37 protein-coding genes are annotated in these 48,867 nt (G+C 71.2%); 17 read left to right on the top strand and 20 right to left on the bottom strand.

Annotated elements, in window-relative coordinates:
• Window positions 1-448: 448 nt before the first annotated feature.
• The 8 genes from K7787_RS24920 to eccE form a co-directional block, all read right to left on the bottom strand.
• The gene (locus K7787_RS24920; RefSeq protein WP_169439246.1) at window positions 449-1,483 is read right to left on the bottom strand and encodes an ABC transporter ATP-binding protein; all 1,035 of its coding nucleotides are present in this window, start codon (window positions 1,481-1,483) and stop codon (window positions 449-451) included.
• Complete coding sequence (locus K7787_RS24925; RefSeq protein ID WP_223003020.1) at window positions 1,480-2,481, bottom strand: ABC transporter ATP-binding protein; 1,002 nt, start codon at window positions 2,479-2,481, stop codon at window positions 1,480-1,482. The genes K7787_RS24920 and K7787_RS24925 overlap by 4 nt, the downstream gene beginning before the upstream one ends.
• Window positions 2,478-3,431 (bottom strand): ABC transporter permease, encoded by a 954-nt coding sequence (locus tag K7787_RS24930; RefSeq protein ID WP_019984710.1) that lies wholly within the window; start codon window positions 3,429-3,431, stop codon window positions 2,478-2,480. Before K7787_RS24930 ends, K7787_RS24925 begins: the two co-directional genes overlap by 4 nt.
• A complete protein-coding gene (locus K7787_RS24935; RefSeq protein WP_019984709.1) occupies window positions 3,428-4,504 on the bottom strand; it encodes an ABC transporter permease in 1,077 nt (358 codons plus the stop codon). Before K7787_RS24935 ends, K7787_RS24930 begins: the two co-directional genes overlap by 4 nt.
• Window positions 4,505-4,516: 12 nt before the next feature.
• Complete coding sequence (locus K7787_RS24940) at window positions 4,517-6,400, bottom strand: ABC transporter substrate-binding protein (protein ID WP_223003021.1); 1,884 nt, start codon at window positions 6,398-6,400, stop codon at window positions 4,517-4,519.
• A gap of 399 nt (window positions 6,401-6,799) precedes the next feature.
• Window positions 6,800-10,558 (bottom strand): SCO5717 family growth-regulating ATPase, encoded by a 3,759-nt coding sequence (locus tag K7787_RS24945; protein ID WP_223003022.1) that lies wholly within the window; start codon window positions 10,556-10,558, stop codon window positions 6,800-6,802.
• Between the two features lie 536 nt (window positions 10,559-11,094).
• Window positions 11,095-11,871 (bottom strand): hypothetical protein, encoded by a 777-nt coding sequence (locus K7787_RS24950; RefSeq protein ID WP_019984705.1) that lies wholly within the window; start codon window positions 11,869-11,871, stop codon window positions 11,095-11,097.
• Entirely contained in the window at window positions 11,868-13,235 is a 1,368-nt protein-coding gene (gene eccE / locus K7787_RS24955; RefSeq protein ID WP_372456687.1) for a type VII secretion protein EccE, read from the bottom strand. Before eccE ends, K7787_RS24950 begins: the two co-directional genes overlap by 4 nt.
• Before the next feature lie 214 nt (window positions 13,236-13,449).
• Between eccE and eccB the strand changes: the two genes are divergently transcribed.
• Together eccB and mycP are read left to right on the top strand one after the other, a co-directional pair.
• Window positions 13,450-14,982, top strand: coding sequence for a type VII secretion protein EccB (eccB, locus tag K7787_RS24960; protein WP_009190969.1), 1,533 nt, complete (start codon window positions 13,450-13,452; stop codon window positions 14,980-14,982).
• Between the two features lie 162 nt (window positions 14,983-15,144).
• Complete coding sequence (gene mycP, locus K7787_RS24965) at window positions 15,145-16,395, top strand: type VII secretion-associated serine protease mycosin (RefSeq protein WP_223003023.1); 1,251 nt, start codon at window positions 15,145-15,147, stop codon at window positions 16,393-16,395.
• A 73-nt stretch (window positions 16,396-16,468) separates the two neighbouring features.
• On the opposite strand, the gene K7787_RS24970 is transcribed toward mycP, so the two are convergent.
• The 8 genes from K7787_RS24970 to K7787_RS25005 form a co-directional block, all read right to left on the bottom strand.
• Window positions 16,469-17,119, bottom strand: coding sequence for a hypothetical protein (locus K7787_RS24970; protein ID WP_223003024.1), 651 nt, complete (start codon window positions 17,117-17,119; stop codon window positions 16,469-16,471).
• Window positions 17,106-17,690 carry a hypothetical protein gene (locus K7787_RS24975; RefSeq protein ID WP_223003025.1) on the bottom strand — a complete coding sequence of 195 codons (585 nt, stop codon included), beginning with the start codon at window positions 17,688-17,690 and terminating at the stop codon, window positions 17,106-17,108. Before K7787_RS24975 ends, K7787_RS24970 begins: the two co-directional genes overlap by 14 nt.
• A complete protein-coding gene (locus K7787_RS24980; RefSeq protein ID WP_223003026.1) occupies window positions 17,690-20,014 on the bottom strand; it encodes a hypothetical protein in 2,325 nt (774 codons plus the stop codon). The genes K7787_RS24975 and K7787_RS24980 overlap by 1 nt, the downstream gene beginning before the upstream one ends.
• 126 nt (window positions 20,015-20,140) lie before the next feature.
• Complete coding sequence (locus K7787_RS24985; protein WP_223003027.1) at window positions 20,141-20,653, bottom strand: hypothetical protein; 513 nt, start codon at window positions 20,651-20,653, stop codon at window positions 20,141-20,143.
• 187 nt (window positions 20,654-20,840) lie between these two features.
• Window positions 20,841-21,425, bottom strand: a complete 585-nt coding sequence (locus tag K7787_RS24990; RefSeq protein WP_308036465.1) for a hypothetical protein — start codon at window positions 21,423-21,425, stop codon at window positions 20,841-20,843.
• On the bottom strand, window positions 21,407-21,907 hold the full coding sequence (locus K7787_RS24995; RefSeq protein ID WP_009190975.1) for a hypothetical protein: 501 nt from the start codon (window positions 21,905-21,907) through the stop codon (window positions 21,407-21,409). Before K7787_RS24995 ends, K7787_RS24990 begins: the two co-directional genes overlap by 19 nt.
• A 32-nt stretch (window positions 21,908-21,939) precedes the next feature.
• Window positions 21,940-24,249, bottom strand: a complete 2,310-nt coding sequence (locus K7787_RS25000) for a DUF6571 family protein (RefSeq protein ID WP_223003028.1) — start codon at window positions 24,247-24,249, stop codon at window positions 21,940-21,942.
• A gap of 10 nt (window positions 24,250-24,259) precedes the next feature.
• On the bottom strand, window positions 24,260-24,739 hold the full coding sequence (locus tag K7787_RS25005; protein ID WP_223003029.1) for a hypothetical protein: 480 nt from the start codon (window positions 24,737-24,739) through the stop codon (window positions 24,260-24,262).
• A 588-nt stretch (window positions 24,740-25,327) separates the two neighbouring features.
• Between K7787_RS25005 and K7787_RS25010 the strand changes: the two genes are divergently transcribed.
• The 6 genes from K7787_RS25010 to K7787_RS25035 all read left to right on the top strand — a co-directional run bounded on the left by K7787_RS25010 (window position 25,328) and on the right by K7787_RS25035 (window position 31,162).
• Window positions 25,328-25,771: a DUF2563 family protein gene (locus K7787_RS25010; protein WP_223003030.1), complete on the top strand. Its 444-nt coding sequence runs from the start codon at window positions 25,328-25,330 to the stop codon at window positions 25,769-25,771.
• A gap of 110 nt (window positions 25,772-25,881) precedes the next feature.
• Window positions 25,882-27,606: a hypothetical protein gene (locus tag K7787_RS25015; RefSeq protein WP_308036466.1), complete on the top strand. Its 1,725-nt coding sequence runs from the start codon at window positions 25,882-25,884 to the stop codon at window positions 27,604-27,606.
• A 99-nt stretch (window positions 27,607-27,705) separates the two neighbouring features.
• The gene (locus K7787_RS25020; protein WP_223003032.1) at window positions 27,706-28,932 is read left to right on the top strand and encodes a S8 family serine peptidase; all 1,227 of its coding nucleotides are present in this window, start codon (window positions 27,706-27,708) and stop codon (window positions 28,930-28,932) included.
• A 173-nt stretch (window positions 28,933-29,105) separates the two neighbouring features.
• Complete coding sequence (locus K7787_RS25025) at window positions 29,106-30,296, top strand: S8 family serine peptidase (protein WP_223003042.1); 1,191 nt, start codon at window positions 29,106-29,108, stop codon at window positions 30,294-30,296.
• Window positions 30,297-30,477: 181 nt separating this feature from the next.
• A complete protein-coding gene (locus K7787_RS25030) occupies window positions 30,478-30,783 on the top strand; it encodes a WXG100 family type VII secretion target (RefSeq protein WP_247721267.1) in 306 nt (101 codons plus the stop codon).
• 79 nt (window positions 30,784-30,862) lie between these two features.
• Window positions 30,863-31,162, top strand: coding sequence for a WXG100 family type VII secretion target (locus tag K7787_RS25035; RefSeq protein WP_019984689.1), 300 nt, complete (start codon window positions 30,863-30,865; stop codon window positions 31,160-31,162).
• 300 nt (window positions 31,163-31,462) lie between these two features.
• On the opposite strand, the gene eccCa is transcribed toward K7787_RS25035, so the two are convergent.
• On the bottom strand, window positions 31,463-35,434 hold the full coding sequence (gene eccCa, locus K7787_RS25040; RefSeq protein ID WP_223003034.1) for a type VII secretion protein EccCa: 3,972 nt from the start codon (window positions 35,432-35,434) through the stop codon (window positions 31,463-31,465).
• 436 nt (window positions 35,435-35,870) lie between these two features.
• Here eccCa and eccD point away from each other — a divergent pair, with 436 nt between their 5' ends.
• Window positions 35,871-37,379, top strand: a complete 1,509-nt coding sequence (gene eccD / locus K7787_RS25045; RefSeq protein WP_009190988.1) for a type VII secretion integral membrane protein EccD — start codon at window positions 35,871-35,873, stop codon at window positions 37,377-37,379.
• Window positions 37,380-37,470: 91 nt separating this feature from the next.
• Here eccD and K7787_RS25050 read toward each other — a convergent pair whose 3' ends face one another.
• Window positions 37,471-37,764, bottom strand: coding sequence for a DUF397 domain-containing protein (locus K7787_RS25050; protein ID WP_009190989.1), 294 nt, complete (start codon window positions 37,762-37,764; stop codon window positions 37,471-37,473).
• Window positions 37,765-38,060: 296 nt separating this feature from the next.
• Between K7787_RS25050 and rpsO the strand changes: the two genes are divergently transcribed.
• The 5 genes from rpsO to K7787_RS25075 all read left to right on the top strand — a co-directional run bounded on the left by rpsO (window position 38,061) and on the right by K7787_RS25075 (window position 43,576).
• Complete coding sequence (gene rpsO / locus K7787_RS25055; RefSeq protein WP_009190990.1) at window positions 38,061-38,351, top strand: 30S ribosomal protein S15; 291 nt, start codon at window positions 38,061-38,063, stop codon at window positions 38,349-38,351.
• Window positions 38,352-38,704: 353 nt separating this feature from the next.
• A complete protein-coding gene (locus K7787_RS25060) occupies window positions 38,705-40,924 on the top strand; it encodes a polyribonucleotide nucleotidyltransferase (RefSeq protein WP_019984686.1) in 2,220 nt (739 codons plus the stop codon).
• Entirely contained in the window at window positions 40,921-42,300 is a 1,380-nt protein-coding gene (locus K7787_RS25065; RefSeq protein WP_223003035.1) for a M16 family metallopeptidase, read from the top strand. The genes K7787_RS25060 and K7787_RS25065 overlap by 4 nt, the downstream gene beginning before the upstream one ends.
• A gap of 54 nt (window positions 42,301-42,354) precedes the next feature.
• Window positions 42,355-43,107, top strand: a complete 753-nt coding sequence (dapB, locus tag K7787_RS25070) for a 4-hydroxy-tetrahydrodipicolinate reductase (protein ID WP_223003036.1) — start codon at window positions 42,355-42,357, stop codon at window positions 43,105-43,107.
• A gap of 13 nt (window positions 43,108-43,120) precedes the next feature.
• Window positions 43,121-43,576 (top strand): tetratricopeptide repeat protein, encoded by a 456-nt coding sequence (locus tag K7787_RS25075; RefSeq protein ID WP_009190994.1) that lies wholly within the window; start codon window positions 43,121-43,123, stop codon window positions 43,574-43,576.
• 233 nt (window positions 43,577-43,809) lie between these two features.
• Here the strand turns inward: K7787_RS25075 and K7787_RS25080 are convergent, their stop codons facing one another.
• Window positions 43,810-44,364, bottom strand: a complete 555-nt coding sequence (locus K7787_RS25080; RefSeq protein WP_009190995.1) for an SCO5741 family PH domain-containing membrane protein — start codon at window positions 44,362-44,364, stop codon at window positions 43,810-43,812.
• Window positions 44,365-44,482: 118 nt separating this feature from the next.
• Window positions 44,483-44,716, bottom strand: a complete 234-nt coding sequence (locus K7787_RS25085) for a hypothetical protein (RefSeq protein ID WP_223003037.1) — start codon at window positions 44,714-44,716, stop codon at window positions 44,483-44,485.
• A 212-nt stretch (window positions 44,717-44,928) separates the two neighbouring features.
• On the opposite strand from K7787_RS25085, the gene thyX reads away from it, so the two are divergent.
• The 3 genes from thyX (at window position 44,929) to K7787_RS25100 (ending at window position 48,667) form a co-directional block, all read left to right on the top strand.
• Entirely contained in the window at window positions 44,929-45,669 is a 741-nt protein-coding gene (gene thyX / locus K7787_RS25090) for an FAD-dependent thymidylate synthase (protein WP_223003038.1), read from the top strand.
• A 214-nt stretch (window positions 45,670-45,883) separates the two neighbouring features.
• Complete coding sequence (gene dapA / locus K7787_RS25095) at window positions 45,884-46,783, top strand: 4-hydroxy-tetrahydrodipicolinate synthase (protein ID WP_009190998.1); 900 nt, start codon at window positions 45,884-45,886, stop codon at window positions 46,781-46,783.
• 198 nt (window positions 46,784-46,981) lie between these two features.
• Window positions 46,982-48,667, top strand: a complete 1,686-nt coding sequence (locus tag K7787_RS25100; protein ID WP_223003039.1) for a ribonuclease J — start codon at window positions 46,982-46,984, stop codon at window positions 48,665-48,667.
• Window positions 48,668-48,867 lie beyond the last annotated feature (200 nt).

The raw sequence follows: 48,867 nt of genomic DNA on the forward strand, positions 1-48,867 counted from the left end.
GCGGCCCGCGTACGGCCCCGCCCGGACGCCGCCCCGGCCCGCCGCCACGCGAGCCGGCGCTGCCACCGCCGGGAGCACGCTCCCGGCAACCGCGCAGGTCCCCGGCCGGGCGTCGCGGCGCCGGGGACTCTCCGCCACGGCACGGCACGGCACGGCACGGCACGACCTCGACCCGCCACGGCACGACCTCGACCCGCCACGGCACGGCCCCGACCCGCCACGACACGACCTCGACCCGCCACGGCCCCGACCCGGCACGGCGCGGGGCCAGGCCCGCCACCGTGCCAGTCCCGCCCGGCACCGCCCAGGCGCTGATCCGGTGGCCCAGGCGTTGCCCCCGCCCTCCGTCACCGCGAAGGCGACCCTGCCTCCGTCACCGCGAAGGCGACCCCGCCCCCGTCACCGCGAAGCCGCCCCCCCCGGTCGTCCAAGAGACGCCCCAGCCTCCTCACGGCGCAGGCGTCGCCGCCTCCGTGCCCGCCACCGCGTGCGCCCAGTGGCAGGCCACCTGCGCCGTGCCGTCGCCCGACAGGACCCCCGGGTCCTGGGTCCGGCACGCGGTGGCGACCCCCGCCCGCTCCGCCTCGCCGCTCGCCAGGATCTGGCAGCGGGCGTGGAAGCGGCAGCCGCCGGGGATGCGCGAGGGGTCCGGTGGTTCGCCGGTGAGGACCACCGGGGCGCCCGGGGCCTCGGGCAGCACCGACAGCAGGGCCCGCGTGTAGGGGTGCCGGGGAGCCGTCAGCACCTGCTCCACCTCGCCCGTCTCCACGATCCGCCCCAGATACATCACCGCCACCCGGTCGGCGATGTTCCAGGCCAGCCCCAGATCGTGCGTCACCACCAGCGCCGACAGCCCGAGTTCGGTGCGCAGCCGCAGCAGCAGCGCCAGGATCTCGCCGCGCACCGAGGCGTCCAGGGAGGCCACCGGCTCGTCGGCGACGAGCAGTTCGGGTTCCAGGACCAGCGCGCCCGCGATCACCACCCGCTGCCGCTGCCCGCCGGACAGCTCGTGCGGGTAGCGCAGGAAGAACCGTTCCGGCGGGCGCAGCCCGGCCCGCGCCAGCGCCCCGGCGACCGCCGCCCGCTCGTCGCCGCCGTGGCCGTGGATGCGCAGCCCCTCCGCGACGGCGTCGTACACCGTGTGCCGGGGGTTCAGCGAGCCGCTCGGGTCCTGGAGGACCAGCTGCACCCGCTTGCGGTACGCCTTCAGCGCCCGCGCGGAGGTGGCGAGCGGCGTGCCGTCGAACAGGACCCGGCCCGCGGTCGGCGGGACCAGGCCGAGCAGCGAGCGGGCCAGCGTCGTCTTGCCGCAGCCCGACTCCCCGACCAGCGCCACGATCTCGCCCGGCCGGATGTCGAGGTCCACGCCGTCCACGGCCCGGGCGGGCGGCGCGCCGTTGCGCCCGGGGAAGGCGATGCGCAGGTCCGCCACGCTCAGCAGCGCCGGCGTGCCCGTCGTGGTGCTCGTCGTCGCGCTCGTCATACGGTGCCGCTCCTCACTTCCGCCTCCTGCCCGGCCGCCGGCGGCGCGCCCTCGCCCACGTGCACGCACGCCGCCCGCCGGTCCGGGCCCGCCGCCCGCAGCACCTGGTCCTCGGTGGCGCACCGCTCCAGCGCGGCCGGGCAGCGCGGATGGAAGGCGCACCCGGACGGCACCGCCGCCGGGTCCGGCGGATCGCCGGGCAGCCCGCGCGGCGCGAACCGGGACGCCGGGTCGCCGATGCGCGGGAACGCCTCCGACAGGGCCCGGCCGTAGGGGTGGCGGGCGTCGTCGTAGACCTGCCGGGCCGGGCCCTCCTCGACCACGCGGCCCGCGTACATCACCGCGAGCCGGTCGCAGGTGTCGGCGAGGACCGCCAGATCGTGGCTGATCATGATGAGGCCCACGTCCTGTTCGCTGACCAGTTCCTCGATCAGGCGCAGGATCTGGGCCTGGATCATCACGTCCAGCGCGGTGGTCGGCTCGTCCGCGATGATCAGCCGCGGGTCGCAGGCCAGCGCCATCGCGATCATCACGCGCTGCCGCTGCCCGCCGGACAGCTCGTGCGGGTACGCGCTCGCCCGCGCCGCCGGCAGACCCACCTGCTCCAGCAGCTCCCCGGCCCGCTTGCGGGCGCCCGCCGCGGTCGCCTTCCGGTGCAGCAGGATCGGTTCGGCGATCTGGTCGCCGACGCGGTGCACGGCGTTCAGGGAGTGCATCGCGCCCTGGAACACGATGGACGCGCCCGCCCACCGCACCGCCCGCACCCGCCCCCACTTCATCGTCAGCACGTCCTCGCCGTCCAGCAGGATCTCCCCGCCGACCCGCGTCCCGGCAGGCAGCAGCCGCAGCAGCGCCAGCGCCAGCGTGGACTTGCCGCAGCCGGACTCCCCGGCGATGCCGAGCTTCTCGCCCGCCGCCAGCGCGAGATCGACCCCGCGCACGGCGGCGGCCCCGCCCGGATACGTCACTTCCAGGTCCCGTACGTCGAGCAGACTCAACGCGACACCCCCAGCCTGGGGTTGAGAACGGACTCGACCGCACGCCCGCACAGCGTGAACGCCAGCGCGACGACCGCGATCGCGATGCCCGGCGGCACCAGGTACCACCAGTCGCCGGAGCTGACCGCCCCCGCCTCCCGCGCGTCCTGCAGCAGCCCGCCCCAGGAGACGACCGTCGGGTCGCCGAGCCCGAGGAAGGCGAGCGTCGCCTCGGCGAGGATCGCGGAGGAGATGATCAGCGTGGTCTGGGCGAGGATCAGCGGCATCACGTTCGGCAGCACATGCCGGGACATGATGTGCCAGTGCCCGCCGCCGAGCGCCCTGGCGCGCTCGATGTACGGCCGCGACTCCACCGCCAGCGTCTGCGCCCGCACCAGCCGCGCGGTCGTCGGCCAGGTGGTGACGCCGATGGCGAGGACGACCGTGCCGAGCGACCGCGACAGCACGGTGGCCAGCGCGATGGCGAGCACCAGCGTCGGCATCACCAGGAACCAGTCGGTGACCCGCATCAGCACGGTGGCGTACCAGCCGCGGAAGTGGCCCGCGGTGATCCCGATGACCGCGCCGATCGCCACCGACAGCACCGCCGCCAGCAGCCCCACCAGCAGCGACACCCGCGACCCCCAGACCACCAGCCCCAGCAGGTTGCGCCCGAACTGGTCGGTGCCGAGCGGGAAGTGGCCGCTGGGGCTCTGCAGGGGCTGCCCCGGCGCGTCCGTCACGCTCGCCACGTCCGACCCGACGGTCAGCGGCGCGGTCAGCGCGACCAGCGCGAACAGCACCAGCGCGGCCAGCCCGACGACACCGGCGCGGTGCCTGCGGTACTCCCGCCAGAAGCGGGCGGCGGAGGCCCGCCGGCGCTGCCACGCCAGGGCGCGCGGCCCCGGCGCCGCGACGGTCCCCGCGCTCTCGGCGGCCTCCGCGGCCTCGGCGGTCTCGGCACTCGTCATCGGCCCACCCTCGGATCGAGCAGCGGATACAGCAGGTCGGCGAGGGTGTTCATCACGATCACCGCCGCGGCGAAGACGAAGAACAGCCCCTGCACCAGCGGCAGATCGGGCACGCTCAGCGCCTGGTAGAACAGTCCGCCGAGCCCCGGCCAGGAGAACACCGTCTCGACCAGGATGACGCCCGCCACGGTCCGCCCGAGATTGACGAAGATCAGCGTCACGGTCGGCAGCATCGCGTTCGGCACGGCGTGCCGGCGCCGCACCAGATCGTCCCGCAGCCCCTTGGCCCGCGCGGTCGTCAGATAGTCGCCGCCCATCTCGTCCAGCAGCGCCGACCGGGTGACCAGCAGCGTCTGCCCGTACTCCACCGCGACCAGCGTCACCACCGGCAGCACCAGATGGTGGACGACGTCCACGACGTAGGCGAAGCCCTCCTTGCCGCCGCTCTCCATGCCGCCGGTCGGGAACAGGCCCGGGACCGGGCCCGCGCCCACCGACAGCACGATGATCAGCAGCAGCCCCAGCCAGAACGACGGGATGGAGTACAGCGTCAGCGCCAGACCGGTGTGGAGGCGGTCGCCGAGCCGCCCGTGCCGCCACGCGGAGCGGGTGCCCAGGAAGACGCCCAGCGCCGTGTAGAGGACGAAGGCCGTTCCGGTCAGCAGCAGCGTGTTCGGCAGCGCCTCGGCGATCTTGTCGGTGACCGGCACGTGGAACTGGTACGAGGTCCCCAAGTCCCCGGTGAGCGCCTTGCCGCAGTACTGCGTGAACTGCCGCCACATCGGCAGGTCGAGGCCGAACTCCCGCCGGTAGGCGGCGATCTGCTCGGCGGAGACCGGACGGCCCCCGGTCATGAACTTCACCGGGTCGCCCGGGATCAGCCGGAACAGGAAGAAACTCGTGACGAGCACGGCCAGCAGCGAGACGGCCGCCCCGCCCAGCTTGCCGGCCACATAGCGGGCGTACGCGGCGCCGGACCGCGCCGGCCGGGCGCGCCCCGCCGCGCCCGGCCCGGAGCCGTCCGGGCCGGCGACGGCCGCGCCCAGGGCCGAGGGTGTCGCTTCAGCGGTCATCGGTACGCGTCCCTACTCGCGGTCTTCCGCGGTGGCCCGGCGGCGCACCGCGAAGAGCACCGCGAGCCCGCCGAGGACGACGACCCCGGCGACGATCCCGATCACCACGCCGGTGGACGTGCCGCCGCCGGAGGACCCGTCGGAGTCGGCCGGCACCGCCGACCACCAGCTCCAGTAGCCGTCCTGGCCGTAGATGTTGCCCGCCGCGGACGGCATGGTGGTGATCGACTCGATCTGGTCCGTGCGGTAGGCCTCGACCGCGTTCGGATAGGCCATGACGTTCATGTACCCCAGGTCGTACAGCCGCGACTCCATCCGCTTGACGAGGTCCGCCCGTTTGGCGGGGTCGTACTCGGCGAGCTGCTGGGCGTAGAGCTGGTCGTAGGTCTTGTCGCAGATGAAGTTGTCGGTGGCCCCGGTGTCCTTCGGGGTCTGCGGGCGGGCGGCGCAGGTGTGGATGGAGAGCACGAAGTCGGGGTCCGGGTTGACCGACCAGCCGTCGAAGGCGAGGTCGTACTTGCCGGCCAGCCACGGGTCGGTCACGTTGTCCAGGCAGTCGAGGGTCACCCCGATGCCGAGTTCGCCCCACCACTCCTGGAGGTACTTGCCGACCGCCTTGTCGTTCGGGTCGGTGGCGTGGCACAGCACGCGGTAGTCGAGCGGCTTGCCGTCCTTGCCGACGCGCTTGCCGTCGGCGTTCTTCTTGTAGCCCGCCTGGTCGAGCAGCTGCCCGGCCTTCGCCGGGTCGTACGCCAGCTCCTGCCCGGCCGACGGCTGCCAGTAGTACGACGAGAAGCGCGGCGGGATGTAGCCCTGGCCCTCGACGGCGTGCCCCTGGAACACCTTGTCCACGATCGTCTTGCGGTCCACCGCCATGAACAGCGCGTGCCGCACCCGCTCGTCCAGCAGCGACGGGTCCCCGTCACCGAACTTCGTGCCGTCCTTCGCCTGCGCGCCCGGGTTGGTGGCCAGCGCGTAGAAGCGGCGGCCGGGCCCCTCGTTGACGTGGATGTCCTTCTCGCCCTTGAGGGAGGCCGCCTGGGCCGGGGTGAGCGAGGGCGAGCCGGCCACGAACGACACCTCGCCCTTGCGCAGCGCGGCGACGGCGGCGTCCTGGTCCTTGTAGTAGCGGAACACCAGTTCGTCGAACTTCGGCGCGCCCCGCCAGAAGTCCTTGTTGGCCTTCAGCTTGACGTAGCTGTCCGGCTTGTAGTCCGTGAGGACGAACGGCCCGTTCCCGACGATCGGGAAGCTCTTGTCGTTGTTGAACTTCGAGAAGTCCTGGACCTTCTCCCAGATGTGCTTGGGCACGATCGGCACGTCGAGCGCGGTCATCGTGGCCTGCGGCTTCTTCAGCCGGATCACCAGCTGGGTGGGGCTGGGCGCGGTGACCTTCGCGAAGTTGGTCACGAAGCTGCCGTTGGCGGTGGCGGCGCCCGGGTCCGTCATCATCTTGTTGAACGTCCAGGCCGCGTCCTCGGCGGTGGCCTGCTGCCCGTCCGACCACTTCGAGTTGGACCGGATCGTGTACGTCCAGGTCAGCTTGTCCGGCGACGACTCCCACTTGGTGGCCAGGCCCGGGACGGCGTGGGCGTCCTTGGGGTCGTAGTTCGTCAGGTACTCGTACATCAGCCGGCTGACGCTGGTGCTGAGGAGCCGTACGGCCAGGAACGGGCTGAGCGAGTCGACGCTCTGCGCGACGGCCACCGTCAGCACCTTGTCGCCGTGCCCGTCGCCGGCCGCGCCGGACTGCTGCGCGGCCGAGGCCGCCGGGGCCGCGAGGCCGGACGCGAGGAGAAGGGCGCCGGCGCCGGCCGCGGCGAGGAGCCTCGTCCTCCCGGGGCGGCGGCCGGTGCGTCCTCTGCGTCCTCTGCCGTGCTGATCTTGTGTGTTCATGGCTCGGTGACCTCGCGTCGTCGCTCGCGGGGGCGGGTGCGCCCCGCGCGGGGCGGGTTTCGAACAGATGTGAACAGGCCGAAACGGAGTGGAAGGGTGTGAACGAGCTGGAAGGACCTTGATCGGATGGCGCGCCGGCGGGAATGAAGTGAGTGTCTATCAGCGGCAGTCTGCGCGCGTCAACGGTTCGCCAAACCCCATGTGGCCTGCGGAAACAACGAGTCGACCACGATGTTGCTCCCATTGGTCGAGACCACTGACGCCCTCCTGGTGAGGGCGTGGCGGCGTGTTTGTGCCGATCCCGCTCGCGAACACGCGAAGGCCCGCGCCGTCGGGGACGGCGCGGGCCTGGAGAAGCGCTGGGTCAGGGTCGGGCAGCGGTGATGTGGTGCTTTCGGGTCACTGCTGCGGGGGCGGGGGCGGCGGAGTCTGGCCGCCCTGCGGGGGCTGAGGCTGCTGCGCCTCCGGGGGCTGGCCCTGCGGCTGTTGTGCCTCCGGGGGCCGGCCTTGCGGGGGCTGTGCCTGCGGCTGGCCCGGCTGGGGCGGCTGCTGCGGGTAGGGCTGGCCCGGCTGACCGGGGTAGCCGTAGCCGTACTGCTGCTGCCCCGGCTGCTGGTGGCCCGGCTGCTGCTGGCCCTGCTGCGGGGGGAGCGGCTGGGCCGGGAACTGGCCCGGGGCCGGCGGCTGAGCGGGATACGGCTGTCCGGGGTACGGCTGGCCCGGGGGCGCGGGCATCGGCTGCTGGCCGGAGGGGGCAGGGTAGGGCTGCTGGCCGGGTTGGCCGGGCTGTGCGGGCTGACCCGGGTGGCCTGGCTGCTGCTGGGGCTGCTGGCCGGGGTAGCCGTAGCCGTACTGCTGGCCCGGCTGGGGCTGGGGCTGGGGCTGGGGCTGCGGCTGCGGCTGCGCCTGGGGCTGCGGCTGGGGGGCGAACTGGCCGGGGGCGGCGGGCTGGCCCGGAGCGGGGGGCTGACCGGGGTGCCCCGCCTGGCCGGGCTGGCTCTGCTGGCCGGGGGCGGGCGGCTGTCCGGGCCGACCCGGTTGCCCCGACTGTCCGGGGTAGGGGGACTGACCGGGCTGGCCCGGCGTGGGCTGGCCGGGCTGGGCCGGGTACGGCTGCTGGCCCGGGTACGCCGCCTGGCCCGGCTGACCCGGCTGGCCCGGGAAAGGCTGCTGCCCGGGGTACGGCTGGCCGGGCATCGGCGGGGCCGCGACCGGCGGCGGGTTGCCGTCCGAGGTCCACAGGCCGTGCGCCTGCTGATGCCGGACGAAGTCCTCGGCCACCAGCGCCGCCAGATTGAAGTACGCCTCGCGCACCTTCGGCCGCATCATGTCGAGGTTCACCTCGGCGCCCGCCGCCAGGTGCTCGTCGAACGGCACCACGACGACTCCGCGGCAGCGCGTCTCGAAGTGGGCGACGATGTCCTCCACCTTGATCATCTTGCCGGTCTCGCGCACCCCGGAGATCACGGTCAGGGACCGCGAGACGAGGTCGGCGTACCCGTGCGCGGACAGCCAGTCCAGCGTCGTACTGGCGCTGGACGCGCCGTCCACGGACGGGGTGGAGATGATGATGAGCTGGTCGGCGAGGTCCAGCACCCCGCGCATCGCGCTGTAGAGCAAGCCGGTGCCGGAGTCGGTGAGGATGATCGGGTACTGGTTGCCCAGCACGTCGATCGCCCGCCGGTAGTCCTCGTCGTTGAACGTCGTGGACACGGCGGGGTCGACGTCGTTGGCGATGATCTCCAGACCGGAGGGCGCCTGCGAGGTGAACCGCCGGATGTCCATGTACGAGTTGAGGTACGGGATCGCCTGAACCAGGTCGCGGATGGTCGCCCCGGTCTCCCGGCGCACCCGGCGGCCGAGCGTGCCGGCGTCCGGGTTGGCGTCGATGGCGAGGATCTTGTCCTGCCGCTCGGTGGCCAGCGTGGAGCCGAGCGCGGTGGTGGTCGTCGTCTTGCCGACGCCGCCCTTGAGGCTGATGACCGCGATCCGGTAGCAGGAGAGCACCGGGGTGCGGATCAGCTCCAGCTTGCGCTGCCGCTCGGCCTCCTCCTTCTTGGCGCCGATCCGGAAACGGGACCCGGCCGCGGCCGGACGGGTGCTGCGCGCCTTCTGCTTCTTGTTGTTGAGCAGCCGGTCCGAGGACAGCTCCACGGCCGCCGTGTAACCGAGCGGCGCGGCGCCGGGGTTGGTCGGCTGCCGCTGGTCGTGCTGGATCGGCTGCGGCCAGGCGGTGCCGGTCCGCGGATCGACGGGCTGCTGCGGGGCCTGCGGCGCCCAGCCCTGGGGCTGCGGGGCGCCGGGCTGACCGGGCTGGGGCTGGGCGGCACCGGGGTGCCCGGGCTGGGGCTGCCCCGGCTGGGGCGCGCCCTGCTGGGGGGCCTGCGGGGGCGTGGCCGGCTGGGCGGCGGACTGCTCGGGGGCTCCCGGCCGGGCCGTGACCGAGGGGTCGGCCGCCGTGTCGGGGCCCGGCCCTCCGTCCGGCCGAGGCTGCGACTGCCCGGGCTGTCCTTCCTGCGCGGCCTGGCCGGGCTGTCCGGGCTGTCCGGGGTGGCCCGGCTGGGCGGCCTGGGGCGCGGGCGGCTGCGGGAAGCCGTAACCGCCGGGCTGCGCGGGCGGGTTGGGCGCACCGGGGGGCTGCGGGAAGCCGTAACCGCTCTGGGGGACGGGGCCGGGGGCGCCGGTCTGCGGGAAGCCGTAACCGCCGGGCCGGGCAGGCGGGTTGGGCGCGCCCGGAGTCTGCGGGAAGCCGTAGCCGCCCTGCGCCGGGTTCGGTGGCGCGGGCTGTGCGGCGGGGGGCTGCGGGAAGCCGTGACCGGCGGGCGGCGCCGGGGGAATGGGCGCACCCTGCTGCGGTGCGCCTTGCTGCGGCGCACCCGGGCCACCCGGCGTACCCGGGCCACCCGGCGCACCCGGCGTGTTCCACGCGGTCGGTGCGGGCTGCGGGGCCTGCGGCTGGAAGGGCGGCTGCGGATAAGGCGGCTGTCCCTGCTGCCCCGGCTGAGCCTGCGGCTGGGGCTGCGCGGGCCACTGGTTCGCGGTGGCCGGAGCGGCGGGCTGGTAGGCGGGCGGAAGCGGCGGCACCGCGTCCTGCGGCGCCGGCGGCGGCCCCCACCCCTGCGGAGCCTCCGGTACGGCGCCCTCGGCGCCCGTCGCCGCGGGAACGGCGTCCTGCACGTCGTCCGCCCGGGCCGACGGACCGGCACCGGCGGCGTCGTCACCGGTGGCGTCGTCACCGGCGTCGGAGTCCGCCCCGGGCACGGCGTCCTGTACCGCGTCGCGCACGTCGTCGCGGGACCCGGCGTCCGCGGCCTCGCCCTGCCCCGACGGGGCGTCCTCGGGCGCGCCTCCCGCACCCACCGACGACGTAGGGGAACCGGCGTCGGCCGGCTCCCCGGCGTCCCCGGTCAGGTCCGTACGGGCGCTGTCGGCACCCTCTTCGTCGGCGTCCGGCCCGCTCTCGACCTCGGGTGCCGCGGGCTCCTCGGCGGCGGGCCCGGCGTCGTCCCCGCCGTCCGTACGAGCGCCCCCGTCCTCGGAGGCGGCCTCGGAAGCATCGCCGCCCGAGGACGCCGGAGCCCCGTCCTCCGTACCCGGAGCCGTACCGTCCTCCACGGCCGCCTCGCCGCGCCCGTCACCGGCGTCGGCCGCCTTCGCCGCGTCGCCCGTGTCGGCGCTCCCGGAGTCGCCCGCGCCCTCGGCGGACGCCGCGTCGCCGTCCGGCGTCACCGCGCCCTCGCCCGAGAACTCGCCGATGCCCTTCGCCGCGTCACGCTCCGCGAACTCCCGCTTCAGCGCGGACGCGGAGATCCGCATCGTCGCGCCGCTGACGAGGTCGCCGTTCCCGGCGGGCTCCGCCTCCGAGGCCAGCGGCGCGGCGGGCGGCGGCGTCCAGGCGGGCTGGAAGCCGCTGCCCGGCGGCGGGTCGGGCAGCGGGACCGGCGGACCGACCGGCGGGGGCGGCGGCGGAGTCGCCGGCGCGGCCGGGGCGCCCTGCGCGGAGTCGCCGCCCGAGGACGGCGAGTTCTGCGTGTACCAGGCCGGCGGGGCGTAGTCGATGGTGAACTCGCCCGTCGCCTCGACGGCGGACGCCGCGTCGGACTGGTCGTCGCCAGGCGTGGCCCAGCCCCCGCGGTTCCCGTCCCGATCGCTGTTCACAGTTCCTCCTGGTGTGGTCGAGCACCCTCATGCCGTGCTGGGGCGACCGTTGGCGTCCAATGGGGTCGGTCGGAAGCGGTCGCCGGCGGAACGGAACCGATCCGGCCCGCCCGGCCTCCCCCGGGGCGCCGACGGCTCAGCCGCGGGTTCTGATGTGGCGCCCGGTCCCAGCCTAATCACCACGGGCGCGCTCACGGCAGGCCCGTCCAGCCCTCCGCATCCCTCGACGGCGTCACGGCGAGCCCCGCCGGCCGCACCCGCACACGCGCCAACCGGTCAAAACCGGACGAGACATCACCACACGGCCGGTCGCCCACCGCACCGAAGCAGCGGCCGACGGGACGTGAACTCGGCATCCATGGGCGGACGAACCGGTCGCAACCGCCCAATCCCGGTCGCCGGCCGTCCCGTTCCGGTGCCGGGCGGCACGACGCCAGGCCGCCGCCCCCGGTCGCCACCGAGGCAGCCCGGCCGTCACCGCCGTCCCGGCCCCGCCGTCACCACGGTCACATCCGGGCCGTCAACACCCCGACCGCTCAGTCCATCCGCCGGGGCGTCCCCAGCAACCCGATCTCCGCGTCGGTCGGCTGCGTCATCACGTACTGCCGGTCCCGGTCCGCGCACCACAGGGTGACGCCGTCGGGAAGCGTGGGCAGCGACTCGATGTCGGGGCGCGGCAGCGCCATCGTGCGGCCCAGCTCGGCGGCCTCGTCCGGCGAGATCCGCTGCACGCCGACGAGCCGCGCCTGCCGGATCAGCCGGGGCGCCACCGGGCTGAGATACGGCAGCAGCGTCACCACCGACTGCCACGGCCCGGAGACCACCCGCCCGCGCGGCGGCCGCATGCCGCAGTCGCGCACCACCAGCACCGGAGTGCCCGCCGACGCGCCCTGCGGGGGCACCCGGCCCACCTCGTACACCGCCAGGCCGTTCTGCCCGCCGCCCATGGCGTGCACCATCTGCATCCACGCCTGCGCGCGGCCCGTCTCCACGGCGACCCGCGCCCCGGTGGCCGCCGCGCGCAGCGCCAGCACCTGCGCCGTCCACAGACTGCCTATCAGCACCACGTCGTACGGCGTCGGCCGGTTGAGCCCGAGCACGGCGGGCTGCCCCTCGGCGTCCACGCCCACGACGACGCCGTCGTCGCCGATGGGCAGCGCGAGCGAGTCCACCTGCTCGGCGGAGAGCGCGTGCCGCGCGTGCCGGGGGCCGATCAGGCCGAGGCCGCTGCGCAGCCGGTCGCGCACCCGTGCGGCGGCGGACGGCCCGGCGGCGGCCGGGGAGCCGGCCGGCTGTGCGGTCGTGACGGTCATCGGGCGCCTCCCAGGGGCAGCGTCGCGAGCATGCCGGGCGTCTGCTCCCGGTCGAGCCGGGCGAGCTGCGCGCCCGCCTGCCGGGCGGCGTCCTCCAACGCGCGCCGCGCGGCGACCAGTTCGTCGTCGCTGCGGCCGGTCACCCGCAGGTGCCCGCACAGCGCCGTCTCCTGCCGCTCCGCCCGCGACAGCGTCAGACTGAACGTGGTGGCCAGCGCGGGCACACTGGTCAGCCCCGCCACGATCTGCGCCAACGAAGCGCCCTGACCGCCCAGTTGAGGCCAGCGGCGGATCCAGTAGGTGGTGTGGCGGCGGTTGTCGCAGCGCCAGCTGCGGCCGGACTCCTCGGTACGCCGCTCCCGGGCCTCGGTGCGCCCGGCCTCGGCCGTCACCAGCGGGTTGGCGCACGCGGAGGTGGCGAGGGCGGCGGTCAGCTCCTCCTCGTTGAGCACGGTGGCGCGGAACCCGGCGCCGGTCAGCCGGCTGGCGAGGTGGTCGGTCACCCGCGCCAGGCACTTCTGCGCGCCCTCCAGACCGCCGCCGCGCGCCGCCACCGCGTCCCGGCACAGCTCGGGGTCCAGCTTCAGCGCGATCCAGGTGATGCGGACCGCCGGGGCGCCGGTCTGCGCCTGCAGCGGCGCGTAGTTGGTCACGGCGACCGAGTGCTGCGGCAGGTGCAGCGCGGGCGCGGGCTGGGTGTGCAGGACGATCTGCGCCGACTCCAGCCGGATGCCGTCCACCTCCAGCGCGTCGCGCACCAGGGCCACCGGCAGCGGCTGCCGGCCCCGGTCGGCGCGCAGCGCGGCGACGTCGGCCTCCACCTGCACCACGGCGCTCACGAAGGTGCCGTCGCCGATCATCCCGACCGGCCGCCGGTCCCGGCCGCCGTAGGAGTGGGTGCGCAGCGTGGGGTCGCACTCGACGACGGGCGCCAGGCCCGGCTCGATGCCCTGCGGGGGCGGGGTGTTCGCCGCCTGCCGCCTGCGGGCGCGCAGCGCGAGCAGGGTGCCCAGCCACTCCGGCAGGGTGCGGCCGCGGCGGCGGACGAAGGCCAGCGCCACCAGCGCGGCGGCGACCACACAGGCCGCGATCAGCGCGACCGTGCCGACCGCCCAGCCGCACAGCACCAGCGCCGCGGCCAGCTCCAGCAGTACCAGCCGCTGCCGGGCCGAGGCGCCGCCGCTGCCCGGACGCGAGGTCAGCCGGGGTGCGGCGAGGGGGCCCGCGGGGCGCCGCCCGGCGGACCCGGCGCCGCGGGGTGCGCGGGAGCCCGAGCCGCGGGGCGCGCGGGAGCCCGACCGTCTTCCGTCGCCCGATCGTGACGCCGATTGCGATCGCGACCGGGCCCGTGCTGCGGAAGCCACCACTGCAAAACCCCCGAACTCTCCCGAAAACCCTCGTGCACGGCCCCTTCCGGGCCCCAGCACCCTACCCGTGCCGCGGGCGGTGCGCCGCAACAGGCATAGTAGGGGCCGGTGCTGACAGCCGAGGCACCAGAGGCAGTTCGGGGGACGGGCACGGAGCGCGCGCATTCTCCACACCCCCTTCACAGCTCTGCACGGGGAGAGAGCGGAACAGATGGCATCACGGCGGGACGAACTCAACGCCTACACCTTCGCGAAGCGCCGCATGCTCGCGTCCTTCCTGCGCCCCTCCGCGTCGGGTTCGGAGGAGGGCGCGCCCAAGCCGCTCGGCGCGGTGGTGCCCGGCGTCATCGTCGGCGCGGTCGTGCTCGCGGTGTTCGGCGGCATCGGCCTGTTCAGCCCGACGGCGCCCAAGGGCTGGGACACGCCCGGCGAACACGTCATCGTCGCCAGCAAGTCGACCACCCGGTACGTGGTGCTGAAGACGGGCAAGCAGGTGCAGCTGCACCCGGTGCTGAACATGGCGTCCGCCAGGCTCCTGCTCGATCCGAGCAAGGACAGCGTCATCACCGTGGACGAGAAGGTCCTGGACAGCGGCAAGCCCCCGCACGGCGCCACCATCGGCATCCCGTACGCCCCCGACCGGCTGCCCGCCCCGGAGGAGGCCGAGACCGCCAAGCGGTGGGCGGTGTGCGAACGCCCCGGCGCCGGCGGCCGCGCCATCCAGAAGGCGGCGTTCGTGCTGGCGAAGAAGGAGTGGTCCAAGGTCGAGGGCCGCGACCGCACGACCGGCGGCGACCTGATGTACGTCGTCGCCCCCGACGGCAAGACCCAGTACGTCATCGACGCGCGCGGCTACCGCTACCGGCTGGCCGACCCGTCCGACAAGGAACTCCTCAAGGCCCTCGACACCCAGGGCCGCGCACCGCAGCGCGTCTCGCAGGAGTGGCTCGCCACCTTCCACAAGGGCGACGACATCGTCGTCCCGCCCATCGACGGCGAACCGGGCGCCAAGGCCGGCGCGTTCAGCGGACTCGAGCAGTACGACCGGTACGACAAGATCGGCATGGTCATCAAGGCGTACGACGGTCAACGCATGCAGTACTACGTCGTGCTGCGCGGCCGGGTGGCCCGGATCTCGGAGTTCACCGCCACACTGCTGCTCAACAGCCGCGACCTGGTCGGCGTCGGACAGGCGGGCGAGGCGCAGCAGGTGAGCCCCGGCGCGGTCACCGACAGCACGACGTTCCAGGGCGACAAGATCTGGCCGCAGTACAAGCCGAGGACCGTCAACGACGGCGCCGCCGCCACCAGCGGCCGCAACACCGTCTGCAACGTGCTGCGTTCGGTCGACGGACACGGCACGACCACCCTGTCCACCTGGGTCGGCACCGACTTCCCCGCCGAGCTGCCCACCGGCTCCTCCAGCGCGTACGTCACCGCCGGCTCCGGCCTGCTCTTCCGCCAGTTCCAGGGCACCGCGACCCAGGCGGGCGGCGTCTTCCTGGTCACCGACACCGGGCTGCGCTACGCCCTCCAGTCCAACAGCGACAGCGCCACCGACGACAAGGGCATCGGCACCACCGCCGAGCAGCGCAAGCAGGCGCTGACCGAGGCGAAGATCGCCCAGACCCGGCTCGGGTACGCCAAGGTCACCCCCGCGCCCGTGCCCATGGAGTGGTCGACGTTCCTGCCGACCGGACCGCGCCTCTCGGAAGCCGCGGCCCGCCAGCCGCAGGGCTCGTAGCCGCGGGAGGAGATGCAACTCATGCTGGCACTCACGCCGAAGGCGCCCGCCCGCCGCCGCACCGGCACGCTCACCCGGACCAGGGCCCTCCCCGGGACCAGGGCCCGCACGGGGACCACGGCCCGCACAGAGACTATGGCCCGCACGGGGGCCACGGCCCTCATGCGTACCACGGCCCTCACCCGCGCCGCCGTCCTCACCGCGGCCACCGCGCTCACCGCGGCGACCTCGGTGCTCGCCCTGCCCGCCGCCCCCGCACACGCCGACGACGGCCAGTGCACGTTCCCGGCCAAGCCGTACACCGGCCGGCCCTGGGCCCTGCAACGCGTCAACCTCGACGAGCTGTGGGCGCAGTCCACCGGCAAGGGCGTCAAGGTCGCCGTGATCGACACCGGCGTCGACGTGAAGAACCCCCAGCTCAAGCCGGCGGTCGACGCGTCGAAGGGCATGAACAACCTGCCGCCGAAGAACTCCAAGGGCGAGAAGATCGACCGTGGTGACGCCCACGGCACCACGGACACCGTGGGCCACGGCACCCGCGTCGCCGGCATCATCGCGGCCCGCCCCGCCAAGGGCACCGGCTTCGTGGGCCTGGCCCCCGACGCCACGATCATCCCCGTCAAGCAGAACGACGCGGAGGGCGACGGCACCGCCAAGACCCTCGCGGACGCCATCAAGTACGCGGTCGGCGCCGGGGCCGGCGTCATCAACATCTCCCAGGACACGGCCAACGCCGTACGCCCCGACTCCGCGCTGGAACAGGCCGTGGACTACGCCCTCGCCCACCAGGTCGTGGTCGTCGCCTCGGCCGGCAACGACGGCCTCGGCGGCAACGTCCAGATCACCTACCCGGCCTCCTACGACGGCGTCCTCGCGGTCGCCGCCTCCGACCGCAACAACGAGCGCGCGTCCTTCTCCCAGTCCGGCGAGTTCGTGGGCGTGGCCGCTCCCGGCGTGGACATGATCTCGACGGTCCCCGGCGGCGGCCACTGCTCCGACAACGGCACCAGCTTCTCCGCGCCCTACGTGGCCGGGGTGGCCGCCCTCCTGAAGTCCAAGTACCCCGACTGGACCGCCCGCGAGATCGTCGCCCAGATCGAGCAGACCGCGGAACGCTCCATCCCCGGCCACGACCGCCTGGTCGGCTGGGGCGTGGTGGACCCGGTCCGCGCCCTCACCGACGTGGACCCGGCCCGCCCGGTCCAGTCCCCCCACCCCGAGGGCGGCGTCACCCGAGCCGAACCCCCGGCCGTCGCCCCCCTCCACTTCGGCGAAACCACCACCCAGCGCAACCACCGCCTGGGCACCTACGTGGCGATCGCGGCCCTGGTCCTGGTGGCAGCCCTGAGCGGCACGGCGGTGGCGGTACGGGACGCGAGACGCCGCCGAGCCCGGACGACGGGGAGGGCGTAGCCCCCTTCAGGCACCCTGGCGCTCCTTTCAGAGCACCAGGGTGCTCACAGAGGCGGGGCGGGGCATCGAAGCATCAAGACGCCGGGGCCGAGGACGGCTGCTCACCGTCCTGGACCTGTCCGGCCCGCTCAGCGAACACGGTGGCCAGCTTCTTCAGCAGAGCGGGGTCCATCCGGACATCCGCCCCGCTCTCCCCAGTGGTCAGCATGATGGCGCTACCGACACGCGCCTGGATCAGCACACTCTTCGCGCCCTTGACCATTGACACACTCTCCCCCATGACGGCGTCGTTCCGATCACCGATCTCACCGAGCGACAGGGCGGGCCGCCCTGGAACCTGTGCCTGCCAGGCCTTCCACACGGTGCCGTACGCCGCATCCGCAGCCGTCGGGTCGTCGTACGTCATGACGTAGAAACTGACCCACGGCTTGTCGTGCTTCCGGACACCCGACATGCCGACATAGCGCACGTTCTCGCAGGAACCGTCCCCGTCGCAACGAGCGACAGCGAGTTCCTTCGCCTTCTCCAACGGATAGGCGACCGGAGCCAAAGTCTCATCCCACCCTGACACCACCGCCGAGTCCGGCAACGTCGCCTTGACGTTCGAAGCGTCGAACGAGAAATCACCTTGGCCACCACCGCAGCCCGCACCGAACGCCAGCACGGCGCAGAGCGCCGTCAAGGCCCTCAACGGCTTGGCCTTGGACCCATCAGCGACAAGCATCGGAACTCGCCACCCCCTGACTGTACGCGGTGATCAGTTTTTTCATCCCGGCTGCGTCACTCACGTCCTTTCCGTAGACCTGGATCGCAGCGAACAGGACGTGATCCGCGTACTTCTGGCTGCGACAGGACTTGATCTCCTCCGCCCCGCCGGTTCCGGAATACACGTACGGAGTGCCGTCTTCCAGCTGTGCCGACTCAAGCTGGGGAATCGATCTGGCGACGGTCGAAAGGCCGTCCCCCTGCTCCCACCATTCACGGCTGGCCAAGAGCGCCACTTCGCCGTCGACCTTCACCCGGCATTCGCTCCTGCGGGGCAGAGGCTGCCGCTCCTCGACAGTGACCTTCTTTCCGGCGGGCAGGAGAGGAGAGAGGAGATCCTGCTGCACAGCGATTCCGCACAGAGCTTCGGGCACGTCGTACTGCTTCTGTTCGGCGGAGCCCGAACAGCTGGTGAGAAGGCCGAACGCCACGCATGCCAGGGACAGGCCCACAGCTCGGCGAGCAAACAATCGGGATGCCTCCCATGGGTCGTGTGCGGCAGCTGCGGCGGGATTCATTCTGTCGGTCATCAGATGTCCGTCACGAGTTCCGGCGCCACTTGCCGCACGTAGACACCGGCATCGAGGAAGGCCTTGGAAGACTCGTCCTCGGCCCAGCTCCCGACGTCGCTCGGATGCGCCAGGTGGTAGGACCGTGCGGCCTCCGAGGCGGCCGCACGGGTGTAATCCGCGTTGTTGACCCGCCCGTTCTGCCAGTCCTCACCGATCTTGGGGCCGGCGTCGTCCTTCGCGCTGCCTTCGGCGTCCTTGAAGAGCCGCTCCAGGACCATGCTCGTCGCGGTCCCCGCGGCGCCGCCGACTCCAGCGCCGACGGCCGGTGAGGCGATGAAGGACGTTCCGACGCCGACGCCGGTCCCAACGGTTCCGGACAGGAGGTTCTTCCACTGCGAGACGGCGTAGTCGTAATCCTTGTCCTTGGCGTCGGCCGGTCCGGCGACCGCCTCGTTACGGCCCATCGCCAAGGTTCCCGATACGTCGCCCGAGTGGCGTGCGATGGCTCGGACCGTGAGCTCCAGATCATGGTGCGGGCGCTGGTTCTCGGGCAGGTCGGGATTCAGGTGATATTGCATCAGGTCACCCATGTACTTCTTCTGGCCCACTTCGACCGCGGCGTATCCCTCAGGGTTCTGACCGACGGCGAACAGGAAGCGCGCTACGTCCTGATGTTTCAGTTCCGCGGCGGAACCGGCGACCGGATACAGCTTCTGGATACGTTCCCAGGCTTCCTGCCCGTCCCGGTCGTCCTTGCCCGGGTGCGCATCGACATCCGTTGTGGCGCGGTCGATATCGGGAAGGTATTCGGACGCGATCTGTCCCATGCTGTCGGACATGTAGCTGTTCTTGGTCAGACGCTCGTCGTCATCGGCGATCGAGGCCACGATGTCTTCGAAGAGCTTCGTCTGACCTGGATTGTGGGCCGGAGTGTCGACCGTCGGCAGCTCACCCGCCGGATGCCCCGTAGTGGCCGCCTCCAGGGCGAGCGCGAGATTGTTCTGGCCGGTGTGCAGGTCGTCACCGTGGGAGTCGCTCTCCTGCGGCCAGTCCCGCTCCTCGAACAGGTACTGGAAGTTGGAGAGCGAGACCCTGCCCTTCTTGCCGTTGCCGTCCGTGTCGCGCTCGAAGGGGTTGTCCGGGTCGTCCTTGGAGACGTACTCCTGGTTGAAGAAGTCGGTGGCCGCGTCCGGGCTGTTGGACAGACCCTTCAGATAGCCCGTGAGCGGATCGGAGCCGCTGTCCTCGCCGATCCGGTTGAGCCACGGGTCCATGCCCAGGTGTTGCCAGGCGCCGTTGCCGTGCCGCCCCTTGTCGGTGAGCTTGCGGTCCGTCTCCATGAGCTTGGTGCCGTAGTCCTTCAGGAACTGGTCGTCGTAGTCCCCGGTCCGCATCAGGTTGCTCATGACCTGGAAACCCATGGGCCCGCCGTGGTTGCCGTACAGCGGCTTGTCGCCGAGGTCGATCATCCCCCGCTTCCACTCGGTCATCCTGCCCGAGTCGCTCTGCGTGGCGTGCGCGAGCGTGAGCCCCAGGTTGCGCTGCAGATCATCGAACTGATCGAGCCGCTTGTGCCCCACATCCCAGTTCCCCCGGGCCGGATCAGTGAGCCCGGCCCAGAACTCCAGCGTCTTCCGCGGCCCCAGATCCGTCGCGAACCGCTCCGCGAACAGCGGATCCTCGGCGTACTTCTTCAGCCCCCTGTTCAACCGGTCGAAGTCCTCGACCGAGAGATCCTCGGGCTTCTTCCCCGCCAGCGCGGCCAGCGCGTCCGCCTCCTTCACGGCCGCGTCCGCGGAGTCACGGTCCTTGTAACTGGCGTCCGAGAAACCGAGCGTGCTCTGGTCGGAGATGGCCTGAAGGACGGTACTGGCCGAAGTGTCGCTCTCCGTCGCCTTGTCGAGGATGCCCTGGATCTCCGTGCGCAGCGCGTCGACGTCGCCCTGAGTCGCCTTCTGCCCGTTCCCGTCGGCGGGCTCACTCGCCGTGACCGTGAAAGCGCCCTTCCCGCCGCTGACCTTCATCCCCTGCTTCTCCCCGCGAGCGATGGCCTCGGTGAGCTGCCGGTGGTAGCCCTTGAGCTCCCCGAGGGTGTCCCGCAGGATGTTGTGGATCGTCGTGGCCTGCGTGTGGGCGTCGGCGAACTCCCCGGCGGTCTTGCCGATGAACTCCTTGGACACCTGCGCGTTGACGCCCGCCCAGTCCGCCTCGTTCGCCGCCTTGCGCAGCGTGTCGTCGGCGTCCTTCTTCAGCTCCTCGAGATGGGTGACGAGCGTCGACCAGTCGGTGACGGCGTCGTCCAGCAGGCTGAAGTTGGCGTGGCGCAGGGCCTCGAGGTCCATCGGTCGTCGTCCCCTGGAGGTGGCGAGTACGGTCGGATGGTGGCGGTGTCGGTCTCGACGCGGGAGGGCCGACGCGGGCGGCATCCTGCACTCCGCTCGGCGCCGCTGCGCCCTGCCCCGGACCCGCTAGTCCTTCTTCGCGGGATGCGGTCCGTAGACGGGGTTCTTCTTGCCCGGCGCGCCGACCCTTTCCTCGAAGCCCGCGTCCAGCATGTCGATGCTGCTCATCTGACGCTGGATGTAGCCGTCGTCGCCGGCGTGCAGCTTCTTGGTCGTGTGCATGTGGTTGGAGATCTGCGCACACGCGTCCATCAGTGACTTGAGCTGCTGCTCCCAGCGGTCGGACACGTGCTGAAGCCCGGCGCCGAGGACGAATCCCTGCTTGGACAGGTCGGTCGCGGCCGCGTCACTGCTCGGAGTGGCGACGCGGGCCTTGTCCCACAGCTGGTTGTACAGCTGGTGCGCGTCCGTGCCGATCTTCTGCAGCTGGCTGTTCTTGACCTTCAGGTCGCCGTACTGGCTCGGCACGATGTAGGGGCCGTAGGTACCGCCACCGGGCTCGACGTGGTTCAACTGCATCCGGGCCGACTGCCGCTCACCGGCCTCCGCCTTGAGCTGCTCCCACTCGTCCCACGCCATCCCGGAACCCCTTCCCGCACTGCCCTCGACGCTCGATCCCGACGACGGCCACACAATCCACATCGTGCCGCATGGTCAAGTTAGCAACCGGCGGGAGGGAAAGGTTGAGTCATGTCCACTGTGAGCGTGATTGCCCACTGTGAAGGTTCCGTGCGGGCCGGGCGCTGTGCGTCGAGTGACAACCGGCTCAGGAACCGGGCCTGCAGGGCTGCTGTTTCTGGTAGGCGCCGGTGTAGCCGGTGATCAGGCTCTTCATAGCGTCCTCGTCCGGTCGACCGGGTTTCAGGACATCGACGAAGATGCTGATGTCCTCCTTGTCCACTCCAGCGCCGCGGCACTTGATCAGCGAGGCGGCGGCCCGGTCGGCGTACGCCACGGATCGGTCCCGCGTCGACTTCGGATCCTGTATGGAACCTCTGCGGTGCAAAATGAAGTACGCGGAGTCACCGACATCGATGCGCTCTCTGGTCACCCTCAGGACTACGTCGTCGTCCACGCTGACTTTGCAGAGTCCTTCACCATCCACGTTGAACGCGTGCTCCGGCACGGCGATACGACGGCCCGACGCGGGCAGCAGCGCGGACAGCGCGTCAGCGGGGACGGGAACCTCGCACACGACCTTCGGCACGGCGAACTCATGTCCGGGTTCATCCGCCGAGCACCCGACGAGGGCACCGGCGACGACGGCCAGGTAGGCGGCACCGCGCAAGGAGCACCTGATGGACTTCAGGGCGGTCTCCTCCAGCGGACCGGTCAGGACTCCGGCCGACACGGCTGCTGCTTCTTGTAGGCGGCTGTGTAGCTGGAGATGACGCCTTCCACCGCGTGCTCGTCGGTCCGCCCCGGCTTCAGGGTCATGATGAAAGTGCTGACATCCTCCGTCTGGAACCCGGCTCTGCGGCATTGGATCAGCGATGCCGCGGCCTGATCAGCGTAGGCGATCGCGCCTCCATCAGCGCTCTTCTGCTCGGCGGCGTGAAGCCGACTGCGCAGGATGTGACTCGCCGAGTCTCCCGGGTTGATCCATTCCGTGCTGACGATGAGCACCTTGGCTCCGTCGACCATGACATTGCACAGAACAGAACCGTCACTCGGCTCACCGTCCTGTTCGACAGCGATCTTCTTGCCGGACTCGGGAAGCACTCGGGAGAGTGCGTCAGTCGCGACGGGGACGCCACAGAGGCTCTTCGGTACCGCGAACTCCTGCTTCGGCTCCGAGGAGCAGCCGGCTGCCGCCACCGTTGCGGCGACCACTGAAGCGCAGCAGAGAAGGACAGTTTTGGTTTTCAATGTGCACTGCTCTCCGATTTCCACTGGGCGCCGTCGGAGTGGCTTAGGCCCGCCTGAGTCTGAGCGGCTCGCCGCAGATCGTCGGCGGTAGCGGAATTGATGCCCTGACTGTTGACCAAGGCGCGATCGACCGCGTCTCCGGCGGCATCGATGGCGCCCTTGCGTCCGTTCGCGTAGAGGTGGCCCGCCTCGCGCTCCGCATCGGACGCTGAGTCCTTCTCGATGCTCTTCATGATGGATTCCTGGATGTCTTCCGAAGCCCATTCAAGAGGAGCACCCGCGATGGGCACGCGCTCGCCGACCTTTTCGAGGCCCATGCCCAGGATCCGGTCGACCCACTTCTGCTTGTCGGCCGCGGCTTCGTTGAACTCCTTGTCCGAAGCGGCGTGGTACTCATAGATCGCATGCGCCCGGGCATCGCTCATGATGCCCGAGATCGTCGAACCAGGGGCGACCGCAGCGCTCACTCGCCCGTCCAGCGAGGCCGTCGAATCACTGCCGCCGTTGATCACATCGTTCACGACCTGGGACGTATAGGCCTGTTGCGCGCTGGTGATGGTCGCATAGGCGTGCGGGTCCTGACCCACGGCTCCCAGGAATTGAGCCACGTTCTCGCTGTTGAGGCCGGCCGGCTCGCCGAACGTGGGGAAGAGGCGGCTGTTCGGGTCCTCTTCGTACATCGCCCGCTGGAAGTCCCCCATGTACTCCGCGGTGATGTCGCCCAGGCTGCCCCGCATCGCGTACAGCGGTCCCGTCTCCTCGCTGTCCAGGTCGCCGTTCTCGTTGTGCCGCAGGAGTTCGGGGTCGTTGCCGAACTTGTCGACGATGTCGTGCACCAGGTGCGCCCGCGCCTCGGTGTGCTTGATGGCGGCGCCCGTGTCGTCGCTGTCGTAGGGGCGGCCCGTCGTCGCGGACTCCAGCGCGTGGCCGAGGGCCTCGGGACCGAAGGTCAAGGCCTTCTGCGACTTGTCCGCGTCGGCCATGACATTCGAGTCGTTGGTGTCGATCGTCCACTCGAAGTCCTTGTCGGTGAACAGGTCGAGATACGACTTGAAGCCGACGTCGCCGCCCTTCTTGACCGTGCCGTCCTCGTTGTAGGCAGTCGGAGGCTGGGTGAAGAACTTCTCCGACGCCTCGGGACTGTGGCCCAACGCCTCCAGCACGCTGTTGAGCGGATCGTTGCCGGACCCCAGCTTCCCGGACGGATTGAAGCCGTAGCCGTCCGGGCTGCCCGCCGGCTTGTTCATCAGGAAGCGGTACGGGTCCTCCTTGTGGAGCTGGGTGATGTGCTCCGCGATCGGGGTGAGGAACCGCGCGTCGTAGTTGCCGTAGCGCAGCAGGCCGCCGAGCACCTGATAGCCGAACGGCTTGCTCATCTGCCCTCGCTCCCAGCCGATCTCCTGGGTGCCCAACCGCCGGAACTGGGTGTTCCAGTCGTCCGACAGGTGGTACTTGTGGTCCGGGTCGGTGGCGTTGGCCAGCGTGTACCCCATGACCTTCTGCAGGTCCCGCACCTCGTCGAGCCGGGTCTTCGTCGCGTCGGCGCCGGTGCCGTCGACGGACATCTCGGCGTAGAACTGCAGCGTCTTCTCCGGCCCGCCGAGCCCCTGGTAGAACTGCGTCGCGAACTCGCCGTCCTTCTCACGGGAGTTGAACCGCAGCAGCCGGTTCAGCTCTCGCAGCTCCGCGTCGGACATCTCGTCGCCCTTGCGGGCCAGTTCCACCGCGCGCTCGGCCTCGGCGTCGTTCAGGGACTCGTACGCGCTGTGGCCCGCGTTGTGGGCGTCGTTGCCGTGGCTCTTGGCCAGGGCCCGGGCGACGGAGTCGTCGATCTCCGCGGCGTGCGACAGGATGTCGTTGATCCGGTTCTCCAACTCCTGCCGGGCGTCGAGCTGTTCCTGTGTCCGCTCGTCGGAGTCCCCCCGGATGTGCTGGAAGAAGCAGCGGACCTTGCCGCCCCCGATGTCCTCGACCCGGACGCCGAGATTGCTCGCGTCCTTGTGCACGGCATTCGTGATCTGTTTCTGCAGCGAGACGAGTTCGGTGTGGCCGTCGTCGAGCACCTGGTAGACGCTGTTCGCCTCGGTGTGCAGATCCGCGATCTCCTTGGCGGTCTTGGCGATGAACTCCCGCGTCACCGTGGCGTTGACGCCGGCCCACTGCGCCGCGTCCGACTTCGCCTGCAGCCCCGTACGCGCGCTCTCCGCCAGCCGCTTGAGATTGTCGACGGTCTTCTTCCAGTCCGATACGGCGGTACCGAGTTTGCCGAGGTCGACGTCGATGAGATCCGTGTACGTCAGTGTCATCGGCGTCTCCCTACTTGAAGTAGTCGTTCAGCGCGGACACCGACACGGCCGAGCCGTCCCGACTGCGCAGTTCCGCGGAGATCTGCGCGTCGTCCGACGCGTGGCGCGCCTTGGTGTAGTCGAGGTGGTTGGAGATGTGCGCGCAGGCCTGCAGCACCGACTTGACCTGCGTCGTCCACACCGAGACGGTCGTCTCCAGGGCGCCGCCGCTGGCGAACCCGCTGGACTTCAGCGCGGCCGCCGCCTGCATGGTGGACCCGGTGTCGCCCTTGCCCGACCCCGCCCCGGCGATGTCGGCCTCGGTCCTGAGCTTGTCCCACAGGATGTACGCCTCGTGCCCGACGGCGCCCAGGTCGTCCGTGTGCGCCACCAGATCGCCGGAGCCGCCGCCCCCGCTTCCCCCGCCCGGGTCCACATGGTTCAGGCGCATACCGGTCGACTGCCGCCCGGCCGCCTGCGCCTTGAGGTTCTCCCACTCGTCCCACGCCATGGTGGCCGCCTTCCCCGTGCGCCCGTTCCGCCGACCGCGCGGCCGGACGTCGATCTCCCGGTGTCGTGGTGCGCGGTCAAGTTAGCAACTCGGGGCGCGCGGAAACCGCGGTGTGCCGGCCGCGGGGCGCAGGTACGGCGCGTACGTGCGGGGGAGCGACGCGCTCGCGGGGGCGGCGGAAAACCGCCGGGTGGCGGCTCGCGTGACAAACCCGCAGGTCGCCCTGGAACGCCGGCCGACGGCGACCGGACCACCTATTCTCCGTCACCCGGAAGTGTGGAGGTTCCGTGGAAATCCGTACCGCGCCGGCACCCGCCCTCGGGCTCCCGCCTCCACGACCGGCGCGCGGGATCAGCCCCTTCGGCGTCAAGTCCCACACGGTCACCCCCGGTAGCGACGGCAAATCAGGCAAACCGATATGCCCCACGCGGGTTGTAACGAGGTTGGGCCACATCTGGGTTGGACCGGTTACCGGCCCTGACTAGAGTGGTGAGCGCGTTGTGAGGTGCGGCCCGCTTTGCGATTCCGCGAAGCGCACCGGCCGGTCGCCCGCGACGATGCGTACACGGGGAAACGGGGAGGAGTGTCGTGCTTCCGGACGACATGGTGGGAGGAGCGTCCCAGGCCAGAGGGGTTGACCTGGAGGCCAGCCGCGAGGCGCTGGAAGACTTCGTGAACCGGGTCGACGCGGTGCTGCGCGACCTGGAGTCCTCGGCGGGCAGCCCGACGAAGGTCGGCGCGCAGACGATCAGGCTTTCGTCCCTGACCGCGGCCGGTGAAAGCGTCTTCCCGGAGGCGCACGACCTGTACACGAACTACCACGCGGTGCACGAGGAGCTCACCACCCTCTCGAAGGCCCTGCATCTGCAGATCGAGGCGATCGGCATCGCGGTACAGGGGGCCAGCCACGGCTTCCAGAAGCTCGAAGAGGATCAGCGCCGACGGTTCTGGGAGATCCAGACGGAGATCGACAAGATCCAGAGGGCGAAGCCGCGTTCCAACGATGAGAAGGGCGGCGCGACCCTCCAATGAGCCACGACCACAAGGCCGACGAGCAGCGGGTCACGGCGCAGAACTCCCTGACGGACATCACCCGCACCGCCGACGACCTGCCGCAGGGTGGCGGTCTGTTCACCAGACTGGTGAACGGCACCCTGCGGGCGGTCGCCCACCAGAGCCCGTACGCGAAGACGGTGCAGCACAGCACCGACTTCGGCGAGACCACCCTCGGCCTCAACCAGTTGCTCGATCTGGTCGAGCAGACCGACCCTCACGACCTGGCGTCCTCCGGGCAGGCGCTGTGGGACGCACGCGACGCCATCAAGTCGGCGGCCGAGGAACTCGCGGGTCACATCAACAACGTCCGCTGGGTGGGCAAGGCGGGCGAAGCCTTCCGCGCCTGGGGCGGAGACTTGGTCGGCAAGACGCTCGAGCTGAGTGACTTCGCCGGCGGCGCCGGTGACCAGCTCGCCGCCTCCGCCGACGGCCTGGCGTCGGTCCGCAGCGCGATGCCGCCTCGTGACACCGAGGCCGACCGGAAGCGGCCCCATGAGTTCTCCGCAGCCGAGAAGGCCGCCAACAAGGAGGACTACGCGGCCGCCGTGAAGGTGGAGAAGAACCGCCAGGAAGCCATCAACCAGATGAACCGGCTGGCCTCCTACTACGCGGTGTCGAACGAGCAGTTGACGGCCGTGCGCAAGAAGGCCCCGACGTTCGACACGATGCCGGACGTGGGCGTACCTCGCCCACAGCGCGGGCAGCGTAACGACGTCCCCGCAGGTGCTGGCTCTGGCGGCGTAACGGGCCCCGGTTCGACGGCCGTGTCCGGTCATCACCAGGTAGTTGCCCCGGTGGCCCACGCCAGCGGACACGACACGGTCGACAGCCCGACGCCGGTGCGCCACGTCACGGAAGGTGGAGAACGCACTCCGACTCCGGTCGGCCATGTGCCCGTCGATACCCCTGACGTCGGTACCGGCATCGACAGCGTCGGCACGCTGCCCCCTCCAACGACCACACCGCAGACGGTCTCCACTCCGCCGGTCACCGGTAGTCCCGCTCCGAACGGCGGTCATACCAGCGTCTTCGAAGGCGGCCTCGGCATGCCGCTTCCGGGCAACTCCTCGGGTGGAGGCGTCGGCCGGGCGGGCGGGTTCCGAACCCCCGCGTCGTCCCAAGGGCGGATCGGCGCCTCCGGCCCGGGCGCGGCCGGCTCGGGACGTTTCCCGGGGCAGGGAGCCGGCAACCAGATGGGGCGCGCCACGTCGACCGGCCAGTCGATGGGGAAGGGCGCGCAGGCGGGGGCCAGGTCCTCGTCGACCCCCATGGGGCGAGGCGTCACAGGGGGCACTCCCCGGGCAGGGGCCACCCCGGGCCAGCGTGCGGCCGGTGGCCCGACCGCGGGGGCGGGCCGTGGCAACGGCGTTGTCGGGGGGCGCCCTTCGGCGACCGGCAGGTCGGAGAAGGGGAGCGGTTCGAGAATTCCCCGGGGCACCGTCATCGGAGCCGAGGAAGCGGCCGGATCCCGTTCGCAGACGGGCAGGTCGTCCGGCCGAGGTGTCTTCGGCGCACCCGAGTCCGCTCAGCGGCCGGGAACCGGGAGAGGAGTGTCGGCCGCTCGTGGCAGTGCCGCACCGGCCGAGGGTGTGACCGGCAAGCCGACCGCGCGCAACTCGTCCGGCCGGGCTGAGCGCAATGGGCTGACGCGGGGTGGCGCCGGTCTCGTACGCGGTCCCGGCAAACGGGCGAAGCGTGAGGACGAACGCGACGAGCAGGACGCACCGCGCCCTGACTGCAGGCACGAGGAGAACGAGACCACCCACCCGCCCACCGAACCGCGGCGCGATGTGCCGCCGGTCAGCCACTGAGCGCGAGCGAGGACGTACAAGGCCATGAAGTCAGCGACCAGCCGACGAACCGAGCGAGCGGCGCCCCTCGGGGGGAGCCGTGGACGGCGAGTACGCGCGGTGGGCGCGGTCGTCGGTGCGCTGGCGGCCCTGAGCGTGGGGTTCGCCCCCAACGCCACGGCGTACGACGCGCAGTCGAAACAGTGGTATCTGCAGCCGATGCAGGCCGAGAAGATGTGGAAGATCAGCACCGGAAAGGGTGTGAAGGTCGCGGTCATCGACGGCGGCGTGAACCCGGACACGCCTTCCCTCGAGGGGCAGGTGCTGGCGGACGAGACACCCAAGTCCGTTGCCTACCAGGCCACTGAGGACTACGACGGCCACGGCACGACCATGGCCGAGTTGATCGCCGGCACGGGTGCAGGCGGTGGTCTCAAAGGATTGGCTCCCGGCGCGAAGATCGTCCCGTACCGTGTCGCCCTCGACAGCTCGCCGAAAGAGGGCGACAAGAAGGTTCCCGAAGACTGGCAGGCGATCAGGGCGGCGGCCGATACCGATGCCAAGATCATCAGCATGTCCATCGGCGGTCTCTACGACCCTAAGGAAGAGGAAGCGATTGAATACGCGGCTTCCAAGGGCAAGCTGATGATCGCGGCGGTGGGGAACGCAGGGCGCGGCAAGGGAGACATCGACTACCCGGCCGCCGCGAACTACGTGATCGGCGTCTCTTCGATGGACGCCTCCGGCACCGTGTCGAAGTTCTCCTCCCACGGAAACTACGTCGACCTGACGGCACCGGGCGAAGGAATCCCCGGCTGGTGCGACGCCACCTTCCGTTCCTACTGCGACGACTACAACGGAACGAGCCCGGCCACCGCCATAGCCGCGGCCTCCGCCGCACTCATCTGGTCCGCCCATCCCGACTGGACGGTGAACCAGGTCACTCGCGCCCTGATCGACACGGCCGGTCGCAGCTGGCCCAAGAACGACCCCAGCCAGTACCTGGGCTACGGGGCGATCAGGCCGAAGAACGTCCTGGCGAACCCGCACTACGATCCGGGACCGCCGAACGTCGACCCGCTCGCGAAGGAGAACGGCGGCGACCTGCTCGCCAAGTCCGGAACCGCCCAGGCTTCACCGAAGCCGTCCGCAACCGGCTCCGCCTCCGCATCAGCCGCGTCACAAGCCCCGCAAAAGACTACGACCGGCGGCACATCTGCGGCAGGATCGAGTGCGGAATCGACCGGTGACAGCAACACGTTGTGGATCGTGCTCGGCGCTGTAGCAGCGGTGGTCGTGCTCGGCGGTGGCGGCTTGGCCGTCGCACGTGTCCGGCAGGGCAGGTGATGGCATCGCGTAGGTCTGGTGCCGCAGGTAGTCAACCGAGCCCGGATGAGGACACGTAATCCATGAAGTCAGGGACCAGCCGAAGCGCCGAGCAGGCTGTGCTCCTCAGGTCGCCGTACGGACGCCGAGTCCGTGCTGTGGTAGCGGTCGCCGGTGCCCTGGCCGCCGCCGGTCTGGGGTTCGCTCCGAGTGCCGCAGCCTCCGACGCCCAGTCCCAGCAGTGGTACCTGGGGCCGATGCAGGCCGAGCAGATGTGGAAGACCAGCACCGGAGAGGGCATCAAGGTCGCGGTCATCGGCACGGGAGTCAACCCGGACACCCCTTCCCTCCGTGGGCAGGTCCTTCAGGGTGTGGACGCCCTGGTCAAGGACGGGCTCGCCAAGGGCAGTGCCACGCAGACGGACGACACCACGGGACAGGGCACCACGGCCGCCGAACTCATCGCCGGGACGGGCAAGGGCGGGGGCTTGAGGGGGCTCGCACCAGGGGTGAAGATCATCCTGATCCGGGTGCCGGCCCTGAAGCACGATGAGCTACCGGACCCGAACTACCCGCTCGCCACGGCGGTGAGGGCCGCTGTCGACAGTGGTGCGAAGATCATCGACTTCGCGGTCGGCAACCAGTACCCGATCGGCACGCAGATCGTCGGCGACGTGGCGTTCGACTACGCCGTCAAAAAGGGTGTGTTGATGGTCGCGGGCACTGGGGACAACAGAAAAGAAGGAAACAAGACCCAGTACCCGGCGGCGTATCCGCATGTGGTCGGCGTGGCCTCCAGCGGCAAGGACTGGGAGGTCTCCTCGACCTCCCAGTACGGCGACTACGTCGATCTGGCCGCGCCGGGGGAAGACGTACCCCGGTGGTGCGACGCCAAGTTCCAGCGGTACTGCCAGGACGGAGGCGGGACCGTGGCGGCTTCGGCGCTCGTGTCCGCTTCAGCGGCCCTCGTGTGGTCCGCTCACCCCGACTGGACGGCCAACCAGGTCCTGGGTTCCCTGATCGACACGGCCGGCCGCTCGTGGCCGAAGGACGATCCCAGCAAGTACGGTGGCTACGGTGCCGTTCGGCCGCGTATGGTCGTGGAGAACGCCGGTTACAAGGCCGGACCGGCAGACGTCGATCCGCTCGGGGCGGAGAACGGCGAGAGCGCGGCGCCCGAGCCGTCCGCAGCCGGCTCCGCTTCCGCATCAGCCGCGTCACAAGCCCCGCAAAAGACTACGACCGGCGGCACATCTGCGGCAGGATCGAGTGCGGAATCGACCGGTGACAGCAACACCCTGTGGATCGCGCTCGGCGCGGTAGCCGCGGTCGTCGTGCTCGGCGGTGGCGGTCTCGCCGTCGCGCGGGCACGGCGCGGCAGGTGACGGCATGTCATGAGCCGTCTGCATGACCCACACCTGCATCGCAGGGGCATGCAGCAAACGTCCACCGCCGCGATGCGACATGCGGCGAGGGGCGCACAGTTGGACCCGAGACAGACAGAGAGAGGGGCGGTCTCACATGGCCGGCGGCAAGCAGAAGCTCGAAGATGATGCAGTTGTCCACATGCAGCAGCGGATGGTCGAGAAGTACGACAACATCCGCAAGCGCGTGCACAACCTGCAGGGCGTGATCGACAGCCTCGAAGGCCAGTGGCAGGGCATCGGCCGCGCCGCCTTCGACAAGAAGCAGATCGAGATCAACACCTCGCTGCAGAACATCGGCAACATCCTCGGTGAGGTCATCGAGGCCATGACCTCGACGCGCAACATCAAGGACAGCAAGGAGGACGAGGTCCGCGCGTCCGTCAACAAGATCGACGTCAGGGACGGCGCCTCCAGCGTGCCGTCGTCAGCCCTCAGCTCCTACTGAGCCGGACCGCGACAGCCGGTCACGTCAGCGGATCGGCTGACACACCCGACAGACACACCAGCGAGACGAGGTAGCACATATGGCCAACAACGCCGAGGGCCTGTCCGTCACTTATAGCGGGCTCGACAGGGCAGCGATCGACATCCGCAACCAGGCGTCCCAGCTCGACCACGATCTGGACGAGCTGCGGAAGCTGGTGACGGACAGCCTCCGCTACTGGGAGGGCGAGGCCCAGAGCACCTTCCACGAGAAGCTGCACCGCTGGGACAAGGAGGCCACGGACATCCACGAGGCGCTGACCGGCATCGGCAACGTCGTCTCCCAGTCCGGCGGCACCTACCAGGAGGGCGACAAGAAGGCGGCCAGCTACTTCCACTAGGAAGCGGCCGTACGAAGCGGAGTCCGGGGTGGGCGCGCGCGGGAGGCGCCCACCCCGTCGTCGTGTCCGCACGCGGACCGCGCCGCCGTGCCACCGCGCGTCCGGGCCGCAGCCGCGCCCGTCCTGTGTTCGGGACGCCTTCCGGCAGCACAGGGGCCGGCGTACGGCGAGCGCGCGCCCACAGGTGACTGGACCAGGCGCGTACAGCGAGCGCCCGCCCCGCACTGACCGGACCAAGCTGCCGTACGGGGAGCGCCTGCTCCGGGTCCCCCGGAGCGGGCGCTCAAGATTCGGCTCGGCTCAGTTCCCTTCGGGCACCAACCCCACCTGCACCAACGGCCGCCCCTGCCGCCGCGAGACGAACACGCCCCGACCGGGCGGCATCGGGCGCGGGCGGACGTTGGCGAGGAGTTCGCCCTCGGTCGGGTCGCCCGCGAGGACGACGCCCTGTGCGCCGAGTTCCTTGATGCGCTGCATGAACGCCTCGTAGCCCGCGCGGCCCGCGCCCGCCGTGGAGCGGGCGATGATGAAGCGGACGCCCACGTCGCGGGCGAAGGGCAGGAGTTCGGTGAGGCCGGCCAGCGGGTTGCCGCTGGACGTCGACACCAGGTCGTAGTCGTCGATGACGACGTACACCGTCGGCCCGCGCCACCAGCTGCGGTCGCGCAGCTGCTCGGGCGTGACGTCCGAGGTCGGCGTGCGGCGCTGCATCAGGTCGGCCAGCGCGTCCATGTGGTGCTGCATCTGGTTCGACATGGGGATGTACTCCGCCAGATGGCTGGTCGGGGTCACCCCCAGCAGCGAGCGGCGGTTGTCGACCACGAACAGCTTGCAGCTGTCGCCGTCGTAGCGCTCGGTCAGGCGCCGGATGAGCAGCTTCAGCAGGTTCGACTTGCCGGACTCGCTCTCGCCGAAGACGAGGAAGAACGGGTCCTGGTCGAAGTCCACGAAGACCGGTTCGAGGTTGTCCTCGTCCAGGGCGAAGGAGACGCCCCGGTTCGGGAAGCGGTCGCCCGGCGGCAGCTGCGCCGCGGGGAACTCCCGCGGCAGGAGCCGCACTTCGGGCGCGCCGGGCTGCTGCCAGTGCCGGCTGACCTCGGCGGCCAGCGCCGTCGCCGCATCCGCCAGGTCGGTGTCGGAGGACAGGCCGTCGATCCGCGGGACCGCCGCCATGAAGTGCTGCTTGAGCGGCGTCTGGCCGCGTCCGGGCACGCCCGTGGGCACGTTGGCCGCCACCTTGCGGTCGAACTCGGAGTCCATCGGGTCGCCGAGCCGCAGCTCCAGGCGGTTCATCAGGTGGTCCTTGAGGTTGGAGCGGACCTCCATCGAACGCGACGCGGTCAGGACGAGGTGGATGCCGTAACCGAGGCCGCGGGCCGCGATGTCCAGCACCAGCGGCTCCAACGCCTCGTACTCGGTGCGGAAGTTGCCCCAGCCGTCGATGACCAGGAAGACATCGCCCCACGGCTGGTCGGTGACCGAGATGTCGCCCTTGGCGCGGCGGCTGCGGAACTCGGCGATGGAGGAGACGCCCGAGGCGCGGAAGTACTCCTCGCGCCGGGTCAGCACGCCGTACACCTCGGCCGCGGTGCGCCGCACCTTCTCCGGGTCGAGCCGGGAGGCGATCCCGCCGACGTGCGGCAGACCAGCCAGCGAGGACAGGCCGCCGCCGCCGAAGTCCAGCCCGTAGAACTGCACTTCGTGCGGGGTGTGGGTGAGCGCGAAGGAGGCGACCAGGGAACGCACCAGCGTCGACTTGCCGGACTGCGGACCGCCGATGATCTGCATATGGCCGGCGGCCCCGCCGAAGTCGACCCACAGCGGGTCGCGCCGCTGCTCGTACGGCTTGTCGACGATGCCCACGGGCACGATCAGCCGGCCCGCGCCCTCGTAGCCGGGCTGGGTCAGACCGCGGCCGGGCACCGGGGCGAGCCCGGGCAGCAGCGAGTCCAGCGACGGCGGGCTGTCCAGCGGCGGCAGCCACACCTGGTGGGCGGCCGGACCCTGCGCCTCAAGACGCCGCACGATCACGTCGAGGACGGTGTCGGCGAGCGCGTCGTCCTTCTCGTCGGGGCGCGGCTCCTGCCGCTGCTGCGGCACCGCCGCGTAGCGCACCGGGACCTCGGCCGCCGTGAACAGGACCGGGCGGCGGTCCACGGGCAGCCGCCCGCCGAGCGCCGCGGCGTGCTGCGAGCCGGTGCGGTACACGCCGGAGACGTACGCCGCCTTGAAGCGGACCATCTCGTCGGTGCCGAACTTCAGGAAGCCGGAGCCGGGGATGTTCGGCAACTCGTAGGCGTCGGGCACACCGAGCGCGGCGCGCGACTCGGCCGCGGAGAAGGTGCGCAGACCGACGCGGTAGGACAGGTACGTCTCCAGGCCGCGCAGCCGGCCCTCCTCCAGGCGCTGCGAGGCCAGCAGCAGATGCACGCCGAGCGAGCGGCCGATACGGCCGATCTGGACGAACATGTCGATGAAATCGGGCTTGGCGGTGAGCAGTTCGCTGAACTCGTCGATGACGAGGACGAGCGAGGGGATCGGCTGCAGCGGGGCGCCGGCCGCGCGGGCCTTTTCGTAGTCGTGGATGTTGGCGTAGTTGCCCGCGTCGCGGAGCATCTCCTGGCGGCGGTTGAGTTCGCCGCGGATGGAGTCGCCCATCCGGTCCACGAGCGTGAGGTCGTCGGCGAGGTTGGTGATCACGGCGGCGACGTGCGGCAGTTGGGCCATGCCCGCGAACGTGGCGCCGCCCTTGAAGTCGGCGAGGACGAAGTTGAGCGTCTCGGAGGAGTGGGTGACCGCGAGGCCCAGGACCAGGGTGCGCAGCAGCTCCGACTTGCCGGAACCGGTGGCGCCCACGCACAGGCCGTGCGGGCCCATGCCCTCCTGCGCCGCCTCCTTGAGGTCGAGCATGACGGGCCGGCCGTCCTCGCCGAGACCGATCGGCACCCGCAGCCGCTCGGCCTGGGCGCGCGGCCGCCAGGTGCGCTTGGGGTCGACGGAGGCGGCGTCGCCGAGGTTCAGCAGATCGGTGAACTCCAGGTTGGCGAGCAGCGGTTCGTCGTCGTCACCGCCGGAGGCGACCCGCAGGGGCGCGAGTTGCCGTGCCAGCGCCTCGGCGGCCTCGTACGACAGGACGTCGGGCGTCCCCTCGTAGACCATGCCGTGGGCGGACTCCAGACGCAGTTCCTGGGGGCGTACGACGATGGACAGGTCGCCGCGGCCGGCGGTGAGTTCGCCGGGCACGACCTCCAGGACCGTCACGCCCTGCAGGCCCTCGGGGGAGGCCAGCAGCGAGGTGGGGGACAGGGAGACGCCGTCGAGGACGACCACCAGGTGCGGCTGCTCGGGGACCGGCGCCCCGCCCGGGTGGAAGCGCGGCCGGCCCTGCAGCCGGGCGCCGAGCAGGTCCTCCAGCTCCTGCGGGTCGGCCGCGATCAGCCGCCGGCTGCCCGCGCCGTCCGTGACGCCCGGGGCCTGGCTGTGCGGCAGCCACTTGGCCCACTCCCACTCGGGCGTGGTGTCCCGGTGCGCGGCCACGGCGACGACCAGGTCCTCGGGGGAGTGCAGGGAGGCCAGCGAGCCGACCAGGGCGCGGGTCGTGCCGCGCACGGTCGCCGGGTCGCCGCTGACCGTCACGTGGTAGAAGGCGCGCAGCGAGACCGCCATGGGCAGGTCCTCGAGCGTGCCGTGGGTGGCGAGGAAGCGCTGCATGGCGCCCGCGGTCAGCGGCTCCAGCTGGTCCACCGGGGCGGTCTCGGGCGCGAGCAGCGGGGTGGCCAGGGCCTGCGGGCCGAGGCCCACCCGGACCTGGCCGAAGTCCTCGTCGCCGGTGCGCCGTTCCCACACCCGGCTGCCCTCGGCGACCAGCGCCCACAGTTGCTCGGGCGAAGGGTGCAGGTAGTACTGGGCGTCGCGCTGGGCCTTGGCGGTGTCCAGGGCCGCGCGCCGGGTCTGCGAGAGATAGCGCAGGTAGTCGCGGCGGATGTCGGCCATCTGCCCCTGGTTGCCGCGGCGGTAGCGCACCAGCATGGAGACGCCCATGGCGACCGTGGAGGCGATCATCACCATGCCCATGATCTTCATGAACGGCTGGGCGTTCGGGTTGAAGAAGAACACCACCGAGCCGCCCATGCCGAGCATGGGCAGCAGCTGCATCAGCGCGCCCTCCTGCTGCCCGCGGGGCAGTTCCGGCGGGGGTTGCAGCACGATCTCGTCCGTGGGCACGTCCTTCGGCAGTGCCCGTGGTGGGCGCTTGACGACGATATGGCTCACTACGCACCAATTCCCTTGCCCGACCGAGGTGTTCTGTCCGCCGCCCCGTGTCAGGCGGACGCCGATCGCGAACCGCGATCCTACTGACAACCGGCGCCGCCGGTGGGCGGTAGGGTGCCGGTGGGACGTGTGAGCAGGTGCGAATCGGTCCGGCGAAAACGGGCGATTCACGGCGTTCGCAGCGGACGGCCCCCGCACCCGCCCGGCCGGGCGGCGCGAGCGGCCGGCGGCCGGGACGACGCCACACGGACTCCCGGCGGAACGTGCACACGATCTTCACGGCCGGTCAGCACGCTTGCGGCCGGTGGGCACGCTTCACGGCCGGTGGGCACGCGGACGTGCCGGCCGGCCGCACCGACGCCGGCCGCCCGGCAGCACCACCACCGAGACGGCCGACCGGCCGCACACCGACGACGAGGGGGAACAGCAGGTGAGCATGACGGCCTCCGCGCCGGGCGGCGCCACCACCGGACCCGGCAGCGAGGGTCACCCGGCAGCGGGCACCGGACTCGGCTTCTGCCGGGTCACCATCGTGGCGCCCGACAGCCGCATCGACGTGGCCCTGCCCGACGACGTACCGGTCGCCGACCTGTACCCGGAGATCCTGCGGCTCTCCCAGCAGAGCCCGGACGAGGGCGCCCCCGTCGGCTACCACCTCGTCCGCCGCGACGGCACCGTCCTCGACAGCGCCCGCTCCTTCGCGGCGCAGCGCATCCTCGACGGCGAACTGCTCACGCTGCGGCCGTTCGCCGAGTCGCTGCCGCCCGCCGTCTTCGACGACGTCTCCGAGGCCGTCGCCTCCGCCGTCACCCGCGACCGCGCCCTGTGGAGCGGCGACCTGACCCGCGCCGCCGGACTCGTCGCCGGCGGCATCCTGCCCGCCCTGCTGGCCTTCGTGGCCTGGAGCTCCCAGCTCCGCCACGACATGCACAGCCTCCAGGGCGTCCTCGCCGCCATCGCTGGCGTCCTGCTGGTCACCATCGCGTGCGTGCGCGCACGGGTGTACGACGACGCGGGCTCCGCGATCGCCCTCGGTCTGGGCGCCCTGCCCAACATCGCCGTGGCCGGCTCCGGACTGCTCCCGCTGGACGCCGGGGAGGGCATCGGCCGGCTCCAGTTCCTGCTGGCCTGCGCGGCCGTGCTGGTCGCCGCCCTGGTGCTCACCCTGGTCTCGCCCGGCGGCGACGGACCCTTCGTGGCGTTCGTCTGCGCCTCCGCGATCGGCCTGATCATCACCTTCATCGGCATCCTGACCGACCTCAGGCCCATCGAGACGGCCGCCGTCTGCGCCCCGGTGTCGGTGGGCGCGCTGGCCTTCCTGCCCGGTCTCTCGATGCGCTTCGCCCGGCTGCCCATCGGCTTCGAGGCCCCGAACCCGTCCCGGGGCGGCTACGCGGAGGGCGAGCCGAACGCCTACGAGCCCGTCGACGCCGATCGCGTCGCGGCCCGCGCCCGCCGCGGCCACGAACTGCTCGTCGGCCTCGTCGGCGGCTGCGCGCTCGTCTCGGTGGGCGCCTCGATCGTCCTCGGCTTCTCCAGCGACGTATGGGCGCAGCTGCTGGCGCTCGCGACCGGCGTCGCGATGCTGATGCGGGCGAGCCTGTTCCGCTACACCGCCCAGGTCGCCGCCACCCTGGCCGCCGGCCTGTCGGCGCTGGTCTTCCTCGGCCTCGGGCTGGCGCTGAACCCGCCGTGGGACTACGTCCGCCAGGCGCTCCAGGGCGACACCACGCCCCTCGACATCCGCAGCGTCTGGCTGGTCGCGGCGGTCGCCGGGGCGGCGGCCCTGGTCACCGCGATCGGCCTGATCACCCCGCGCCGCGGCGTCACCCCGTTCTGGGGCCGCTTCCTGGAGATCGCGGAGAGCTTCGTCCTGCTCACCCTGGTCCCGCTCACCCTGGCCGTCTTCGACGTGTACACCACGGTCCGGGCGATGACCAGCTGACACGACGAAACGGCCGGCCCGTCGGCGGCCGTGAACGGACCAAAGGGGCGGCACGCGCGCGTGCCGCCCCTCCGTCACATCCCCGCGCCGCTCACTGCGCGGCGAGACCGCCGTTGCGCTCCGTCGGCTCCAGGTCGAACTCGCCGTCGCGCGCGCCCAGCACGAAGGCCCGCCACTCGGCCTCGGTGTAGCGCAGCACCGTGTCGTGGTCCAGGGAGGAGCGCATGGCCACGGCGCCGTCCGGGAGGTAGGCGATCTCGACGCGCTCCTCGTCGGGCGAGGTGCCCGGCGCGCCGTGCCACTCCACCCCCGAGATGTCGAGGGCATACAGCTCGTCCCGCTCCCGCTCCTTGCGGGCCTTGATCTCCTCTTCCGTCTCCGCCATGACGCAGCGACCCCTTCCAGACGTCCGTACGGTGTACCGGCACTGTGCACCGGCGCTCACCCTAGCCGCCGGGACGGCCCGGGAAAGGCGCTCGGGAAACCGGGGGAAACCCCACCGCCACCGCCTGGTACCCTGAGTGACGGCCGTTTGTGTACGCACCCCCGGAGCCCTGGCAGCTAGTCCTGCGAGGCCTGGAGGCCGCGCCCAGCGGATCCCCGCCTCCCGAGTTACGGAAGCTCTCCCGAGATGAAGACCGGGGGCACTCGGTGGCCACTTTCAGACCATGAGGAGTACGCGTGTCGCTCGACGCCGCTACGAAGAAGCAGATCATCTCCGAGTTCGGTACCAAGGAGGGCGACACCGGCTCCCCCGAGGTCCAGGTCGCTCTGCTCTCGCGTCGGATCTCCGACCTGACCGAGCACCTCAAGACCCACAAGCACGACCACCACAGCCGTCGTGGCCTGCTGATCCTGGTCGGTCAGCGCCGCCGTCTGCTGCAGTACCTGGCGAAGAAGGACATCCAGCGCTTCCGTGCGCTGGTCGACCGCCTCGGCATCCGTCGCGGTGCGGCGGGCGGCGCCAAGTAAGTCGCCGTGAAGGGAGCGGGCCCCCACCAGCGAGAGGGGACCGCTCCCTTTGCCGTACGCGCACAAACGTGCGGAGTGTCACCGCCGCTTTGTACTGTGGTAGCAGAACGCAATACGCATGACACAGCGTGATAAGGCCCACCCGTAGTGGGTAGAGCGTCATCACGCACGACGAACCACGAGGAGAAGCGCACCTCGCCGCCGCCGGTCCTCGGTAGTGGCCCCCGGGCGAACAGGCCCCGGGTGCTTCGATCGAAGACCGGCCCGCACCAGACGGAGCGCTTCTCCGCCACCGTCCCCCCGCCACACGGGCGAGGCGGGACGAAAGACGACAAGTAACGGAGAAAACGCTAGTGGAGAACGAGACCCACTACGCCGAGGCCGTCATCGACAACGGCTCCTTCGGCACCCGCACCATCCGCTTCGAGACGGGCCGCCTCGCCAAGCAGGCCGCCGGCTCCGCCGTGGCGTACCTGGACGACGACACCATGGTGCTGTCGGCCACCACCGCTTCCAAGAACCCCAAGGACCAGCTCGACTTCTTCCCCCTCACGGTGGACGTCGAGGAGCGGATGTACGCCGCCGGCAAGATCCCCGGCAGCTTCTTCCGCCGCGAGGGCCGCCCCTCCGAGGACGCCATCCTCACCTGCCGCCTGATCGACCGCCCGCTGCGCCCGTCCTTCAAGAAGGGCCTGCGCAACGAGATCCAGGTCGTCTGCACGGTCATGGCCCTCAACCCCGACCACCTGTACGACGTCGTCGCGATCAACGCCGCGTCCGCGTCCACCCAGCTGGCCGGCCTGCCCTTCTCCGGCCCGATCGGCGGCGTCCGCGTCGCGCTGATCAACGGCCAGTGGGTCGCCTTCCCGACCCACACCGAGCTGGAGGACGCCGTCTTCGACATGGTCGTCGCCGGCCGCGTCCTGGAGGACGGCGACGTCGCGATCATGATGGTCGAGGCCGAGGCCACCGAGAAGACCATCCAGCTGGTCAAGGGCGGCGCCGAGGCCCCCACCGAGGAGGTCGTCGCCGCCGGTCTCGAGGCCGCGAAGCCCTTCATCAAGGTGCTCTGCAAGGCCCAGTCGGACCTCGCCGCCAAGGCCGCCAAGCCGACCGGCGAGTTCCCGATCTTCCTCGACTACCAGGACGACGTCCTGGAGGCGCTGACCGCCGCCGTCCGCCCCGAGCTGGCCCAGGCGCTCACCATCGCCGGCAAGCAGGAGCGCGAGGCCGAGCTGGACCGCGTCAAGGGCCTGGCCGCCGAGAAGCTGCTGCCCGAGTTCGAGGGCCGCGAGAAGGAGATCTCCGCCGCGTACCGCGCGCTGACCAAGCAGCTGGTCCGCGAGCGCGTCATCAAGGAGAAGAAGCGCATCGACGGCCGCGGCGTCACGGACATCCGTACGCTCGCCGCCGAGGTCGAGGCCATCCCGCGGGTGCACGGCTCGGCGCTGTTCGAGCGCGGCGAGACCCAGATCCTGGGCGTCACCACCCTCAACATGCTCCGCATGGAGCAGCAGCTGGACACCCTCTCCCCGGTGACCCGCAAGCGCTACATGCACAACTACAACTTCCCGCCGTACTCCACCGGCGAGACCGGCCGCGTCGGCTCCCCCAAGCGCCGCGAGATCGGCCACGGCGCCCTCGCCGAGCGCGCCCTGGTGCCGGTGCTGCCCACGCGCGAGGAGTTCCCCTACGCGATCCGCCAGGTCTCCGAGGCCCTCGGCTCCAACGGCTCCACGTCGATGGGCTCCGTCTGCGCCTCCACCATGTCCCTGCTGAACGCCGGTGTGCCCCTGAAGGCCCCGGTCGCCGGCATCGCCATGGGCCTGATCTCCCAGGAGATCGAGGGCGAGACGCACTACGTCACCCTCACCGACATCCTCGGTGCGGAGGACGCCTTCGGCGACATGGACTTCAAGGTCGCCGGCACCAAGGAGTTCGTCACCGCCCTCCAGCTCGACACCAAGCTGGACGGCATCCCCGCCTCCGTCCTGGCCGCCGCCCTCAAGCAGGCCCGTGACGCCCGCCTCCACATCCTCGACGTGATGATGGAAGCGATCGACACGCCGGACGAGATGTCCCCCAACGCGCCGCGGATCATCACCGTGAAGATCCCGGTCGACAAGATCGGCGAGGTCATCGGCCCCAAGGGCAAGATGATCAACCAGATCCAGGAGGACACCGGCGCCGAGATCACCATCGAGGACGACGGCACCATCTACATCGGCGCCGCCGACGGCCCCTCCGCCGAGGCCGCCCGCACCACGATCAACAGCATCGCCAACCCGACGATGCCCGAGGTCGGCGAGCGCTACCTGGGCACGGTCGTCAAGACGACCACGTTCGGCGCGTTCGTCTCCCTGCTGCCCGGCAAGGACGGTCTGCTGCACATCTCGCAGATCCGCAAGCTGGCCGGCGGCAAGCGCGTGGAGAACGTCGAGGACGTCCTCGGCGTGGGCCAGAAGGTCCAGGTCGAGATCGCCGAGATCGACTCCCGCGGCAAGCTCTCCCTGGTCCCCGTGATCGAGGGCGAAGAGGGCGATGAAGAGCAGAAGGACGACGCCGCCAAGTGACGTCCCGTAGCTTCAAGGCGACGGCCCGCACCTCCTCGGAGGCGCGGGCCGTCGCCCGTACCCAAACCCTCGTCAAGGGCATGAACGGCATCGGCACCGTCCGCAAGACCACCCTCCCGGGCGGTCTGCGCATCGTCACCGAGACCCTGCCCTCCGTCCGCTCCGCCACCTTCGGCATCTGGGCGCACGTCGGCTCCCGCGACGAGACCCCGGCGCTCGGCGGCGCCACGCACTACCTGGAGCACCTGCTCTTCAAGGGCACCTCCGAGCGCTCCGCCCTGGACATCTCCTCCGCCATCGACGCCGTCGGCGGCGAGATGAACGCGTTCACCGCCAAGGAGTACACGTGCTACTACGCGCGCGTGCTCGACACCGACCTGCCGCTCGCCATCGACGTGGTCTGCGACATGCTCACCGGCTCGCTGATCCGCGAGGAGGACGTCGACGTCGAACGCGGCGCGATCCTCGAAGAGATCGCCATGACCGAGGACGACCCGGGCGACTGCGTGCACGACCTGTTCGCGCACACCATGTTCGGCGACAGCCCCCTCGGCCGCCCCGTCCTCGGCACCGTCGACACGGTCAACGCCCTCACCGCCGACCGCATCCGACGCTTCTACAAGAAGCACTACGACCCGACCCACCTCGTGGTCGCCTGCGCCGGCAACATCGACCACCACAAGGTCGTACGCCGGGTGCGCGCCGCCTTCGAGAAGGCCGGCGCGTTCAGGAACGCCGAAGCCGTCCCCATCGCCCCGCGCGACGGCAGCCGCAGCCTGCGCACCGCCGGCCGCGTGGAAATCCAGGGCCGCCGCACCGAACAGGCGCACGTCGTCCTCGGCATGCCGGGCCTCGCCCGCACCGACGAACGGCGCTGGGCCCTCGGCGTGCTCAACACCGCCCTCGGCGGCGGCATGTCCTCCCGCCTCTTCCAGGAGGTCCGGGAGAAGCGCGGCCTCGCCTACAGCGTCTACTCCTACACGTCCGGCTTCGCCGACTGCGGCCTGTTCGGCGTCTACGCCGGCTGCCGCCCGAGCCAGGTCCACGACGTGCTGCGGATCTGCCGCGACGAACTCGACCAGGTCGCCGACAACGGCCTGCCCGACGACGAGATCGCCCGCGCCGTCGGCCAGCTCCAGGGCTCCACCGTCCTCGGCCTCGAGGACACCGGCGCGCTGATGAACCGTATCGGCAAGAGCGAGCTGTGCTGGGGCGAGCAGATCTCCGTCGACGACATGCTGGCCCGGATAGCGGCGGTGACCCCGGACGAGGTCCGCGCCGTCGCCCGCGACATCCTGGGACAGCGCCCGTCGCTGTCGGTCATCGGCCCGCTCAAGGACAAGCAGGCCGCCCGCCTCCACGACGCGGTCGCCTGACCCCACGGTCCCCTACGGTTCCAGGTCCCCTTCGGTTCTTAAGGAAGCAAAGAGATGAGCAAGCTGCGCGTGGCGGTCCTCGGCGCCAAGGGCCGGATCGGCTCCGAGGCGGTACGGGCCGTCGAGGCCGCCGAGGACATGGAGCTGGTGGCCGCCCTCGGCCGCGGCGACTCGCTGGAGGCCCTCGCCGACAGCGGCGCCCAGGTCGCCGTCGAGCTGACCACGCCCGACTCGGTCATGGCCAACCTCGACTACTGCGTCGCCCACGGCATCCACGCGGTCGTCGGCACCACCGGCTGGACCGAGCAGCGGCTCGCGCAGCTGACGGGATGGCTCGACCGGTCCCCGGAGACCGGGGTGCTCATCGCCCCGAACTTCTCCATCGGCGCCGTGCTGACCATGAAGTTCGCGCAGATCGCCGCGCCGTACTTCGAGTCCGTCGAGGTCGTCGAACTGCACCACCCCAAGAAGGTCGACGCCCCCAGCGGCACGGCCACCCGCACCGCCCAGCTCATCGCCCAGGCCCGCGCGAAGGCCGGCACGGCCCCGGCGCCGGACGCCACCGCCACGGCGCTGGACGGCGCGCGCGGCGCCGACGTGGACGGCGTCCCGGTGCACTCGGTGCGCCTGCGCGGCCTCCTCGCCCACCAGGAGGTCCTGCTGGGGGCCGAGGGGGAGACGCTCACGATCCGGCACGACTCGCTCCACCACAGCAGCTTCATGCCGGGCATCCTGCTCGGCGCGCGCCGCGTGGTGACCACTCCGGGCCTGACCTTCGGCCTGGAGAACTTCCTCGACCTGAACTGAGCCCGAACCCCTCATGCGCGCCAAGATCACCTACCTCGTCACGGCCGCCGTCCTGGTCTTCTACTTCGCCCTGGTCGGCAGCCGCGGCGTCATGCTCATCCAGTCCGGCACGCTCGTCACGGTGACCTTCGGGATCGCCGTGCTGATCCTGCCGGTGATCGGGCTGTGGTTCCTGTGGAAGAACACCCAGTTCGTACGCCGGGCCAACCAGCTCGCCGCCGAACTGGACGCCGAGGGCGGCCTGCCCGTGGACGAGCTGAAGCGCACGCCCAGCGGGCGCATCGACCGCGACTCGGCCGACGAGGTCTTCGCCAAGCGCAAGGCCGAGACGGAGGCCGCCCCCGACGACTGGCGCACCTGGTTCCGCCTCGCCATCGCCTACCACGACGCCCGCGACACGGCCCGCGCCCGCAAGGCCATGCAGCGGGCGATAGCCCTCCACGACGGCAAGCCCCTCCCGGCCGCCTGACACCGCACCCGCCTGTGGGGCCGACCGCGTACGGCGGCCGGCCCCACAGGCGTGCGTACGGCCGACGACACGCGCAACGGCCGGGGCACGCGCAAGGGCCGGCGGCGCGCCCAGGCGTCCGCCGACGGCAGGCGACACCGGGGCGAGGACGGTCACCGTTCGCCATCGCGCGCCGTGCGCCGTGCGGCGCCGACCGGGACCCGCGCCGGGCGGTGATGCGCACGCCGGGGGCCTCAGCGCAGGCGGTACTCCTCCGCCCACGCCTCCACCGAGTCCGCCGCGCGGTCGAACGCCGCGAGGCGGCCGAGGAAGTCCGCGTCGTGCGTGGTCAGCAGCGGCGGCACGGCCTCCGCGGACCGCCCGCGGCGGTCCAGCAGCAGCGCCTGTCCCTGCACCGTGCGCGGCAGCCCCAGCCACCGCACCGGCTGCTGCACGGTCCGTACGCTCACGACCTGTGCCCACGGCGTCGTACGGGTGACGAAGAAGCGCACATGGCGCAGCCCGCGCGACCCGACCCACACGCCCATCCGCAGCAGCCGCAGCGCGCCGCCGACGACGGCCAGCGCGATCGCGAAGCACACCGCGGCCGAGGACATCCCGCCGGTGAGCGCGGTCACCACCGCCGCGAACAGCACGAACGAGGCCAGCAGCAGCACCAGCGCCGCCATCCCCACCCGCCAGGGACCCGGCCGGTAGGGCCGCCGCCAGCGCTCACGGTCGTCGAACGGCAGCGCGACGTCGTACACGGTGTCGAAGGCACGGTCGGCCGTCAGGAAGGGCAGGGGCACGGCGGGTCCTCACTCGATCCACACGGGGCTGTGCCCGGTGAGGCTATCCGTCCGCGTCCGCGCCCACCACCCACGGGGGTCCGAGGGGGTGGGCGGCGCCCCCGGCGATGGTCGGCCCTCAGCGGTCCGTCGAGGCCTGCTGGGTCTGCGGCGGGGTGTGACTGATCGACAACGCGGGCAGCCCCAGGATCAGCGACCCCACCAGACCCGCGACGATGGTCAGGGCCAGCAGGCACCGCCCGGCTATCTCACCGGCGGACGCCCGCTGCCGGGGCGGGGGAGTGACATTGCTGCGGAACCTGTCCGCCTCTGCGACGAAGGCGAACGGGACGGGCTCGCGCCGACGGAACATCGGAGGTACGGCTCCCTTCGGGGTCGAAACTGCGGTCGAACTGGGGTGTCTCACCCATACAGACGCGCGAGTGTCCCGAAAGGTGCCCGCTTCCCCCGAATTCTTCGATCTTCACCGAAGATGTCGCGCCCCGGCACCGAACGCCCTGATGTCAGAGCCGGGCCGTAGAGTGGGCGCCGCCCGAGAGAGATGACGGAAGGACCCTCCGACCCGTGACCGCCACCCCCGCCGACGACCTCAAACCCAGCTTCCGCAGCGACGTCACCGTCGAGCTGGTCAAGCACACCGCGTCGGACGCCGACGTCCTGTTCGCGGCCCGTGTCTCGACCGTCGGCGAGCAGTCCCTGGAGGAGCTGGACAAGGACCCGGAGCGTTCCAAGGGCCTGATCAACTACCTGATGCGGGACCGCCACGGCAGCCCCTTCGAGCACAACTCGATGACGTTCCTCATCAGCGCCCCGATCTTCGTCTTCCGCGAGTTCATGCGGCACCGCGTGGGCTGGTCGTACAACGAGGAGTCCGGCCGCTACCGCGAGCTGCAGCCCGTCTTCTACGTCCCCGACGCCGCCCGCAAGCTGGTCCAGGAGGGCCGCCCCGGCAAGTACCGCTTCGTCGAGGGCACCCAGGCCCAGCAGGAGCTGGTCGGCCGGGTCATGGAGGACTCCTACCGGCAGGCGTACGAGGCGTACCAGGAGATGCTCGCCGCCGGCGTGGCCCGCGAGGTCGCCCGCGCGGTGCTCCCCGTCGGCCTGTTCTCCTCCATGTACGCCACCTGCAACGCCCGCTCGCTGATGCACTTCCTCGGCCTGCGCACCCAGCACGAGCTGGCGAAGGTGCCGTCCTTCCCGCAGCGGGAGATCGAGATGGTGGGGGAGAAGATGGAGGCCGAGTGGGCGAGGCTCATGCCGCTCACCCACGCCGCCTTCAACGCCAACGGCCGTATCGCGCCGTGATCCCGCGGGCCGCCCGTCTCCCCAGGTACTGATGTACGCATCAGCCGCACGAAGTGTCCGTATTGCGGCCTTTGTGGAAGTTCATCTAGCCTGATCGAACGGACCCGGCACTGCTTGAACCCCCGAGCAGGCAGTGCCGGGCTCCCTCTTTGTCACCACTTGTCGCCCGCCCCGAGGGCAGACCCCGCCCTGAGCAACGAGTAGCGTGTTACCCATGGCTCCGACCTCCACTCCGCAGACCCCCTTCGGGCGGGTCCTCACCGCCATGGTCACGCCCTTCACGGCGGACGGCGCACTCGACCTCGACGGCGCGCAGCGGCTCGCCGCCCACCTGGTGGACGCAGGCAACGACGGCCTGGTCGTCAACGGCACCACCGGCGAGTCCCCCACCACCAGCGATGCGGAGAAAACCGAGCTGGTACGCGCGGTCCTGGAGGCCGTCGGAGACCGCGCCCACGTCGTCGCCGGCGTCGGCACCAACGACACCCACCACAGCATCGAGCTGGCCCGCGCCGCCGAGCAGGCCGGCGCACACGGCCTGCTCACGGTCACGCCGTACTACAACAAGCCCCCGCAAGAGGGCCTGTACCGGCACTTCAAGGCCATCGCGGACGCCACCGGCCTGCCCGTCATGCTCTACGACATCCCCGGCCGCAGCGGCGTCCCGATCAACACGGAGACCATCGTCCGCCTCGCCGAGCACCCGCGGATCGTCGCCAACAAGGACGCCAAGGGCGACCTCGGCCGCGCCAGCTGGGCCATCGCCCGCTCCGGCCTCGCCTGGTACTCCGGCGACGACATGCTGAACCTGCCGCTGCTCTCCGTGGGCGCGGTCGGCTTCGTCTCCGTCGTCGGCCACGTCGTCACCCCCGACCTGCGCGCCCTCATCGACGCCCACACCTCGGGCGACGTCCAGAAGGCCACCGAGATCCACCAGAAGCTGCTCCCGGTCTACACCGGCATGTTCCGCACCCAGGGCGTCATGACCACCAAGGCCGCCCTGGCCCTGCGCGGCCTGCCCGGCGGACCGCTGCGCCTGCCCATGGTCGAGCTGACGTCCGAAGAGATCGAGCAGCTCAAGATCGACCTGGCCGCCGGCGGGGTACAGCTCTGACAACGAGACTTCGCGAGCCCGCCTCGCACCGCCCGGCCTCACCCGGCACCCCGCCGGGAACCGGGCTCCACAACAGAACAGCCAACTGAATACGCGGGCCACCGGTGCCCGCACCACACCAACGACAACTGCTTCTGCACGAACGTCACGCGCGCCACGTGCCCACCGGTACGTGGCGCGTGTGGTGAGGAGGGTCTTTTGAGTCATCCGCATCCTGAACTCGCCCCGCCCCCGCCGCTCGCCGACGGCGGCCTGCGCGTCACTCCGCTCGGCGGCCTCGGCGAGATCGGCCGCAACATGACCGTCTTCGAGTACGGCGGCCGCCTGCTGATCGTCGACTGCGGAGTGCTCTTCCCGGAGGAGGAGCAGCCCGGAATCGACCTGATCCTGCCGGACTTCTCGTCCATCCGGGACCGCCTCGACGACATCGAGGGCATCGTCCTCACCCACGGTCACGAGGACCACATCGGCGGCGTCCCCTACCTCCTGCGGGAGAAGGCGGACATCCCCCTGATCGGCTCCAAGCTGACGCTGGCCCTCATCGAGGCCAAGCTCCAGGAGCACCGCATCCGGCCCTACACCCTCGAAGTCGCCGAGGGGAACCGGGAGCGCATCGGCCCCTTCGACTGCGAGTTCATCGCGGTCAACCACTCCATCCCGGACGCCCTGGCCGTCGCCATCCGCACCCCGGCCGGCATGGTCGTGCACACCGGCGACTTCAAGATGGACCAGCTCCCGCTGGACAACCGCCTGACCGATCTGCACGCCTTCGCCCGGCTGAGCGAGGAGGGCATCGACCTCCTGCTGGCCGACTCCACGAACGCCGAGGTCCCCGGGTTCACTCCGCACGAGCGGGACATCTCCGGAGTGCTGCGCCAGGTCTTCGGCGGCGCCCGCAAGCGGATCATCGTGGCGAGCTTCGCCAGCCACGTCCACCGCATCCAGCAGATCCTGGACGCGGCCCACGAGTACGGCCGCCGGGTCGCCTTCGTCGGCCGTTCGATGGTCCGGAACATGGGCATCGCCCGCGACCTCGGCTATCTGAAGGTCCCGCCGGGCCTGGTGGTGGACGTCCGCACCCTGGACGACCTGCCCGACCACGAGGTGGTCCTGGTCTGCACGGGTTCGCAGGGCGAACCGATGGCGGCCCTGTCCCGCATGGCCAACCGCGACCACCAGATCCGCATCGTCGAGGGCGACACGGTGATCCTGGCGTCGTCGCTGATCCCGGGCAACGAGAACGCGGTCTACCGGGTCATCAACGGCCTCACCCGCTGGGGCGCCGACGTCGTCCACAAGGGCAACGCCAAGGTGCACGTCTCGGGCCACGCCTCGGCCGGCGAGCTGCTGTACTTCTACAACATCTGCCGCCCGAGGAACCTGATGCCGGTCCACGGCGAGTGGCGCCACCTGCGCGCCAACGCCGAGCTGGGCGCCATGACGGGCGTGCCGCACGACCACATCGTCATCGCCGAGGACGGCGTCACCGTCGACCTGGTCGAGGGCAAGGCCAAGATCTCCGGCAAGGTCCAGGCCGGCTACGTCTACGTCGACGGCCTCTCCGTCGGCGACGTGGGCGAGCCCGCGCTCAAGGACCGCAAGATCCTCGGCGACGAGGGCATCATCTCGGTCTTCGTGGTCGTGGACTCCACCACCGGCAAGGTCACCGGCGGCCCGCACATCCAGGCCCGCGGCTCCGGCATCGAGGACTCGGCCTTCGGCGCGGTCATCCCGAAGATCCGGGAGTCCCTGGAGAAGTCCGCGCAGGAGGGCATCGCCGACTCCCACCAGCTGCAGCAGCTCATCCGCCGCACGCTGGGCAAATGGGTCTCGGACACCTACCGGCGCCGGCCCATGATCCTCCCGGTCGTCGTGGAGGTCTGACGCTCGAACCGGCAGCGGGGCGCCTCGATTTGCATCGGGGCGCCCCGCTCCAGTACGTTTACGGCTCCGCCCGACCGGGAACCCGGATGCTTCATGCACTCCGTGGGACATCTCCGGAGGGGCGGGAAAACCGACTCAGAGTCTCTGATAAAGTCGGAACCGCCGGAAAGGGAAACGCGGAAGCGGGAACCTGGAAAGTA

Source organism: Streptomyces sennicomposti (assembly GCF_019890635.1).
Taxonomy (GTDB): Bacteria; Actinomycetota; Actinomycetes; order Streptomycetales; family Streptomycetaceae; genus Streptomyces; species Streptomyces sennicomposti.

Bases quoted from the DNA above. Each gene is read 5' to 3' on its own strand.
- K7787_RS24920 (WP_169439246.1), bottom strand. From the start codon at position 1,483: ATGACGAGCGCGACGACGAGCACCACGACGGGCACGCCGGCGCTGCTG.
- K7787_RS24930 (WP_019984710.1), bottom strand. From the start codon at position 3,431: ATGACGAGTGCCGAGACCGCCGAGGCCGCGGAGGCCGCCGAGAGCGCG.
- K7787_RS24935 (WP_019984709.1), bottom strand. From the start codon at position 4,504: ATGACCGCTGAAGCGACACCCTCGGCCCTGGGCGCGGCCGTCGCCGGC.
- K7787_RS24940 (WP_223003021.1), bottom strand. From the start codon at position 6,400: ATGAACACACAAGATCAGCACGGCAGAGGACGCAGAGGACGCACCGGC.
- K7787_RS24950 (WP_019984705.1), bottom strand. From the start codon at position 11,871: ATGACCGTCACGACCGCACAGCCGGCCGGCTCCCCGGCCGCCGCCGGG.
- eccB (WP_009190969.1), top strand. From the start codon at position 13,450: ATGGCATCACGGCGGGACGAACTCAACGCCTACACCTTCGCGAAGCGC.
- mycP (WP_223003023.1), top strand. From the start codon at position 15,145: ATGCGTACCACGGCCCTCACCCGCGCCGCCGTCCTCACCGCGGCCACC.
- K7787_RS24970 (WP_223003024.1), bottom strand. From the start codon at position 17,119: ATGCTTGTCGCTGATGGGTCCAAGGCCAAGCCGTTGAGGGCCTTGACG.
- K7787_RS24975 (WP_223003025.1), bottom strand. From the start codon at position 17,690: ATGACCGACAGAATGAATCCCGCCGCAGCTGCCGCACACGACCCATGG.
- K7787_RS24980 (WP_223003026.1), bottom strand. From the start codon at position 20,014: ATGGACCTCGAGGCCCTGCGCCACGCCAACTTCAGCCTGCTGGACGAC.
- K7787_RS24985 (WP_223003027.1), bottom strand. From the start codon at position 20,653: ATGGCGTGGGACGAGTGGGAGCAGCTCAAGGCGGAGGCCGGTGAGCGG.
- K7787_RS25000 (WP_223003028.1), bottom strand. From the start codon at position 24,249: ATGACACTGACGTACACGGATCTCATCGACGTCGACCTCGGCAAACTC.
- K7787_RS25005 (WP_223003029.1), bottom strand. From the start codon at position 24,739: ATGGCGTGGGACGAGTGGGAGAACCTCAAGGCGCAGGCGGCCGGGCGG.
- K7787_RS25030 (WP_247721267.1), top strand. From the start codon at position 30,478: ATGCAGCAGCGGATGGTCGAGAAGTACGACAACATCCGCAAGCGCGTG.
- K7787_RS25035 (WP_019984689.1), top strand. From the start codon at position 30,863: ATGGCCAACAACGCCGAGGGCCTGTCCGTCACTTATAGCGGGCTCGAC.
- eccD (WP_009190988.1), top strand. From the start codon at position 35,871: ATGACGGCCTCCGCGCCGGGCGGCGCCACCACCGGACCCGGCAGCGAG.
- K7787_RS25050 (WP_009190989.1), bottom strand. From the start codon at position 37,764: ATGGCGGAGACGGAAGAGGAGATCAAGGCCCGCAAGGAGCGGGAGCGG.
- dapB (WP_223003036.1), top strand. From the start codon at position 42,355: ATGAGCAAGCTGCGCGTGGCGGTCCTCGGCGCCAAGGGCCGGATCGGC.
- K7787_RS25075 (WP_009190994.1), top strand. From the start codon at position 43,121: ATGCGCGCCAAGATCACCTACCTCGTCACGGCCGCCGTCCTGGTCTTC.
- K7787_RS25085 (WP_223003037.1), bottom strand. From the start codon at position 44,716: ATGTTCCGTCGGCGCGAGCCCGTCCCGTTCGCCTTCGTCGCAGAGGCG.
- dapA (WP_009190998.1), top strand. From the start codon at position 45,884: ATGGCTCCGACCTCCACTCCGCAGACCCCCTTCGGGCGGGTCCTCACC.